The organism is Acinetobacter sp. S40 (assembly GCF_016624705.1).
In the GTDB taxonomy this organism is placed as follows: Bacteria; Pseudomonadota; Gammaproteobacteria; order Pseudomonadales; family Moraxellaceae; genus Acinetobacter.
This window is the reverse complement of sequence record NZ_JACVTU010000003.1, coordinates 288,358-346,028: the sequence shown is the minus strand read 5'-3', so window position 1 is coordinate 346,028 and position 57,671 is coordinate 288,358. Positions and strand designations below refer to the sequence as shown.

General features: G+C 37.9%; 50 protein-coding genes, 1 pseudogene, 1 CRISPR repeat array and 1 riboswitch (2 of these 53 only partly in view). Of the genes and pseudogenes, 17 read left to right on the top strand and 34 right to left on the bottom strand.

Annotated elements, in window-relative coordinates:
- Positions 1–268 carry the final stretch of a ribokinase gene (gene rbsK / locus IAE19_RS06665; protein WP_200460147.1) on the top strand. 671 nt of this gene lie to the left of the window's left edge, so only the last 268 of its 939 coding nucleotides appear in the window; the start codon falls outside the window, past its left edge; it ends in the stop codon at positions 266–268.
- An 805-nt stretch (positions 269–1,073) separates the two neighbouring features.
- Here the strand turns inward: rbsK and IAE19_RS06660 are convergent.
- Genes IAE19_RS06660 through IAE19_RS06645 form a run of 4 tightly spaced genes read right to left on the bottom strand, consistent with a single transcriptional unit; the run spans position 1,074 to position 4,703 of the window.
- Positions 1,074–2,036: a siderophore ABC transporter substrate-binding protein gene (locus tag IAE19_RS06660; RefSeq protein WP_200460146.1), complete on the bottom strand. Its 963-nt coding sequence runs from the start codon at positions 2,034–2,036 to the stop codon at positions 1,074–1,076.
- A gap of 9 nt (positions 2,037–2,045) precedes the next feature.
- Positions 2,046–2,810 (bottom strand): ABC transporter ATP-binding protein, encoded by a 765-nt coding sequence (locus IAE19_RS06655; protein WP_200460145.1) that lies wholly within the window; start codon positions 2,808–2,810, stop codon positions 2,046–2,048.
- Entirely contained in the window at positions 2,795–3,757 is a 963-nt protein-coding gene (locus IAE19_RS06650; protein ID WP_200460144.1) for an iron chelate uptake ABC transporter family permease subunit, read from the bottom strand. The genes IAE19_RS06655 and IAE19_RS06650 overlap by 16 nt, the downstream gene beginning before the upstream one ends.
- Positions 3,750–4,703: an ABC transporter permease gene (locus IAE19_RS06645; RefSeq protein ID WP_200460143.1), complete on the bottom strand. Its 954-nt coding sequence runs from the start codon at positions 4,701–4,703 to the stop codon at positions 3,750–3,752. Before IAE19_RS06645 ends, IAE19_RS06650 begins: the two co-directional genes overlap by 8 nt.
- A gap of 395 nt (positions 4,704–5,098) precedes the next feature.
- Between IAE19_RS06645 and IAE19_RS06640 the strand changes: the two genes are divergently transcribed.
- A complete protein-coding gene (locus tag IAE19_RS06640; protein ID WP_200460142.1) occupies positions 5,099–5,584 on the top strand; it encodes an Lrp/AsnC family transcriptional regulator in 486 nt (161 codons plus the stop codon).
- 184 nt (positions 5,585–5,768) lie between these two features.
- On the opposite strand, the gene IAE19_RS06635 is transcribed toward IAE19_RS06640, so the two are convergent.
- The 7 genes from IAE19_RS06635 to IAE19_RS06605 all read right to left on the bottom strand — a co-directional run bounded on the left by IAE19_RS06635 (position 5,769) and on the right by IAE19_RS06605 (position 18,931).
- Complete coding sequence (locus IAE19_RS06635) at positions 5,769–6,101, bottom strand: helix-turn-helix domain-containing protein (RefSeq protein ID WP_200460141.1); 333 nt, start codon at positions 6,099–6,101, stop codon at positions 5,769–5,771.
- 643 nt (positions 6,102–6,744) lie between these two features.
- Positions 6,745–9,384: a bifunctional aconitate hydratase 2/2-methylisocitrate dehydratase gene (locus IAE19_RS06630; protein WP_200460140.1), complete on the bottom strand. Its 2,640-nt coding sequence runs from the start codon at positions 9,382–9,384 to the stop codon at positions 6,745–6,747.
- Positions 9,385–9,669: 285 nt separating this feature from the next.
- Positions 9,670–9,939, bottom strand: a complete 270-nt coding sequence (locus IAE19_RS06625) for a hypothetical protein (RefSeq protein WP_200460139.1) — start codon at positions 9,937–9,939, stop codon at positions 9,670–9,672.
- Between the two features lie 134 nt (positions 9,940–10,073).
- Complete coding sequence (locus IAE19_RS06620) at positions 10,074–10,433, bottom strand: hypothetical protein (protein ID WP_200460288.1); 360 nt, start codon at positions 10,431–10,433, stop codon at positions 10,074–10,076.
- Between the two features lie 95 nt (positions 10,434–10,528).
- Positions 10,529–11,050, bottom strand: a complete 522-nt coding sequence (locus IAE19_RS06615; protein WP_200460138.1) for a DUF4124 domain-containing protein — start codon at positions 11,048–11,050, stop codon at positions 10,529–10,531.
- A gap of 604 nt (positions 11,051–11,654) precedes the next feature.
- Complete coding sequence (locus tag IAE19_RS06610; protein ID WP_200460137.1) at positions 11,655–16,160, bottom strand: translocation/assembly module TamB domain-containing protein; 4,506 nt, start codon at positions 16,158–16,160, stop codon at positions 11,655–11,657.
- Between the two features lie 23 nt (positions 16,161–16,183).
- Positions 16,184–18,931, bottom strand: a complete 2,748-nt coding sequence (locus IAE19_RS06605) for an autotransporter assembly complex protein TamA (RefSeq protein ID WP_200460136.1) — start codon at positions 18,929–18,931, stop codon at positions 16,184–16,186.
- 166 nt (positions 18,932–19,097) lie between these two features.
- On the opposite strand from IAE19_RS06605, the gene IAE19_RS06600 reads away from it, so the two are divergent.
- Complete coding sequence (locus tag IAE19_RS06600; protein ID WP_200460135.1) at positions 19,098–20,417, top strand: MFS transporter; 1,320 nt, start codon at positions 19,098–19,100, stop codon at positions 20,415–20,417.
- Between the two features lie 4 nt (positions 20,418–20,421).
- Positions 20,422–21,057 carry a 2-polyprenyl-3-methyl-6-methoxy-1,4-benzoquinone monooxygenase gene (gene coq7 / locus IAE19_RS06595; protein WP_200460134.1) on the top strand — a complete coding sequence of 212 codons (636 nt, stop codon included), beginning with the start codon at positions 20,422–20,424 and terminating at the stop codon, positions 21,055–21,057.
- A 33-nt stretch (positions 21,058–21,090) separates the two neighbouring features.
- Here the strand turns inward: coq7 and IAE19_RS06590 are convergent, their stop codons facing one another.
- The 12 genes from IAE19_RS06590 to IAE19_RS06535 form a co-directional block, all read right to left on the bottom strand.
- On the bottom strand, positions 21,091–21,648 hold the full coding sequence (locus tag IAE19_RS06590; protein ID WP_200460133.1) for a DUF2799 domain-containing protein: 558 nt from the start codon (positions 21,646–21,648) through the stop codon (positions 21,091–21,093).
- 82 nt (positions 21,649–21,730) lie between these two features.
- Entirely contained in the window at positions 21,731–22,435 is a 705-nt protein-coding gene (locus tag IAE19_RS06585) for a response regulator (RefSeq protein WP_200460132.1), read from the bottom strand.
- An 8-nt stretch (positions 22,436–22,443) separates the two neighbouring features.
- The gene (locus IAE19_RS06580) at positions 22,444–25,101 is read right to left on the bottom strand and encodes a sensor histidine kinase (protein ID WP_200460287.1); all 2,658 of its coding nucleotides are present in this window, start codon (positions 25,099–25,101) and stop codon (positions 22,444–22,446) included.
- A 57-nt stretch (positions 25,102–25,158) separates the two neighbouring features.
- Positions 25,159–25,755 (bottom strand): potassium-transporting ATPase subunit KdpC, encoded by a 597-nt coding sequence (gene kdpC, locus IAE19_RS06575; RefSeq protein WP_200460131.1) that lies wholly within the window; start codon positions 25,753–25,755, stop codon positions 25,159–25,161.
- Positions 25,756–25,765: 10 nt separating this feature from the next.
- Positions 25,766–27,787 carry a potassium-transporting ATPase subunit KdpB gene (gene kdpB / locus IAE19_RS06570; protein WP_200460130.1) on the bottom strand — a complete coding sequence of 674 codons (2,022 nt, stop codon included), beginning with the start codon at positions 27,785–27,787 and terminating at the stop codon, positions 25,766–25,768.
- Positions 27,788–27,800: 13 nt separating this feature from the next.
- A complete protein-coding gene (gene kdpA, locus IAE19_RS06565) occupies positions 27,801–29,498 on the bottom strand; it encodes a potassium-transporting ATPase subunit KdpA (protein ID WP_200460129.1) in 1,698 nt (565 codons plus the stop codon).
- 282 nt (positions 29,499–29,780) lie between these two features.
- Entirely contained in the window at positions 29,781–30,236 is a 456-nt protein-coding gene (locus tag IAE19_RS06560; RefSeq protein WP_200460128.1) for a 2-amino-4-hydroxy-6-hydroxymethyldihydropteridine diphosphokinase, read from the bottom strand.
- Positions 30,193–30,573 (bottom strand): dihydroneopterin aldolase, encoded by a 381-nt coding sequence (gene folB, locus IAE19_RS06555; protein WP_200460127.1) that lies wholly within the window; start codon positions 30,571–30,573, stop codon positions 30,193–30,195. Before folB ends, IAE19_RS06560 begins: the two co-directional genes overlap by 44 nt.
- 17 nt (positions 30,574–30,590) lie before the next feature.
- Positions 30,591–31,889 carry an ABC1 kinase family protein gene (locus IAE19_RS06550; protein WP_200460126.1) on the bottom strand — a complete coding sequence of 433 codons (1,299 nt, stop codon included), beginning with the start codon at positions 31,887–31,889 and terminating at the stop codon, positions 30,591–30,593.
- Positions 31,890–31,936: 47 nt separating this feature from the next.
- Positions 31,937–32,677, bottom strand: a complete 741-nt coding sequence (locus IAE19_RS06545; RefSeq protein ID WP_200460286.1) for a HesA/MoeB/ThiF family protein — start codon at positions 32,675–32,677, stop codon at positions 31,937–31,939.
- Between the two features lie 188 nt (positions 32,678–32,865).
- Complete coding sequence (ppa, locus tag IAE19_RS06540) at positions 32,866–33,405, bottom strand: inorganic diphosphatase (RefSeq protein ID WP_200460125.1); 540 nt, start codon at positions 33,403–33,405, stop codon at positions 32,866–32,868.
- Position 33,406: 1 nt separating this feature from the next.
- Positions 33,407–33,727, bottom strand: a complete 321-nt coding sequence (locus IAE19_RS06535; protein WP_200460124.1) for a DUF190 domain-containing protein — start codon at positions 33,725–33,727, stop codon at positions 33,407–33,409.
- Between the two features lie 188 nt (positions 33,728–33,915).
- Positions 33,916–33,982: riboswitch (Fluoride riboswitch) on the bottom strand.
- 174 nt (positions 33,983–34,156) lie between these two features.
- On the opposite strand from IAE19_RS06535, the gene IAE19_RS06530 reads away from it, so the two are divergent.
- From IAE19_RS06530 to IAE19_RS06510, 5 genes are all read left to right on the top strand, one after another.
- Entirely contained in the window at positions 34,157–34,462 is a 306-nt protein-coding gene (locus IAE19_RS06530; RefSeq protein ID WP_200460123.1) for a hypothetical protein, read from the top strand.
- Positions 34,463–34,708: 246 nt separating this feature from the next.
- Positions 34,709–36,082 carry an ABC1 kinase family protein gene (locus IAE19_RS06525; protein ID WP_200460122.1) on the top strand — a complete coding sequence of 458 codons (1,374 nt, stop codon included), beginning with the start codon at positions 34,709–34,711 and terminating at the stop codon, positions 36,080–36,082.
- A 244-nt stretch (positions 36,083–36,326) separates the two neighbouring features.
- Positions 36,327–37,610, top strand: a complete 1,284-nt coding sequence (locus IAE19_RS06520) for an acyl-CoA dehydrogenase family protein (protein WP_200460285.1) — start codon at positions 36,327–36,329, stop codon at positions 37,608–37,610.
- 15 nt (positions 37,611–37,625) lie between these two features.
- A complete protein-coding gene (locus IAE19_RS06515) occupies positions 37,626–38,831 on the top strand; it encodes an acyl-CoA dehydrogenase family protein (protein ID WP_200460121.1) in 1,206 nt (401 codons plus the stop codon).
- A gap of 94 nt (positions 38,832–38,925) precedes the next feature.
- Positions 38,926–39,411 carry a GNAT family N-acetyltransferase gene (locus tag IAE19_RS06510; protein ID WP_200460284.1) on the top strand — a complete coding sequence of 162 codons (486 nt, stop codon included), beginning with the start codon at positions 38,926–38,928 and terminating at the stop codon, positions 39,409–39,411.
- An 81-nt stretch (positions 39,412–39,492) separates the two neighbouring features.
- Here the strand turns inward: IAE19_RS06510 and IAE19_RS06505 are convergent, their stop codons facing one another.
- On the bottom strand, positions 39,493–40,716 hold the full coding sequence (locus IAE19_RS06505) for an alkane 1-monooxygenase (protein ID WP_200460120.1): 1,224 nt from the start codon (positions 40,714–40,716) through the stop codon (positions 39,493–39,495).
- 186 nt (positions 40,717–40,902) lie between these two features.
- Between IAE19_RS06505 and IAE19_RS06500 the strand changes: the two genes are divergently transcribed.
- Positions 40,903–41,838: an AraC family transcriptional regulator gene (locus IAE19_RS06500; protein WP_200460119.1), complete on the top strand. Its 936-nt coding sequence runs from the start codon at positions 40,903–40,905 to the stop codon at positions 41,836–41,838.
- Between the two features lie 2 nt (positions 41,839–41,840).
- On the opposite strand, the gene IAE19_RS06495 is transcribed toward IAE19_RS06500, so the two are convergent.
- Together IAE19_RS06495 and IAE19_RS16575 are read right to left on the bottom strand one after the other, a co-directional pair.
- Complete coding sequence (locus IAE19_RS06495; RefSeq protein ID WP_200460118.1) at positions 41,841–42,149, bottom strand: hypothetical protein; 309 nt, start codon at positions 42,147–42,149, stop codon at positions 41,841–41,843.
- Between the two features lie 561 nt (positions 42,150–42,710).
- Positions 42,711–43,046, bottom strand: a complete 336-nt coding sequence (locus tag IAE19_RS16575; RefSeq protein ID WP_227612201.1) for a hypothetical protein — start codon at positions 43,044–43,046, stop codon at positions 42,711–42,713.
- A 583-nt stretch (positions 43,047–43,629) separates the two neighbouring features.
- Between IAE19_RS16575 and IAE19_RS06490 the strand changes: the two genes are divergently transcribed.
- The 3 genes from IAE19_RS06490 to IAE19_RS06480 all read left to right on the top strand — a co-directional run bounded on the left by IAE19_RS06490 (position 43,630) and on the right by IAE19_RS06480 (position 46,717).
- The gene (locus tag IAE19_RS06490; RefSeq protein WP_200460117.1) at positions 43,630–43,848 is read left to right on the top strand and encodes a hypothetical protein; all 219 of its coding nucleotides are present in this window, start codon (positions 43,630–43,632) and stop codon (positions 43,846–43,848) included.
- 165 nt (positions 43,849–44,013) lie between these two features.
- On the top strand, positions 44,014–44,883 hold the full coding sequence (locus IAE19_RS06485) for a VOC family protein (RefSeq protein WP_200460116.1): 870 nt from the start codon (positions 44,014–44,016) through the stop codon (positions 44,881–44,883).
- 1,033 nt (positions 44,884–45,916) lie between these two features.
- Entirely contained in the window at positions 45,917–46,717 is an 801-nt protein-coding gene (locus tag IAE19_RS06480) for an undecaprenyl-diphosphate phosphatase (protein ID WP_200460115.1), read from the top strand.
- Positions 46,718–46,766: 49 nt separating this feature from the next.
- Here the strand turns inward: IAE19_RS06480 and IAE19_RS06475 are convergent, their stop codons facing one another.
- The 3 genes from IAE19_RS06475 to IAE19_RS06465 form a co-directional block, all read right to left on the bottom strand.
- A complete protein-coding gene (locus IAE19_RS06475; protein WP_200460114.1) occupies positions 46,767–47,015 on the bottom strand; it encodes a DUF333 domain-containing protein in 249 nt (82 codons plus the stop codon).
- A 70-nt stretch (positions 47,016–47,085) separates the two neighbouring features.
- Positions 47,086–47,328 (bottom strand): hypothetical protein, encoded by a 243-nt coding sequence (locus IAE19_RS06470; RefSeq protein WP_413784486.1) that lies wholly within the window; start codon positions 47,326–47,328, stop codon positions 47,086–47,088.
- Between the two features lie 203 nt (positions 47,329–47,531).
- The gene (locus IAE19_RS06465) at positions 47,532–48,074 is read right to left on the bottom strand and encodes a DUF962 domain-containing protein (protein ID WP_200460113.1); all 543 of its coding nucleotides are present in this window, start codon (positions 48,072–48,074) and stop codon (positions 47,532–47,534) included.
- 94 nt (positions 48,075–48,168) lie between these two features.
- Between IAE19_RS06465 and IAE19_RS06460 the strand changes: the two genes are divergently transcribed.
- Positions 48,169–48,882 (top strand): Crp/Fnr family transcriptional regulator, encoded by a 714-nt coding sequence (locus IAE19_RS06460; protein ID WP_200460112.1) that lies wholly within the window; start codon positions 48,169–48,171, stop codon positions 48,880–48,882.
- Between the two features lie 3 nt (positions 48,883–48,885).
- Here the strand turns inward: IAE19_RS06460 and IAE19_RS06455 are convergent, their stop codons facing one another.
- A complete protein-coding gene (locus IAE19_RS06455; protein ID WP_200460111.1) occupies positions 48,886–49,122 on the bottom strand; it encodes a hypothetical protein in 237 nt (78 codons plus the stop codon).
- A 525-nt stretch (positions 49,123–49,647) separates the two neighbouring features.
- Here IAE19_RS06455 and IAE19_RS06450 point away from each other — a divergent pair.
- Entirely contained in the window at positions 49,648–50,703 is a 1,056-nt protein-coding gene (locus IAE19_RS06450) for a linear amide C-N hydrolase (protein WP_200460110.1), read from the top strand.
- A 38-nt stretch (positions 50,704–50,741) separates the two neighbouring features.
- Entirely contained in the window at positions 50,742–51,227 is a 486-nt protein-coding gene (locus IAE19_RS06445) for a hypothetical protein (protein ID WP_200460109.1), read from the top strand.
- A gap of 68 nt (positions 51,228–51,295) precedes the next feature.
- Here the strand turns inward: IAE19_RS06445 and aroC are convergent, their stop codons facing one another.
- Both aroC and prmB read right to left on the bottom strand, forming a co-directional pair.
- Positions 51,296–52,387, bottom strand: a complete 1,092-nt coding sequence (gene aroC, locus IAE19_RS06440) for a chorismate synthase (RefSeq protein WP_200460108.1) — start codon at positions 52,385–52,387, stop codon at positions 51,296–51,298.
- A gap of 12 nt (positions 52,388–52,399) precedes the next feature.
- Complete coding sequence (prmB, locus tag IAE19_RS06435; RefSeq protein ID WP_200460107.1) at positions 52,400–53,410, bottom strand: 50S ribosomal protein L3 N(5)-glutamine methyltransferase; 1,011 nt, start codon at positions 53,408–53,410, stop codon at positions 52,400–52,402.
- Positions 53,411–53,662: 252 nt separating this feature from the next.
- Positions 53,663–53,990: a CRISPR direct-repeat array (repeat unit 28 nt; unit sequence GATTCCTATCGCATAGATAGTTTAGAAA).
- Between the two features lie 410 nt (positions 53,991–54,400).
- Between prmB and IAE19_RS06430 the strand changes: the two are divergent.
- Positions 54,401–54,975 (top strand): annotated as a pseudogene (locus tag IAE19_RS06430) (flavin reductase family protein).
- 86 nt (positions 54,976–55,061) lie between these two features.
- Here the strand turns inward: IAE19_RS06430 and IAE19_RS06425 are convergent.
- Together IAE19_RS06425 and IAE19_RS06420 are read right to left on the bottom strand one after the other, a co-directional pair.
- On the bottom strand, positions 55,062–56,564 hold the full coding sequence (locus IAE19_RS06425; RefSeq protein WP_413784513.1) for an AMP-binding protein: 1,503 nt from the start codon (positions 56,562–56,564) through the stop codon (positions 55,062–55,064).
- Positions 56,565–56,908: 344 nt separating this feature from the next.
- On the bottom strand, positions 56,909–57,671 hold the 3' portion of the coding sequence (locus tag IAE19_RS06420; protein WP_200460105.1) for an acyl-CoA dehydrogenase family protein. Its footprint extends 374 nt past the window's final position; only the last 763 of its 1,137 coding nucleotides appear in the window; its start codon lies off the right edge, out of view; the stop codon is at positions 56,909–56,911.

Sequence of the window (57,671 nt, the reverse complement as noted above, 5' to 3'; positions counted from 1 at the left end):
GCTAGGAGCTCAAGGAGTTTGGTTAAGTGAAATTGATCAAGGACAACTCATCCCTGCTTTTGCAGTGGATGCAATAGATTCAATTGCAGCTGGAGATACTTTTAATGGAGCTTTTGCGACCGCTTTGCTTGAAGGCAAATCAAACAAGGACGCAGCCCAATTTGCCAATGCAGCAGCAGCGATTACTGTAACGCGATATGGTGCACAATCCTCTATTCCATCTCGCACTGAAATTGAAACCTTATTAAACGAAAAACTAAAAATATAGAAATAGCACAGTTTGGTTTTAATACTAGTTGGACAGAAATTAAGCTGCTTGGTATATTTAGCAGCCTTGATGTCTAGTTCATTGTTAAAGTCATTTTCAATACAATCAATCTTGTTCTTTTACTTCAATGTTCTTGGGTTTAATTTATACATATGGCCAATGCTTGGCCATCAGCAATGACTACACTCCGATAACCATCAAGATAATTAATTGGCTTAAATTTGGCAGGATCGGAATTAATTTAAAATATAGCTTCACATTTATGCATATTTACCTCAAAATATTGCTTAAGAATTACTAAACACATTTAAGAATACTTAACGTAGAAGCGTAAAAAACGGGAATCGTTCAGTGCCAAGTGATATTACTTTTGTATTAGCGGCAATCTTAATTCTTCTTTTAATTTTGTATTACATACAAAAAAGCAAATAAAACCAATAATGTAGTGTTTATTTCACAAAATAATAGACAGAACTTTCTAGATATTTGTTTACCAATCATTCAAAAACCTATTTAATATAAGTGAATTAGAAAAATTATTTCATTTTCATCATTGGATTCCCTCATGACTATATCTGTCAATATTCTGTTAGTGCTCATATTTATAGTTGTCTTTCTATATATTATTAAGAATCATTAATTGATATTCTTTACAGCATCAAATATATCATTTGCTTCTAGCATCTGGTATCTAAATCCGACCTCCTCTCTATCCAAATGTTTCCACCACTGAAAAACAATCAATGACAAGCCATAAAATGGTGAAACAAAAACGCAGATTATACTGCGTTTTAAGTATATCAATTTAGTCATTTACAGCATTTGAAACCTCTTTAACCATTGCTTTCATGCCGCCCAAACCATTATTCATCAGATACCAGTTACTAGAATCCAAATACACAATATGACCATTTTGAGCAGCTTTGGTCCTATTAACAATAGCATTACTTAAGACCTGCTTGGCACCATCTTTTTTCTCGCTAATAGCAGCACCACGATCAATCACAAAAATATAATCGGGATTTTTTTGGGCGATAAATTCATGTGAAATCGCCATACCATGTAAACCCACTTTTATAGAGGGATCGACTGGCGTGAAACCATAGAGATCATGAATATTACCAAAGCGAGAACCCGCACCATAAGCAGCAATTTTGCTATTATTGACCATAATGATCAATGCTGTCTTTCCTTGGGTTCTTTCTTTTAAAGTAGCAATATCAGACTCAAGCGTTTGTAATTGTTGTTCAGCTTCAGCTTTCTTGCCCACCATTTCAGCGATATTTAAAGTTTGCTGCTTAAATGAGTTAAATTGATCATTATAATCAACATCTACAAAGTACGTTGGAGCAATAGTTTTAATTTCGTTGATCACATTTTCCATACGACCGCTCATCAAAACCAATTGAGGCTGACTAGCGGCCACACGTTCTAAATTTGGATCCTTCACGGTGCCAACATCTATATATTTTGAATCATTAAAATTTCTTAAAACGTGAGGTAAAGGCGTTCCTTTAGGCAAAGCGACTACTTTATCATCCGCCCCAAGTTCATGAATGGTATTTAAAGCATTCGTATCCAATACCGCAATTCGGGAAACATTTGCAGGAATTGTAATATCTCCCGCTTTACTACTAAATGTTAAAATATCATTGGTTGCATTCTTTGCAGTATTGCCCTGCTCCAATTGTGTAGGTGTGTTTGAATTACTGCAACCCACAAATATTAATGTGAATAGTGTTGCAATGAACGTTTTCTTAAGCAACATAGCCCTCTCCTAACTAATAAAATAAAGTCCTAATTTATGGCGATCCACTTCCTGAATCGGAATATGGAAATCAAAAATTTTCTCTAAAATCGCTTCATTCATAATTTGCTGTGGTGAACCCACATAGGCGAGCCGTCCATGTTTCATCGCAATAATCTGATCTGCATACACAGACGCAAAGTTGATATCATGGATCACTACGATAATAGATTTATCATGATTGACTGCCAGATCTTTCAAAACACGCATAATTTGTGCTGAATGCTTCATATCTAAATTATTTAGAGGCTCATCAAGCAAGATATAATCGGTGTCTTGAGCCAAAACCATTGCAATATAAGCACGCTGACGTTGTCCACCCGATAACTCACTTAACTGTCCATGACGTAAATCTTCCAGATCCATATAATTGATAGAACGATCAATAATGCGATGATCCTCAGAAGTTAAACGTCCTTGTGAATATGGAAATCGACCAAAAGCTACCAAATCTTCAATCGTTAAACGCAATTCGGTATGATTGGATTGTTTTAAAATTGCCATTTTTTTAGCAATTTCAGCACTTTTCATGGCATACATATCCAGACCATCAAGAAAAACCTGCCCTGAATCGGGTTGAGCTAAACGACTTATCATGCTAAGGATCGTACTTTTGCCCGCACCATTAGGACCAATAAATGCAGTAAATTGACCTTTGGCAATGCTTAAAGAAACGTCATCTACCACTTTCTGACTGTGATAACTTTTACTTAAATGTTTTAACTCAATTGCCACTTTTTATTTTCCTTTAATAAAATCCAGAAGAAATACACTCCCCCAACAAAGTTGATAATCACACTCAGCGTTGTTTTATTATTCAAAATATGTAGCACCACAAATTGCCCAACAATAAGAGACAAAATACTGACTAAAATAATGCCTACCAATAAAATGTGGTGGCGATGAGTTTTAAACAATTCCAACGTGATATTAAGAACCAATAGTCCCAAAAACATCATTGGACCAGCCAATGCGGTAGCCGATGCCAGTGCCAATACCACTAAAATTAAAAGCGTTCGACTGGTCTTGTCATAGTCCAGCCCAAGATTAAGAGCATGTTCACGACCTAAAGCCATCACATCAAGTTGGTTATGATTTTTAAGTGCATAAATAAGAATAGGTACAACTGTTATTAAAGCCAGAATAACAATTTCGATTTTTACAATATTAAAGCTTGCAAAACCTGCATAGGCTGCAATCTGAAATTCATCAGGATCTAGCAAAACCTGCAGAAAAGTCGTCATGCTGTCAAATAAAGTGGCACAAATTAGCCCGACCAATAACAGAAAATAAATATTCTGCTCTGCCACTTTTTTAAAAATAAAACTATATAAAAGCAGTGCAAAGCCCAACATCAATCCCAAACTAATCACATAATCCATGACAAAATTCATGGAAAGTAAGGTACTAGCGCCAAAGAAATAAATAATCAGTGTTTTAGAAAGCTCATATAACTTATCTAAACCCAATGCCTGTGGAGTGACCACACGATTATTAACAATACAATGAAAAACTAAAGTTGAGATTCCGACAGCAACACCCGCAACAAGAATAGCTGCTACCGTTTTTAAACGCAGGTTGACTGCAAATTGCCAGCCTACACCCAGCCCCCAACCCAAATAAAAAATAATAGAGACAAGCGTAATGACAGAAAGAATTAATAACTTGGTTCGATTATGCATAGAGATATCTCCTGAGCAAAAGCCACAAGAAAATTACACTACCCAAGACTCCCATAATGAGACTGACCGAGACCTCATAAGGAAAAATAACCACTCGACCAAATACATCACACAGCAACACCAGAATTGCCCCTAACAATGCAGTATGTGACAAGGTTTTACGAATATTGTCCCCCAAATACAGGCTCACCAGATTAGGGACAATCAAGCCTAAAAAAGGGATCGCACCTACGGTTACAATCACCACTCCTGTAATTACAGACACCAAAATCAAACCAACAAACATGGTATGCTTGTAATTTAGTCCTAAATTAGTCGCAAAATCTTCACCCAGACCTGCCAACACAAACCGATTCGCAAATACATAGATAAGTAGTAAAACAGGTAAACTGAGATAAATGAGTTCGTATTGACCATTTAAAATGGTGGAAAAATCTCCCTGCAACCACCCAGCCAAACTTTGCAACAAATCCATTTGCAATGCGATAAAAGTGGTAAATGCAGAAATAATGCTACCAAAAATCATACCAACCAAAGGCACAAATACCGTATCACGATGTTTTAAGGTCGCCAGAATGCTCATAAATGCCATTGCACCGATCAAGGTCACAACAATGGCAAAACCCGTTCTCATAAAAATAGAAGCACTGGGCAATAGAATAATTGAAACAAGCACCCCCAATCTTGCACAATCATAAAGACCTGCTGTGGTCGGTGAAACAAAGCGATTACGGCTTAAAGACTGCATAATCAGGCCACAAACACTCAGACCTGCACCCGCAACAACAATGGCCATCAAACGCGGCAAACGGCTGGTCCAAAATAATTGCCAATCCTGCGAATTGCCAGCCATTAGACCAGAGAAACTCACATCACCCACTCCAACAAATAATGAAGTGAATGCAAGCAAAATTAGGAGGAGAAAAAGATAGCGCCGCTTAATCATAGCGAATAAAAATAAAATTCATATAAAACTTAAAAAAAGCTTAAAACATTAAAATAAATTATCATAAATGAGAAGATTTATCATTCCGCATTTATTTAAAAAGTTAGCTAATTTTAAAATAATTTATTTATTTCATATGCTTACAACAATTTCAACAAAAATTTGTTTTGTTTAGCTTTGTAAATAAAAATGCCGCAAGCATATTTAAAGGCACCCTTCCTTCATATATGCTCCCGGCATCATCAAAGCCACCACCCTAATGTCTTTGATTTATAAAATTATTTTATCTTGAATAAATAAGAATTTTTTACTTAATTTTTTTAAATTACCCATGCTTTTGGTATAATATTCCGATATATTCATTATTTACAGAATATTTTCCTTTGGTTTAAGTTTTGAACAGTACAGAATACATACTAGATCGTATTGATCGGAAAATTTTATCTGCCTTACGTCAAAATGGTAGATTGACCATTGCTCAACTCTCAGAACAAGTCGGCTTATCTTCATCGCCTTGTTGGACGCGTTTGAAGCGTCTAGAAACCTTAAAAATTATTGATGGATATACCGCCAACATCAATCCCAAAGCAATTGGGATTAAGGATTTATTTTTTATTGAAATTACACTTGAACGTCATGACGACGAAATGCTAGAAAATTTTAGTCAGGCGCTTGCGGATATTCCCGAAGTCATTGAAGCGCATTTGGTGACAGGTGAATATGATTATCTGGTCAAAGTTGCCGTAAAAGATGCTGAACATTACGAGCGTTTTTTAAGAAAAAAACTTTACTCAATCAAAGGAATCCGTCATACACGCTCTACGTTTGCTTTGCGTCCTCTGAAATCAGCAAATTCGGCTGATTTGATGTTGATTGAATAAGTTTAAGATATTTACTGCAACTCAACCCAAGTTATGGTTTAATACGCTCAGTTTGAGATGAGCCTCATACAGTATATGGCTTGATTCATATACGACTAGCCCCGCAATGCGGGGCTTTTTAATATCTATGTTAAAAAATAATAAATACTTTTAAAATCAAATATTTCTATTCATTCTACAGCACTTAACACTTGGATTGAATCAAAGTATAGATTAATTGTTTTAGTTGATTTTGCAAATCAGGAGAAAGCTGAATAAATAATGCATCTATAGGCATATGCTGCCAATCTTGGGTTAATTCCTCATTCTCATCTAAGTATTCCGCTAATAAAAAAATTTGAGCAACGGAACAACCAAAAGCTTCTGCTAAATATTGAAGTATTGCAGGACTGTATCCTTGATTTCCATTTTCAAGATTTGAAATATTACTTTTTGAAGTATGTGAAAAGTCTGCAAGCTGTTGTTGAGTCCAACCCTGCTTTTTTCTTAAATACCGTATTGCATGACCTATATCCATTAATTGATACTATCGGGATATAAGCAAATGCGTGTATTTTCGTACAATACTAAAAACAAAAAAAATATTGTTTAGCAAAACAATAGTTTTGTATTACAATACTTAAATGATAAATAATAGAATTGAAATGAGTAATTTAAGTGTGTATACCACCCGACTAAATAGCAGAATACGGAATGAACTTGCAAAAATGCTAAACACTTTAGGCATCTCGGTTGTGAATGTTAAGGAATTAGAGATTTTCGTTGCTTCGCTCTTGTATCTTAAACAAGGTGAAATAGAACAAAAGGTAGAATTGTTATGTTTAAACTCCGAGTATGAAAAAAAGAAACTAAAGTATTACATTGGCTATATTTCTCTTTATCTAAAAACTAATCGTATAGATGAACGTGAGAGGATTATTTTTATAATAGCGACGACATTTGTAGATTCGATCCATCCTGATTTAAGTTTTGAAGCTCTAAATTATTATGTTCTATTATTTTCTTTTAAAACTTTCATAGAGCTTATTTTCATTCAATCATAATCATAAGGGCTGATTACTCAGCCCCTATAATTCACTTACTTAAGACATAATTTTCAAGTAATGCATAATTTTACTTTCAAACTCGAAGGAAGCAGTGCTTCCTTCTTTGCTCGATTATTAAGTTAATTGAGCCGCAGCAATTTTCTTAGTATCTACAGTGTTTGCAGCATCTGTATATTCGCCCATCTTATCGAAGTTCAAATATTTGTAGATGTCAGCAGACATGCTGTCGATTTGAGCAGCATATTGTTGATACTCTTCTGGACTTGGAAGCTTACCCAGAACCGCTGCAACAGAAGCAAGTTCAGCAGAAGCAAGGTAAACATTTGCACCTTGACCTAAACGGTTCGGGAAGTTACGGGTAGAAGTCGATACGCAAGTGGTATTTGGTGCTACACGTGCTTGGTTACCCATGCAAAGTGAACAACCCGGCATTTCTGTACGTGCGCCAGCTTTACCATAGATATTATATAGACCTTCTTCCATCAATTGATGTTCGTCCATACGCGTTGGAGGAGCCAACCATAGACGAGTTGAAAGCGAACCACTCGGTACTTTATCGAGAAGCTGTCCCGCTGCACGGAAGTGTCCGATGTTGGTCATACAAGAACCGATAAATACCTCATCAATCTTGTCACCTTGAACTTCAGAAAGAAGTTTTGCATCGTCTGGATCGTTCGGGCAGCAAAGAACTGGTTCTTTAATATCAGCAAGATCGATTTCATAGATTTTGGTATATTCAGCATCAGCATCAGCTTTAAGAAGCGATGGATTTTCTAACCATTTTTCCATGTTCTCGATACGACGAGCCATAGTACGTGCATCGCCATAACCTTGTGAAATCATCCATTTCAACATGGTAATATTAGAACGCAAGTATTCTGCAACTTTCTCTTCTGAAAGTGTAATTGCACAACCCGCAGCTGAACGTTCAGCAGAAGCATCAGATAATTCAAATGCTTGTTCAACAGTTAGGTCAGTTTCCATTTCAGTCAAGTCGATTTCTAAGATACGACCAGAGAAAATGTTTTTCTTACCTTTTTTCTCAACAGTAAGATCACCTTCCTTGATTGCGTAGTAAGGAATCGCATGTACAAGGTCACGTAAAGTGATACCAGGCTGCATTTTGCCTTTGAACTTCACAAGGACTGATTCAGGCATATCGAGTGGCATTACACCAGTAGCAGCAGCAAACGCAACAAGACCTGAACCCGCTGGGAATGAAATACCAATTGGGAAACGAGTATGTGAGTCACCACCAGTACCAACAGTATCTGGCAATAACATACGGTTTAACCAAGAGTGAATAATACCATCACCCGGACGTAACGATACACCACCACGGTTCATAATGAAGTCTGGAAGTGAATGTTGCATTTGCACGTCTACTGGTTTTGGATATGCAGCAGTGTGACAGAAAGACTGCATTACAAGATCAGCCGAGAAGCCTAAACAAGCCAAATCTTTCAACTCATCACGTGTCATAGGACCAGTGGTATCTTGAGAACCAACAGTCGTCATTTTCGGTTCACAGTAAGTTCCTGGAATTACACCTTGACCTTCTGGAAGACCACATGCACGACCTACCATTTTCTGAGCTAAAGTAAAGCCTTTGCCAGTTGCAGCAGGTTGTACTGGAGTACGGAACAAAGTAGAAGGCTCAAGACCTAGAGCTTCACGTGCTTTAGTCGTCAAACCACGACCAACGATCAAGTTGATACGACCACCTGCACGTACTTCATCTAGAAGAACAGGCGTTTTAAGTTCAGATTCAGCGATTTGTTCACCGTTTTTGAACGCTGTTACTTTAGCAGCAGCATGGTCAATTTTCAGTGTGATTTCGTCGCCCATGTTCATGTTAGCAACATCAATCTCAACCGGTAATGCACCCGCATCTTCCATTGTATTGAAGAAAATTGGCGCAATTTTTGTACCTAAGCAGTAACCACCGTCTTTTTTGTTCGGAATGTGAGCAATTTCATCACCGAAGAACCAAAGAACAGAGTTAGTTGCAGACTTACGAGAAGAACCCGTACCAACAACATCACCCACATAAGCAACTTGGTTGCCTTTTGCGATGAGGTCTTTAATTTGATTAAGCGGACCCACTTCACCTGGTTTTTCAGGGTTAATACCATCACGCTCGTTTTTCAACATTGCATTGGCGTGTAATGGGATATCTGGACGGCTCCATGCGTCTTGTGCTGGAGACAAGTCATCTGTGTTAGTTTCACCTGTAACTTTGAAAACAGTCAGCTTAATTTCTTCAGGAACATCTTTACGGCTAGTGAACCATTCAGCATCTGCCCAAGATTGTAAAACAGCTTTTGCATTGGCATTGCCTGCTTTTGCTTTATCAGCAACGTCATGGAATGCATCAAACACTAGAAGCGTTTTTTTCAATGCTTCAGCAGCCAAACCACTGAGTTCAGCGCTATCGAGCAAATCAACTAAAGGAGCGACGTTATAACCACCAAGCATTGTGCCAAGTAAGTAAACTGCACGTTCTTTAGAAACTAATGGAGATGTCGCTTCACCTTTTGCAACTGCTGACAAAAAAGCTGCTTTTACATAAGCCGCTTGGTCAACACCCGCTGGAACGCGGTTTTCGAGCAAGTCCACAAGAAACGCTTCTTCGCCTGCTGGTGGATTTTTTAGCAATTCAACCAGATCAGCCGTTTGCGCATCATCAAGTGGCTTCGGTGGGACTCCGAGTGCGGCACGTTCTGCAACGTGTTGGCGGTAAGCTTCTAGCACAGTGTTATTCCTCTTTTTTAAAAAATTATTTGCAAATTCCTGCCAAGCAAAGCTTTGCAAATAATATGGACAGCAAAATTTTACTAAAAATCAAGTCAAAAGTTAATGCAAGCGCCGTGTTTCTTCGTGATTCTCATTATTTTATAGCGAAATAGTACTTGACAGTTTGCTATGCAAAAATCATAAAAAACAGGCTCTAACTGCTTTACTTGGCTTTGCCATGGTTTAAATCAATAAAAAAGGCAACCTATGTTGCCTGATTTTGTTAATAAAAACTATAAAACCTTAGTGGACTGTGGTGGTTTGTAAATATTGATTTAATGCGTCCCGATTCCCCTCAAACTTAATCTGGACTTCATCTTCATGTAACATCGCATGATCGGCACTGGCAAATGAGATGGTCACCTCATAGAGTTTGGCCTTTTCATCAATCACTTCCCTGATATAAACCTTGTCACCCACACTCAATACGTAACGACTACCACCGATGATTGCCACACCTTGAGTGTCTTCAAGCAACAAATCAGCATTATGCAGATAAGCAATAACTTCCATCTTTGCTCTCCTATCGTATAATTATTAGTCAATTTATTATTCTTTATTTTTATCAAATTATCTATATCAAGTATTCAAAATACTCAATAAGTTTGTAACTGCTCGCCTTTTGTTTCAACCTAAAAAAACCGTTCTTAGAACGGTTTGTAGTTAGGCATTTTATCATGGGGTGTTGCAATACACTGATCTGTGGTTTGCTTGCGAATATTTTCTCGAGCAGCGTCAGGATTATTTTGAAGCTGATCAATAGGCATTGAGTAAACTTCATCAATAATTTTTAAAATAAATGAACGGGTTATCTCATCTTCAATTTTTTTTGCATGTTCAACAGCTTGTGCTTTCTCAATCGCATTCTGGCGATCAAGCATAATTGAACGAGCCGCATTACCCATACTGGTACAGTAACCATGCCATTGCTCTTCAGCCGTTAATGGTTTTTTTTCACTACATCCCACCAACGCTAAACCTAAAACAAGAAACAGAACTTTTTTCATCATTACACTGAACTTAATCTGGTGGCATCATCATACTGAATCTTGTCATATTTTCCAAAAGCTATTACGTTAAAATCTTTTCATATTTTAGATTTTCATTTATTGCATTCCATTCGGCTTCCTGTCATTTGACACACTCCACCACGTGATGACAAATAGGTATTGCCTGTAACTTTATTATAATTATTGCCTTTATGGTCACTACAACGTACGCCATTACAGTCTTTGATCATATAGGTTAGTTTTTTGAGTGAACTCGTGGTCTGAACTGTTTGAGTAGTTTCAGTTTTATTGAGTTTTGGTGGGTTTTCTTTTTCAGTACTCACGGGTGTTGCAGGCGGCTTAATGCTCTGTTTGTAAGGATTGTAGTATTCATCTGCAATTGATGCGTTTGATTTAAAATTAGTCGTCGGCTTATTTTGATTCATTGGAGCCGTTTTCTGAGATGACAGTTGTGGTTCATTTGAACGCTGCGTCGGCGGTGGTGTTGCTGAATAGGTCGTCACACCATTTGCATCCACCCATTTGTAATATTGCTTGGCGTTGCTTTGAGATAAGCAACCTAAAAGCATCAAACCTGCTACTGCCCAAATGCGTCCATAAATGACAGAATTCATCTTTACCTTCCCTAAATCGTCACAATTTTATTTAAAATAATCATTTAAATTCAATAGTTTATATTAATATTTTTATTAAAATTGTGCAATCAATCTAAATAAGTAAATTAAAGATGTATCCCTAAATTTACTTTTTATTCAAGATCATCAGATCTGAGGTTCGGGCAGCATCATCATAATGGAGTTCATCAGAGATCCGTTGAGATCCGTATCAAAACTATAAATATAAAAATCCTGACGGTTACCCATCAATTTTTGGATATCCTCCATAGACTTAAATTTATGTGCCTCATCAAAATTTGTTGTAAAAGATTTAAAAAAGGGAAATTCATTATTTTGATATATAAAATCGATTGCAACAAAATGCACTTGATCTTGATGAACTGATTTTTTTACCAAACAATAAAATATGGTCATCATTTTACCCCGTCTATATCTGCAAAGTAACTCATCAATACGCCATAACCGCGTATTCAATATTTAATATTATTGTGATTTCTCTTCTTTTTTTCTTATCATTTCATGAGGCTTTTTTTGTATTTTGCACAATCAGTTTTACTATGATCTAGATAGAAAAGCCGCTTCGAAAAGCGGCTCTGTATTTTTAAAAACGCCAATTATAAAATACGTCAACAGCTCGTTCTAAAGACTGGCTGGCCTCTAGATACATTCGTTTATTCATCTGATAGCGTAGGGTTAATTTATTTACAGGTGTAAATACGCCCACTCCGTATCGGATAAATAGGTCTGGCGTAATATATCCCGTTAGACTCACTTGGGTATCATCACCTGTACCTTGCGCGTCCAATGCCAAGCCACTCAACCCAAAGGTTCGGCCAATTTGATTAGTCAATGCACGTGTTCCACCCAAGCCCATACTGATTCCTGCTGCGGCAATGGTATTGTTTACGTCTGATTTAAAACCAGCCGTGTTACTCAATCCACTACTTCCTTCATTTATACGGCCTGTCACCAATGCATTTAGTGCTTCTTGTTCGGATAAACCGGCATCATTATAAATTTGAATATTAGGTACAGAAGCCGTACCCGTTACCCGCACACCTACCGTACTACCTTGCACGGACTTGTTGGCATCGACATCTAGTGTTGGATTAGAAATCGGTCCATTAAAACGAGCAATCGCCCGATTTAAATCCAAGCTTTGTCCATATGCTTCAATCTTAACTTTCTGGCTAACCCCAATTGCGCCACTGGCACGCATAGCTGTTTCAAGACCACGCTGTGATAAATTTAGACGTCCTACGAGCGGAATACGGCTATTGAATCCCTGAAAGATAACTCGGTCACTACCAATATTAACCGAGACATCTGCTCGGATATCCCATGGTTTTGCTGCTTTTAAAATCGCAAGCTGGTCCTGTCCATCTCGTACCACACGTACATCTGAAGAAACTGCCACAACAGGTTCACTGGCTTCAGGCATCGAAATCAAAGCACGTGGAATGTCCAGTTTTCCATTCACCACTAACCGCTTACTGAATGGATAAGCCTCCATCGACACATCTGGATTAACGATGGCAGTGATCAGTGGCGCCTGACGAATTAATAAATTATCACCTTTCAAATTAAGCTGAATACGAGGATCATTTTTCCAGTCCACACTTCCTGTTAACTCTCCCACACCACGACCACTATTAAAGGCGCCTTTGATGGTTGCATTGTCCTGTCTAATTGAGGAATACAACTGGATATTAGTCAGATTAACAGGCAATGACATCATGCTAATCGAGCCATTCTTCAAGCGTAAATCACCCGTAATTTGCGGTTGAGTTAATGTTCCATTAATTTTGCCTGCCAGTGCCAAAGTTCCATCCATTGAACGTACATCACTAATAAATGGTTTAAGCACTTTTAGTTGAACATTGTTGAAAGCAACTTCACCATTCATTGGCATCGGCGTTTGGTAGGGGTTAATAATGACTTTGGCATAACCTGTACCAATTGCAGGTGTTTTAACATCCAGACGTAGCAGTAAGCCCTGACTTACACTTTTTGCAATTACACTAAGTTGATCATAACTTAAGGTCGATGCAGGATCCTGTGGATCGGCAGCAGCCAATCCAATTTCCCCATTTTGAGTGATCAATTGTGCATCGAGTTTTGGTTGCGTACCATTAGCCCAAGATGCTTTCGCATAACCATTAAGTTTACCAGTAATGGCTAAACCTTCTGGCATAAAGGCACTGAAGTCATTTAAATCGAGATCACGAGTCACTACAGAAACATTGCCGCGTGCTTGGCTCACACGTAAAGGTTGATCCAGACAAAGCTGACTATTTTGGCTCGACCAGCAATGCTGCCCAACAAATAGCTCCTGACTTGCCCGCGTATAAATCACAGCAGCATTTTGCTGTTGTTTTAAAACTGCGCGACGTGAATCAAAAATACCTTGCTGAATTTGTCCTAACCAATCATTATTTTGGTTAAAGCCGCCCGCTAGTTGCACGTAAAACTTGGAATAATAGTTCCAACCCTGTAACTGAACCAAATGAGCTTTACGTGTCCCAGATAAAGTAATACCTGCGTATTGGATCTGGCGTCCTCCACTACGTAAATCATCCAGTGTTGCTTTCAGCGAAGTTGGTGTGGTTTCTGAAGTTGGTAGTTCTCCCAATACCTGTATTTTTTTGACACTAATATCACCAAAACCAAAGTTATCAACTACGAGATTTGCCGTAGCTTTTAAGCGCGGTTGAGCCTGTACATTCAAATACCCATACGTACGACCACGTAATCCCGGATAAAGTTCATACATAGCAGGTGCATTTACTTTTAAACGTAAGTTTTGTGCATTGCCAGAAGCCTGAACCTGATTTTTACCATAAGCCAAAAATAGGTTATTTGCTTCAAATTGCTGAGGCAAGAAACCTTTTTGATTTGAGTTCAGTACCATCGATAGATTGCCCATCCCACGAACAATCTTATTATTCAAAAAGCCCGCTATATTGAGTTTTTCAATATTGATACGTTTTGAGTTTTCAGCCCACAGCCCCTGAGTTTTAAGATTACCTGAAAGCTCACCTTTTAAACTAGAAACAAAATACTGAGGTTTAAAACGCACCAATGACGTATTGATATTCCAGCCTATCGCATTTTTCAGGTTAACTGAACCTGAGGCAAAGATTCTACCTGCAACGCCATTATGCTGTAATTCAGCAATTTTAATAAAATCTGGCGTTCCTGAAATATTGAACTTTAATAACCCTTTACCTTGATTGAAAGCATTCAGCCCTCCATCATAGCGAACAGCAAAACCTTTAAAACCACCGCCTGAATTTTCATCATTAAAGACTATTGCAGCGGTGCTTTTCCCAGTCAGCTCAATCATTTCATTTTGAGCCGAATTTGCCATTCTGCCTTTTAGAGAAATCGCATCAAACTGAATAATCTGTTGATTTGGCTTTGCATAGCCGTTTGCTTTAATTTGACCATTAAGCAAATTGACAGGCGCAGCGGTTGCAATGGTTTGAGGGTTAAAATCTTTAGCATTTAAAATGGCGTTCCATTTTAGTTGGCGCTTTTCAGATGGCAATTCAACTTTGGCCTGCCCACTCAGACTTCCTTTTTGAAGAGCCTGATAAGTGAATGCAGGAACATTCAAAATATTATCTTTTAAGTCCAGTCTTGCATCGTATTTACCCGCAGGCAATGTTGCCTGTTCGTGGGTTCGTATATTAGTAGCAACATGAATATCTTGCTTACCTTCAACCAATGCTAAATTGACCTGACCTGCATCACTATCCAGCCAGCCAATATAAGGCATGGCACGGTCAATATTTTTCCATGAAACATCTAATAACATGGGTTGAGTTTTTTGTTGTGGTGTTGCTTGAGTTTGAGCGAGTTTAACGGACCATGATTCGTATTTGTCAAAATCAAGGTTTGCAGTAAGTGCCATCCCTTTTTCAAGAGAACCTTCGGATGCAAGATTTGCATCTAGTGACGGCGGTAGAAAATCTACAACTGCCTGCGGTATCACTTTATCTTTAGGATTAAGATGATTGAGACGACCTTTGACATCCCATGTGACATGATCATGCCAACCTACGTGTCCAGCAAGTGTCACAAAACCCTGCATAAGCTGACCATTAAAGTCATGAATATCCAGTCCATTTACCAAGTCTGTAGACATTAAAGACGTATATTGGCCTTGTGGAATATTTTCTCCCTTTAAATCCGTTGCTAGTTCAAGGTCGAGTTTTTCCACATTTCCTTTAAATTTGGCCATTCCATCTTTAGAAAATAACTTTTGTTCAGTCAATAATGGCCAGTGATAATTCTTAAAATTGAGCTGACCAAACATAGGTACACCATCACGGACTGGATGCACAACCGCCCAACCGGTCAACAAATCTGGTGTGTTGGTTGCCACGCCTGCTTGAATGGTATCTAAACTCCCACGCGCAGCAATCTTAATAGTATCAATGTTCAAACTTTTTAAGGATGGTATTTTTAAATCTGCATGAGCATTAAGTGGATATTTACCGCTGAATGTCATTTGCCCAGTCGCTTTATCTAAGGCGAGATAACCCATATTCATACGGGAATTTTCAAACTTTAACTCTGTCCCCGACCAAACTGCATCCTCAAGATAAATATCATGAAAATCAACTTTGGATTTCACTGTTTGAATTGATAAATGATCAATTTCTGCCTCATTCAAACGCAATACAAATGGCAATTTAATTTCACTAAATTTAAAAGGCTCGTTACTTGGAGGAGCATGACTAATGATTTGTAAATTACGAACATCTGCACGACTTAAATGAATCTCTTTGCTAAGAACTGCTCTCCAACCCAGTGAAACATCCGCTTTATCAATTTTGACATCTAGGTCTTTGAGTTTAACCCAAATATTTTTTAGAATAATTCCTTGTAAAAGGTTGCCTCCCTCATATTCATAACTCAGGATATGCTGACGTTCCATCACTCGATCAAGCAGAAATTTACTGCCCCGATCTGTTGTAAACATAACCCCTAAAGCAGCCACTAAAAAGACAATAACAATCAATAACGTCAATAATACATTTCGAAGAATGCGACGTTTTTTAGGAGGTGTAGGAGTAGCCGGTTGTTCTACGTCAGCCATAATAATCCTGAATCAAATTTATTTTAAAGTTGTGAACCGATAAAGAAATGTAATCGAATTGGATGATTATCATCAGAAATTCCTGACGCAACATCCAGTCGAATTGGGCCAATCGGTGATTTCCAGCGAATCCCCACGCCTATACTATAAGCTGTATCATTCTTAAATTTTTCGTCATACGCATTACCAAAGTCTGAAAATACTGCTGCGCGCCAGCCATCCTTAAATTGATAGTTATATTCTAGTGAACCTACAGCCAATGCCTGCCCACCGACTTTATAGCCATATTCCTCAGGTGATAAACTTTTATAATCAAAACCACGAATCGTTTGATCTCCACCCGCAAAGAATCTAAGGTTATAAGGAACTTTGTCAAAATCATCAGTAAAGATATAACTTAAATCTGATCGCCCAACTAATTGATGATCATCATTTTCACCCAATGAATAAATAAAACGCCAGCCTGCGGTTAAAATCGCCATGTTGGCATCGGATAATAATGATTCGCTACCCAATTCAACTTTGTAGCTTTGTTTAAAACCACGTGTTGGGTTCACGCTGCTATTACTGTTTGTTTTTGAAAGCTCGTAGCCAAATAACAAAGCTTCCTGTTCTGCATCTGAACCAGGAACTTTAAATGCATCTGGAATTTCATCATTATCAACAACACCATGCTGAGTTAGACGATCCAGACGATAGCGAAAGCCAAAACTGTGTTGCCAGCCACCTAAAGGATTTTTAATGATGCGTTCTGCACCAAACACTGCGGACTCAGTTTCTAGACTAACATCTGGGCCAATATCATCACGGTCTTCACGCTCATAACCCCCAACAATATTAATATAATCATTAATAGGGTCTTTATACGGAATGCTATAGCGACCATCCAATGATTGACGAATTTTAGATAACTCAAGGTTGGCATCAAAAGAATGGCCTAAACTATTAACAATGGCACGGCGATATTGAGTACGGATACGGAATTCTGTATCTGTACCATAACCAATACCCGTTTCCACACTATTTAAACGGTCTGCATTTAAGGTCACAATCACAGGAACTTTCTTTTCTTCCCGTGCTTGAGCTTGCAATTGTTCATTTTCAGAAGCACGTTGTTCCAGTTGCTCCCGTGCAACATGGAGTTTCTCATTTTGTTCGTCAGTCAACTTCATGCCTGCAAACTGAGTTTCATCGGCTACGTCCTGAGTGACTTCCTGACCCGACTTTGTATCTGCTTTTTGTATCGAAGCGACTTGTTCTTCTTCAAGTTTTTGCTGATCAACAAGTTCTTGTAAATCTGGCGGTAATTCAAGTGGTTTTTCAATCGGATCCGGTTTTATGGTATCTACCAATGTGTAGTTAAAATAACGTGAATTGGTCAAATTATTTGCAAGGGTATTTACACGCCAGAAGGCATAATCGTCACCATCTTTCCAAGGCGTCATGCTTTTAAGCACTTCCATTTTTAACGGTAGTTTTTTAGAAGGATCACTCATTCTAAATTCGACATTGCCTAACTTATAACGCTCACCGGTTTCATATTTTAAATTGATGGCAGCGGTATCTTCCGGTTGTTTAACTTTAACATCGTGCAAACGCCAATATGCGTCAAAATATCCATTATCCGAAGCAGCTTCAACAATACGACTTTTAGTTTGTTCGTATTTACCATGATTTAAAATATCACCAACATCTAAATCGGGTACTAGTCGAATAACCTGAAATTGTGGCGTATCACCACCCGCACCAGAAAATTCAATATTTTGTTCTTCAACCTTGACTGGATTATTCGGTGTCACTGTGACTTTGACTTTACTATCACTTACTTTTTCAAAATTAAACTTGGCATTGTAATATCCGACGGCTTGAGCTGCTTGATTACTTAAACTACGCAATTGAGGTAAAGCTGCATTAAAATCACCAAATGCTTCTTGCGTGTAACTGGACAGTTTGGCACTAATATTCGCCGCCAGATCGGCAGGTGCGCCCACAACTTCTGCACTGATACGCGGATCTGCTTTTGCTGTGTTTAAATTACGTGATGGACGTATTTTATAAAGAATACGTCTAAAAAATCCCACTTTAGCGTCGTCTTGCTCTGTTTCAGCGGCTGTCACTTCATCCAGCGTTCTGCCTGACGCATTGGCATCCACTACAATTTGTTTATCCGATTCAATTTGTTGCATCAGATGATCAATGTCAACCGGTGCCTGATTAATTTGGGCGAGTTCCTGTGCAGTCGGTGTTGAAACCGCATTTACAGTTTTTGAAGAACCATTTCGTGCAGCCGCAGCTTCTTGTTTAGCGTCTTCTGCGACTTTAAATATTTCATTTGCCATACTGGCATCAATTTGTGTATCGGGTAAATCTTGAAGATCCTCAAACTCAATGGGTTTGAATGCATCAATTTTATTACCCGCTTGTTCTTGTTGTTGTAATAAAGCCTGGCTATCCTGCGAAGAGTTAACCTGAGATGTATTAACGACTGAGTTATCAACCGAATTTTGGTTTTGAGATGCAACTGCATCAGTCTGAACCGCTGAACTGACCACATTATTTTGCTGTAATGCAGCCTGTGTTTTTGATTGCAGACTTTGACTTAAACTTGAAGAAATAGGTTCTACATGGGTATTTTCAGCATGAACCACAGGCGAAATATATAAGCCCAAAAGCATGCTTGAACAGATAAATTTGTTAATATCATGCACATTCAAGATAAAACGTACAGATTGGGCAAGAGTTGTATGTCTAAATTTAATATTTGCAAGCATGTAAAACTCTAAGCTTATTTTAATCGGATTAGCTTTAATGTATATAAATACATGGAAATCTATTGATTTTTCATCGGATCAGCCACTTAAAATATCATACATGATTTTCAAGGCGCTTTAACAAATTGATCACATTTCTTAATAAATCGCAATGAAGTTTTAAAAAATGAAAAATGATAGCAATCTCATGACATCGCGTCGATTTTTACCCATGTTCTTAACGCAATTTTTTGGCGCGTTAAATGACAATGTCTATAAGCAAGCACTTCTGTTAGTGATTACCTATGGTCTAATTAGCCAACAATCGGCCAGTATCAGTACGTTAAACAATCTGGCAGCTCTGTTGTTTATCTTGCCTTATTTCATTTTTTCTGCGACTGCAGGACAAATTGCAGATAAATATGAACGTGCCAACTTAGTTCGTGCGATTAAGATTCTTGAAATTATCATCATGCTTATCGGCTCCCTTGGTTTTATCACAGGACATCTGATTTTACTCATGTTCGCGTTGTTCCTTATGGGCATCCATTCCACATTTTTTGGTCCAATTAAATATGCAATTTTGCCTGAAATTTTAAAGCCCAACGAACTTATGTCGGGCAATGCCTTATTTCAATCTGGGACATCGATTGCGATTTTGTTAGGCATGATTCTCGGTGGCGCGGTGATTTCTTCATCCGATGGCAATTTAACTTGGATTAGTATTACTGTTGTCAGTATTGCTGTAATTGGTTATTTTTGTAGTCGATTTATTCTTCCCCAAAAAATCGCTGAACCTGATTTACAAATTGATTGGAATTTCTTTAGAACTAGCTTTCAAACCATTCAATATGCCAAAAGCATCCCTTTAATTTTTACCATCTTGTTGGGTAATTCATGGTATTGGTTTTATGGCGCGACTTACTTGACTCAAATTCCGCAATTGACCCAGCAAAATTTGCATGCTTCAGAAAATGTTGTGAGTTTACTTCTGACTTTCTTCTCGGTAGGAATTGGTGCCGGTTCATTACTCTGCCGTAAAATTGGAGGTTCAGAACTAAATATAAAAATGGTTCCCATTGGAGCTGTAGGTCTGACATTATTTGCATTCTATCTTGCAGCAAGTTTGGCTTTTGTTCCTGAAAAAACAGGTGCCCTACTTTCATTAACAGAAATGTTTACTTCCGGTTGGGTGTATTACCATGTGATGCTTGCAGTCACACTTTTAGGTATTAGTGGCGGATTTTATATTGTCCCCCTTTATGCCATGATGCAAGCCTATTCACCTCGTTCCCATCGTGCTCGTGTTGTAGCTGCAAACAATATTTTGAATGCTGTATTCATGGTGTCATCAGCGGTATTCTCAATTTTAATTTTAAGTATTTTAAAAATTGACATTAAAATTCTTTTTATCATTACGGCTGTCTTAAGTGCTATTTTTTCATTTTGGTTGCTTCGTAAGTTACCGCCTATGTTAAATTCAGCACAGGATTCTCTGGAGGATTAATTCCATGCGTCACTATACTGGTATCGACCGATTGATCAACTCTTTTGATCAAGCACTAAGAAGTCTGGTTCCTGGGGCAACAGCCGCTCATCGCAGTAATCCAGCTGAACAGTCTGATGCACCACTGACAGTCAGTGATGCACGTCATGTGGCAGGTTTAATGCGAGTTAATCATAGTGGTGAAGTCTGTGCTCAAGCGCTTTATCATGGACAAGCTTTAACTGCAAAACTGCCCAATGTACGCCATGAAATGGAACAAGCTGCTATTGAAGAACAAGATCATTTGGCTTGGTGTGAAGACCGTTTAAAAGAATTAGACAGTGTGCCAAGTTTACTTAATCCTCTCTGGTACAGTCTTTCATTTGGTATGGGGGCCATTGCTGGCATTGCTGGCGATAAATATAGTCTGGGTTTTGTTGCAGAAACTGAGCGTCAGGTCAGTGCGCACTTGATCGATCATTTAAATCAATTGCCAGTTTACGATCAACGTTCAAAGCGTATTTTAGAACAAATGAATGAAGATGAATTGCATCATCGTGATACAGCATTACATGCAGGGGGCGTTGATTTACCTTTTCCTGTCAAAATCACCATGACAGCAATTTCAAAACTAATGACCAAAACCAGCTATTACATTTAATCTAAAAAAGCCCTCAACCGTGAGGGCTTTGGGTTATTTCAATCCATGTTGATATTTGAATTTTTCCAGATCCCGAATCGCATCACGATAATCACGGTTTATACGATCTGAATCATTTTGTAGGTCTTTGAGTAGTTTACGATAACGCTCACGATCTTCTGGCTTGAGCTTGTCATCATAAGATTTACGGGTATAGTCTTTAAAATTATCTTGATAACGCTCATATTCATTTTCAGCATTATAATAATCATGCGCAATCTCATAATAAGATATTAATTTACTATGAGTTTCCACTGGACAGACTTGATAGTTGCCATTGCCTTTTAAAGCTTCATAAAAAATATAATCAGGTTGGCAATAGTAACCTTGCCCCTTTCGATAGCCTTGTTCGTATTGTGATTGATTAGGCACAATATTAGCTTTTGAACAGGCCTTATAATATTGATCTAACCGTCGTTCTTGCCCATTTGAACCATCTTTTTCACCCACAACCGCCCAATTCGCAGTTTTACATTCATCTAGCGTCATCGCTGCACAACTTGAAAGCAATACTGGCAAAATAGCCCAGCATAAATTTATTATTTTCATCATTAGCCCAAACTAAAGGTGATATTAGATATATTAAACAACCAGAATCATTATGGCATAACGCATCAAAAATCCAGAATATTAACTAAATAAATCTTAGACCAACTCCAGCCACTGTCTCAATATATCTGGGTTGTAATGCATCATCATTCAGTTTGCTACGAAGTTTTGCCACTAATATCCTTAAATAATGTGTATCTTCCTGATGAGTCGGTCCCCAAAGTTCTTTGAGTAATTGTGGCTGGGTGATAAGTTGACCTTGATGCTTTAACAATAACGCCAATAATTGAAACTCTTTACGACTTAGATTAATCAAATTTCCCTGCATAAAAACCTGATGTTGAGCTAGATCAACTTTTAAATTTCCATCATCAAAATCAATGCAATCCTTTGTACTACTCCTTGCCTGTGAGCGTAAGATTACTCGAATACGAGCCATGAGTTCAGGCACACTAAATGGCTTAGTCATGTAATCATTTGCACCTGCATCTAATAACGCAACCTTTTCCTGCTCATCGGAACGCACGGATAGAACTATCACTGGGACATTCGACCATGTTCTTAATTCAAGCAAAACCTCACGACCATCTAGATCAGGTAAGCCCAAATCCAGAATTACCAGTTCAGCACCTTGACTCATTAGGACTTCCAGTCCTTTCATTCCATTTTCACACAGAACCGTTTTGTAGCCTTGAGCTCGTAAAGCAATATCCAGAAATTTTCGGATTTGCGGTTCATCATCAATCACGACAATGCGTGTTTCAAGGGAATGAGGTGCAGTATTGTTCATTTTCTTATTCAGACTTGTTCTGGATGAATCGGTAAGCGCATTCTAATCAATGTCCCTTGATGATGGCTACCTGTCGTAGCATCAATAGTTCCCATATGAGCCCCTATAATAGCCTTCACAATTGTTAGTCCTAAACCTGTTCCAAAACGCCCACGATCTCCACGCTCCATCGTATAAAACATGTCAAAAATTCGATTGCGTTCATCCTCAGGAATTCCAGCGCCCTGATCTTCTATTTCAATTTGAACAGTATGTTCGTCCCATTTTTTTGTACGAATCTGAATAGCCTGATCCTTCGGAGAAAATTTTGCGGCATTTTCCAGCACATTGAAAATGGCTTGTTCAATCAAGGCAGGATGCACATATAAATTGACCGACTGCGCTGGTTGCTGAAGATCAATTTTTATTTCAGGCATATAACGTTTCAGTCGCTGCGTAGCGGAACCAATAAGTTCATCCACTCCAATCCAGTCCCGATTTAATTTTAGCCCCTCATGTCCAAGTCTGGTCATATCTAGCAGATTTTGGATATAACGATCTAATCGCTCACCTTCCATACGTATGGTCTCTAGTAATGTATCCTGATCCTCCTGAGACAAGGCCTGATGATAATTTTTTAAGGTATCCGCCGAACCCATCATCGAGGCCAAAGGTGAGCGTAAATCGTGAGAGACCGAAGAAAGTAAAGCGGAACGTAATCGCTCCGTTTCACTACTGATTTTTGCCTGTTCCAATTCATTTGCCAATTGAGTCCGCAAAATGGACTGAGCAATTTGTTCCACCATTGATTCGATCAAACGTTTTTGTTCAACATTTAAATTTGAAAGCTGGTGTGACAAATTTAACCCCACCACACCCAAATTTTGTTTCTGTGCCAAAAGCGGAATAAACCACCAGTCAATTTGACTAAGGGTATCGGTATATTTACCACAAGCTTGTTGATGTTTTAGGCTCCAGTCTGCTGCAATTTTTTCCTTTTCAGTGAGTTGCTGATTAGAATGGGTTGACATATCTTGCGCAATCATGATCCAGACGGGGAAATTAAACTGCTGTTGAAACGCTTTTTGTGCAATTTGAATGACATCCTCCAGATGCATGGCACTGGATAATCGAGCTGTCACATCCTGCATTCGGCTACTATAAGCATTGGCAGCACGTAAAGATAAAACTTGTTGGCGTAAACGAGAAGCGAGACGACTGGAAATTAATGCTGCGGCCAAAAAAGCAATGACCGTAACTACTCCCTGATGTGCAGAAATCTGAAAGGTAAACCGCGGTTCAATAAAGAAAAAATTATAAGCAAAGAAAAAAAGTAAAGCCGTGATCACGGCAGCCAGCATTCGGGTTTTGGTGGCAACAAGTAACACAGCAACTATAAAAATAATAGATAAATCATCCACCCCTATATAAACTTCCGCAATACGTGCCAGTATGATACTAATGACCGTAACAGCCAGAATTAAAAAGGTTTCTTTTAAACTTAATAAAGAATGATTGAGCTCATGCAATGAGGGTTTGTTTTGCGAAGCATTATTTAAAGGTAATAAAATTAATTCTAAACGCTGATTTTTTTCCAATAAAATTGCATGGATCGCTTTTTTAAAAATATGCGTCAGGCGTGTAGATAATGTATAACCCAACATAATAGAAGAAATGGCTTTTTCTTGAATTGCGTCATTCAAAGTTTGAGCAACTTTAATACCATATAAAATCTCAGTTCGCGCCCCCAGTTGTCGAGCCAATTGAAATGCCTGTTCGACTTCTTTTTGTACTATAGAAGAATTACCCTGTTCTAAATAAAAATGTTTTTGGGCGACATGAACCACTGTCCATGAAATGGCTTTTTTTTCAGCAAAACGGCTGGCTGCCCTGACCAGATATTCAGACTGGCCACGTCCATCAATCGCGACCATCATCTCATTTTTTAATGGAATCGATCTTGTTCCTTGGGCAAGGTAAGTTTCCCTCAGATCCAAATCGACATGTTCCGCAACGAATTGCATGGCCAATTCACGTAAGGCCGTCAGATTTTGAACACTAAAAAAGCGCTGTAAAGCAGATTGGGCCTGATCAGGTAAATAAACTTTACCTTGCTGTAGTCGTTCAATCAATTCATTGACTGGTAAATCGATTAGGCGAATGTCCCGAATCCGATCAAATACCCGATCTGGCACAGTTTCCGATACACGAATACCCGTCAACTGATATACCACATCATTCAAACTCTCTAAATGTTGAATATTCATGGTGGTAAAGACATCAATACCGGCATCTAAAATTTCATTGACATCTTGCCAGCGTCGTTCATGACGACTATTGGGAATATTACGGTGTGCAAGTTCATCAACCAAGATAATTGCTGGACGTAAGGTTAATATGGCGTCCAGATCCATTTCATCAAAATATTGCTCCTTATAAAGAATATGCTTACGCGGCAATATATTCAGCCCTTCAGTCAAAGCAAGCGTTTCAGCACGTCCATGTGTTTCCACAATACCCACTTTAATATCAATGCCTTGTCGTATCAGTTCCTGCGCGCGGCTCAACATGGCATAAGTTTTACCTACACCCGGTGCTGCCCCCAAAAATACCGTCAATCGTCCAGCCTGATAACGGTTCACATGGTTAAGTAATGCTGAGGCCTGATCTTCACGTGCTGTGGTCATATTCATATTTTGCTCAAAAATACATCCCTGTATTTAAATACTGCGATCCCGTTGGTCTTATCGACTAAGTTGATCCAAAGTCAGATTTAATTCAAGCACATTTACACGAGCTTGTCCCAATAGGCCAAATTGTTTTGATTCAGTATGTTGTCGCACCAAATCAGTTAGCTGTATGGCAGAGAGTTGTCTTAACTGGGCAATGCGAGATACCTGCAATTGTGCGGCTTCTGGACTAATATCTGGATCAATACCACTGCCTGAGGCTGTAACCAAGTCACTGGGAATCTGATTTTTAGCCACGTGATTTTCTTTGGCCACAGCGATGAGACGTTGTTCTATTTTTATCTTTAAATCGGGATTGGTAATAGCAAGATTACTGCCTGACATTGCCATCGGATCATAATTCGCTGCTGAAGGTCTAGACATAAAATAACGGGGATTCTGAAAATTTTGTGCCACCAGCGAAGAGCCCATAATCACTTGATTTTTCACAATCAAACTACCATGAGACTGCTCGGGAAATATGAATTGACCTAATCCTGTAGCGACACTACTGTAGAGCAAACCAAATCCCAACAAGCTAATCAGACTCAAACCAATTGCTGGGCGTAACATTGCAGAAGTATTCTCTATATGTTGTACGGACGATTTCATGTTCTGCTCCTTACCCACCTAAAATATGAACTAAAATAAGATCAATCGCTTTAATCGCAATAAAAGGCAAAATCACGCCTCCCGCACCATAAATCAACATATTACGGCGTAATAACTGAGTTGCTGTTGATGGCTTGAATTTCACCCCACGCAAGGCAATCGGAATCAGTAAGGGAATAATGATGGCATTGAAAATAAGGGCCGCCAGAATCGCATTATCAGGACTGGAAAGCTGCATAACATTCAGTTTTTGCATTTGTGGAATGGTTGCTGCAAACAAGGCAGGCAATATGGCAAAGTATTTGGAAACGTCATTTGCCAGTGAAAAAGTAGTTAAAGCCCCACGGGTAATTAATTGTTGTTTCCCAATTTCGACCACAGCCAATAATTTAGTTGGATCAGAATCCAGATCTACCATATTGCCCGCTTCTTTAGCTGCCTGAGTACCCGAATTCATCGCCAAACCAATATCGGCTTGTGCCAAAGCTGGAGCATCATTGGTTCCATCACCCACCATTGCAACCAAATGACCATTTTGTTGTTCTTTGCGGATACAAGCTAGCTTATCTTCAGGACGAGCCTCAGCAATATAGTCATCTACACCCGCTTCTGCTGCAATCGCTGCGGCAGTCAATGGATTATCTCCCGTGACCATGATGGTTTTAATGCCCATTTCACGCAGACGAGCAAACTTTTCTTTAATACCAGGTTTAATTACATCAGATAGTTCAATCACGCCCAAAATATGATGCTGATTGGCAACGACTAGAGGAGTTGCACCTTTGGATGCTACTTGCTCAACGCGCGTTATAAGTTCGGCATCGGGTTGAGGATAGTGTACAAATTTCAAAATAGCATCCAGCGCCCCTTTACGGATTTGCTGACCATTTTCCAGATTGACCCCAGAAATACGCGATGAAGCATTAAACGCGATAAATTCAGCATGTTCAGGTTCATCCGCTTGCAAACCTTGCTCTTTCGCCAATTTAACAATCGATTTTCCTTCAGGTGTGGGATCCGCGAGAGAGCAAACCCATGCTGCCGCTCTTAAATCAGCCTCAGTAACCGAAGTTAAAGAATAAAACGCGGTCGCCTGACGGTCACCATATGTAATCGTGCCTGTTTTATCCAAAAGTAAAACGTCAATATCACCTGCGACCTCAACCGCCTTACCCGATTTGGCCAACACATTAGCTTTCAGCGCACGATTCATCCCTGCGATACCAATAGCAGGTAGTAAACCGCCAATCGTAGTTGGAATCAGACATACCAGCAATGCCACCAATACCACAGGACTGATACTGATATGCAAATAACTGGCGATAAAAGGCAAGCTAAGCACCACCATGACAAAAGTTAGGGTCATCACCATGAGTAAAATGCCCAATGCAATTTCATTCGGTGTTTTCTGACGATTTGAACCTTCGACTAGGGCGATCATTCGATCCAAAAAACTATTACCCGAATCTGCAGTCACTTGCACAACAATACGATCGGTCAGGACTTTGGTTCCGCCAATTACACCTGAACGGTCCGTACCAGCTTCACGTAATACTGGTGCAGACTCGCCTGTTACCGCTGCTTCATTAATCGTAGCAAAACCTTCAATAATCTCCCCATCAGCAGGAATGAGTTCACCCGCCTGAATCTCAATCAGGTCATTGATTTGAAGTTGTGTTGCAGCAATTTCTTGTACAGTACGGCTTTGTAATGAATCCAGCTTACGTGCCACCAAATTTTGCCGTGCCTGACGTAATGAAGAAGCCTGTCCTCGTCCTCTCGCCTCAGCAATTGCCTTAGCATAGTTAGCAAAAAGAACCGTGATAAATAAGATAATAGTGACCAAACTACCAAACAACCATTCGGTATAACCTGCCACTGTACTAAACGCAGTAATGAGCGTACCTAACCAGACAATACCCATGACTGGGTTTTTCAGCATGTGTTGAGGAAGCAATTTTATAAATGAACTTTTAATGGCTTCACTACGTTGCTGACTAAGCTGTTGTTGCGATTGAACTTGAGTTGACATAATGTATTCCTCCTTAGCCTAACTGCATACTGAGATAGTCAGCAATTGGCCCAAGGACTAAAATCGGCATAAATTGCAACAAGGTTAAGGTGATCACGATAGCGATTAAGGTCAGTGAAAATGTGGGTGTTTCAACTTTTAGACTGCCTGAAGTTTCTGGTGCCTGACGTTTTTGTGCCAATCGAACTGCAATCATCAATGGAATGATCAAAGCAGGAAAGCGTCCCAGCAATAAAACTATGCTACAACTCAAATTCCACCAGATCGTATTATCCCCTAAGCCCTCAAAGCCAGAACCATTATTGGCAAAAGCTGAAACGTATTCATAAAACACCTGACTAATGCCGTGTGCGCCGACATTACTGATACCTGATATCGCAGGATTGGTCAGCGTGATGGCCGTAAATATTAAAATCACCATTGGTTGCAACAAAATAAGTATTGCTAATAACTTGATTTCCGCAGCTTCAATTTTTCGTCCAAATAACTCAGGTGTCCGCCCTGTCATCAATCCCGCGATAAAAACCGTCAATAAGAGATACACCATGAACTGCTGCAAACCACAGCCAATTCCCCCCCAAATGGCATTGATTAACATATTGCTCAAGGCAATCAAGCCTGTTAATGGCGCAGAGGAATCATGCATCATATTGACAGAACCATTATTCACCTGCGTGGTTAGCGCTGCCCAAAGTGCAGATGACGCTGCACCAAAGCGTTGTTCTTTGCCTTCCATTAAGGTGATTTGATGAGCAGTTGCAGATAAACTTTCTGACCAGATGGCTGCCGTAGCAGAAATTACAGACATCAGTAACATGGTTCCAAATACAAACACAGCCAAGCGTCGACGTTTTGTGAAATATCCCACCATAAAAATCAGGGAAACTGGAATCAACAAAATCGCCAGCATTTCCAAAAAATTTGAAAATGGCGTTGGGTTTTCCAGCGGCACACTACTATTTGGCCCATACCAGCCACCGCCATTGCTACCTAACTGTTTAATTGCCACCATAGGCGCCACAGGACCGAGTGGTATTTTTTGTATTTGTTTTTCTACAGAATGATCCAGTACTTGTACTTCTGGGCCACCCTGAAACGTGGCGGGTACACCTTGCCAGTTCAACAATAATGACCAAATCAGACATAATGGCATTAAAAAACGAACAGTCGGACGAACCATATCTGCCCAGTAATTGCCCAATTGAATAGAATTTGAAGTTAGATTTTCATTACGTTTTTCTTGAAGAAAAAAAGCCCGCAGTGTGGCTACCGCCAAAGCCAGTCCCATAATAGGGGTGATCACTTGAAGCCCAACAATCGCCGTCATTTGCGAGAAATAAGATAACTGCGCCTGACCAGAATAATGTTGCTGATTGGTATTGGTTAAAAATGAAATACTCGTATGCAATGCCAAATCCCAACTCATATTCGGCGCATGATCTGGATTAAGCGGCAGCCCAGCCTGCGTCATAAAAATGGACATGGATAAAACAAACAATACTGAACAGCTTATAAGAAAAGCACTGACATAATGTCGTAGATTCATTTGCTGATAAGGCTGTATGCCTAAAATCTTATAAATAGGTTTTTCGATCCAACTGAACAGTACATCAGATTTCATCGGTTGATATGTCATAACCTGAGCCAGATATTTTCCTAGCGGCCAAGCCAAAGCAATTACAACCCCAATTAATATAATAAGTTCTAACATGATAAAATCTCCTGTTGCAGCAGGAAATTTTCCAACTGAAATTTGAAAAATGTTTGAAGACTTATATGATCTTGCCCTGCGAATGCAGGCCTTAAAATGCTACCGGAATTAACGCTAGACATTATTGCATTCCTAAAAATGAAACGGATTTCCCGAAGTCAAGTATGCGTATAATGTCCGTAAACTCTCCATTGCAGAGAATTTGAGCGGCATAAATTTTGCGTAAATTTTTTAAAAAGGCAAAAAGTTAAAATGATTTCGCCATAACGCCATACCAATTAATTACAAATTAGCTTTTGTTGGCAGATGAAAATTAAATTTAGGAAAATAATAGTCTAGAACCTGAAACGCGGGATCAGGCCAAAGCTCATAAAGTGGAATTTTAACATCTAAGGCCAGTGGTAACTTTTTCGGATTAAATTGCATTTTGTTTAAATCTGTCCCAAATGCGATCAAATCAATATCCAGAGAAATATGATGCGATGGACGAATACGTGCCGATTCTGCCTCTAGTTGCTTCAAGGCTACTTCAATCTGTGATTTAGTTTTGAGAGATTTTAATAAACAGGCTGAATTCCAGTAGTCTGCTCCGACTCCATCGCGGCAAGGAATTTGATAGACATGCGAAAACTGCACTTCCCCCCATGATCGAATAGTTTGATAGGCGGTTTGAAAATGTTGTTCTGGATCAAGATTACTCGCCAGTGCTAGGGCGAAAATCGTTTCGTTGGCGTTCAAGGCGAATTCCTACAGAATTGGCTTCTGCAATAATGGCAGGCTTACGAATGGTAATACGAATAGATACAATCGCTGGAAAGGTATCAAAAAGCACCGTTAAAACGAGCTGAGCCGCATGCTCAATCAGTTTTGGTTGTGCTTTTTGAATGGTTTTTGCAGCAAGCTCACAGATCTGGGCATAGTTTAAGGTATCCTCCAGCTCATCTGAGAGTGCTGCTTTGTTTAAATCAACATGGATGTTTAAATCAAGCATTAAAGGTTGAATAATTTGCCGTTCCCAGCTAAAACAGCCAATTACAGTATTGACCTTTAAACCTTCAATAACAATGGCATCCATGATAATCCAACTCAAAATTAATGTTTAAACAACGATTGTGGCTCTATAGTTTGAACCATTTTCAAACGCTGGTCTGCATAAATATCCGTATAAGGTGCTAGGACGCGCATAAAACGATCAAAATACAGCATTTGTTTAAACAATAAGGCAAAATCACGCGGAAATTTAATTCCATGACGTTCCCCAACTGCCACCATATCTAACATAATATCGTTTAAATCAGACGGCTTAGAGGTCAAAATTTCTTGTGGGTCTGCCAATAACACGCCACTAAATAAACGTTCAAGATCACGTGCCAAAACATTAGTATCAATTTTGGTATGAGTCATGCCCATTTTCAGCATATTTTCAGCCATTGCAGTGTAATCGGTTTTTTGTAAAGCATCCATAAAGGCTAAACAAGCTGTCCAGACTTGAGGATTAAGTTGCCCAACAATACCAAAATCAATGAAACCAATACGACCATCTTCAAGCAACATGAGGTTACCCGCATGTAAATCTGCATGAAAACTCTTGCAAAGCATCAAACTGCCAAACCACGTATTCATCGCGGTAATTAATACCTGTGACGGGTCTTTGGCATATTTTTTTACTACATCAAAATCAGTTAAAGACACGCCATATAAACGTTCCATCGTCAATACACGGCGTGTTGAAAATTGATGATAAACTTTCGGTGCAGTCGCCGCCTGATTATTCGTGATTTGAAGATATTCCACAAAATCATCTAAATTTTGCGCTTCTTCAATAAAATCTACTTCACGTACCATTCTGGTTTTAATTTCATCAACAATTTCTGAAAGTGAAGCAAATTTCACCTTCGGAATAGCTTTTTCCAGCATTTTCGTGGCCCAATGCACCACGTTCAAGTCGGTATATAAAATGGTTTCGACACCAGGTTTTTGTACTTTAATCACCACATTTTCACCCGTGGTCAATTTAGCAGCATGCACCTGTGCAATCGAAGCTGATGCTAATGGTGTTTCATCAATCGAAGCAAAAATTTCACTCAGGTCACGACCTGCAAACTCAGTTGCCAGCACGTCCTGAATATAGCTAAATGGCAAAGTAGGTGTCTGATCTAGACAGCCCTGAAATTCCTCCACATATTCACGTGGAAAAAGTGAAGGAGTGCTAGCAATGAATTGACCTAATTTAATATAAGTCGAGCCCAGAGATTCAAAAGTTTCACGCATAAGCTTGGCATTACTTGGCTTTTCAGTCGCATATTTAATGCCCGCTTTGGCTGCCACCACAGCAGTTTCACCAATACGCGCAACGGAACGTAGCCCGTCAAACAGAATATTTTTTTTCATATCATTCAATGTGATTTAGTTTATCGAGGCAGTGTATCAAACTTCATTTAGTTTACCGATAAACTTGCCTGACAAATTGGACAATTTGTATCTTTTTCAAAATGAAGAATACGTTGTTTAAGAGTTAAACCATCCCAAAGCAAGAGCTTGTTTTTTAAAGGCGTCAAATTTAATCCTAAAAACAGCAAAGTGTGATGCGCTTGTAATGACGCTATCATGACAGGAGTCGTTGCAAGTACGCCTGATTCAGCACAACGTAATCCCTCATCGCTATGTTGTTCTTTAGGAAATAGGCATTCGTAGCAAGCCGACTCTGCATCTACCATAAATAACTGCCCCTGAAAGCCAATGGCGGAAGCACTAATTAATGGAACAGAATGCTTTTTGCAGGCAGCATTGGCTAAATAACGTGTAGTGAAATTATCACATCCGTCTAAAACCAGATCCTGCTGTTGAATCAACTGGTCTACATTCGTGGGATCTAGCCGAACAGTTAAATATTCAATATGAATGTAGGGATTGATTTGCATCAGCCGTTTTGCTAGAACTTCTGCTTTATACTGTCCAATATCGTCAGGTGTAAACGCTATTTGTCGCTGTAGATTACTCACTTCAATAATGTCTGCATCAATTATAGTGAGTTTCCCAACACCTGCACGAGCCAATAATTCTGCACTCGTACAACCTATTCCACCTGCACCGATAATCAGAACATTTGCCAGCTTCAACCGTTCCTGAGCGTCTATATCCCAACCATCCAGAAGAATCTGACGACTATATAAATGCATTTCGCTGTCACTGAGTTCCAGCTCAGAATTTAGCTGATCATTCACTTATTTATGCTCATCACTATTTAAGTATTGTCTATTATAAAAAGAATAGCGCGTCATTTAATATTTTATTTTATCTAATTGAATTTTAAAAAAATGAACAAGGGCTGCCCAAGCAGCTCCTGTTTTATCAAATATAGGATGTCTTAAATATCTTTGTGGGGCTCATAAGCCGCGACGGATTTTCTGATTTCTTCCTGTGCCTCAGCCAAGTCACCCCAGCCTCTAAATTTAACCCATTTCTCAGGTTCAATGTCTTTGTAATGTTCAAAGAAATGCTGAATACGCGCTAGACTCGAAGATGGTAAATCGTCCAGACTCTGAACCCCTTCATATAAAGAACTAAGTTTACTATGCGGCACAGCAATAATTTTCGCATCAATGCCGTGTTCATCTTCCATATACATAATGCCCACTGGACGACTGCGAATAACACTACCACTTACTACTGGATAAGGCGCAAAAACCAGTACATCCAATGGATCACCATCATCACTTAATGTTTGCGGAATATAACCATAATTCTCAGGATAGCTCATGGCGGTAAACAAAAACCGATCTACAAATAATGCATCAAACTCTTTATTGACTTCATATTTAATCGGCAAGCTATCTTTAGCAATTTCAATGATGGTATAAAAATCATCAGGAGGATTAATCCCTGCCCTTACATTTTTAAAGCTCATTTTATTCTCCCGACCCAATTACGCCAAACTCCACATCAAGCTTCACATAAAATAATTCAAGCTCAATTTCTTTTAGATAAGCAAATAATTGCTCAGACTCTTGTGCCGTTAATATAAACTGAATCAAAACTGGCTGATCCACCATTTCAAAAAACCCTGCTGAATGAAACTTACCACGATGATCCAGCCCTTCACGACCATTAACCACCGTAGCACCACGTAAATTCATTTTTTTTGCGACATCCAATAGCCAGCGATGAATCGGGATGCCCTCCTGAGTCACGCTTAATTGGGAATAGAAAGTAATTTGATATCCTTGCATTTTTTCTCGCTCTTTTTTTAAAGTTAAAAGTCTGCTCTTTTTTGAATAAGCGTCATAAATGCAAAGGATGAAATATTTTAAAGCGCCGTATAGGAACACTTTTTTTAGCAATAAAGATAAATATTATTTTCATTATTTACTCCAATTTTGAAAATCAGAGTAAGCACCTACGCCCTCTGATCTATCAGAAGTTCGTAGGCATCATTAGTCATTATGACGGTTTGTATAAGGGGGAATGCCATCCCCTTTTATGGTAATTAATATAGCAAAAAAAAGAAAATGTGGAGAACTTTTCACTATTCAATAACAATTTTTATCGCTTTAAATTTGTACTTTCATGAAATTGCTTTAAACTAAATTTCTAATGAAAGTCGCTTTTATACGTGATTTCTCCCCCTTCCTTTTTACTTTGTCATATAGTTTGAGTCAATGAGTTATAAACACAATAATCTTTTAGCAATGCGTGAAAACTACTGGAATGATATTGATTCCAGTCATGTCATCGCGGAGAAACAATTTTTTTGTAACACTCTGAATGAGTATGGGATTTTTGAAAATGCCACATTAGAAGATGCTAAATATTTTTTCTTCACGCTGCCCAGCATTATTATTGTTAAAGGTTATGCGCTAGGTTTTATGCATAAAACCGTTCAGACTATGATTGATCAGCATATTTTGAGTCATGTTGAACAACTTAAGACGCGACAACTATTTAAAATTCAATTTCGCCAATAACAACCTTAAATTTATTGAGGACTTTTACGACAATTTTTTGGCTGAATTTAACCCTAAATCAGATCATCGTCTGCATTAATTTTGAGAATATATTGTTCTCTTCGCTATATAAATGAACATTTTTTGTACTTTTCTGATGTTTCGGATAAACATTCTTTCTCTCTAACTGTTTTAATACGGTTATAGCATGTAATATTCGCTACTATGATAATCATTGACTGTGCATGACTTTAGCAAGGATTTTATATGTCTGATCAGAACGATAAGCTCAAGAACCTAAAAACATCTTCTATGGATCGACGCTTATCTATCGCTAAAGCCTCATTGCTGGCGGGTACTCGCTGGGCAACGGCAAACGCATCTTCTCTTTTCTCAAGTGAAGAAGAAAAAGAGAAAAAACGTAAAAAAGCGATGGCTGAACAGGCAAATTATCTGGTTTCAGAAATCGGTAAGCTAAAAGGTTCTATCGTCAAAATTGGGCAAATGATGGCTCTTTATGGCGAACATTTTTTACCTGACGAAATTACTCAAGCGTTAAATACACTAAATAATCAAACTGTTGCCCTCGCGTGGCCTGCGATAAAAGAACATTTGCAAGAGCAACTAGGTGATAAAATTCATGACCTTACTATTGACCATGAACCCATTGGTACAGCTTCACTTGCTCAAGTACACCGCGCGACTCGTAAATCAGATGGCTTAGAACTGGTCTTAAAAATTCAATACCCGGGTGTTGCTGAAGCGATTGATTCAGATATGAGCTTATTTAAAAATATGCTCAAGCTTACTCGTATGGTGCCTCAAACCCGTGAATTTGATCAATGGTTTGAAGAAGTTCGTGAAATGATGCATCGTGAAGTTAGTTACGATATTGAGGCAGCCACCACACGCCGTTTTGCTGAACGCCTTAAAAGTGATCCGCGTTACGTAGTTCCACATATTATCGATACTTATTGTACCGACAAAATTTTATGCATGACCTTTGAACGTGGTGTGCCCATTAACAGCCCCGTTATGCTCTCACTTCCTCAAGAGCGCCGTAATCTGCTCGGTGAAGCTTCACTTGAAATCGCTGTTCGTGAAATTTTTGAATGGGGTGAAATGCAGACCGATCCAAACTTTGGTAATTATCTGGTACGTCTAGGTGATGGCAATGAGATCAAAGATAAAATTGTCTTACTTGACTTTGGTGCAATCCGACAATTTGATGATCATCTACTGAATGTCGCCCGCAATTTAATCAAAGCTGGCTATCAACATGATGCTGATGCCATGGTGAAAGCCATGACTGGATATGAGTTTTTTGATTCGATTCCACAAAGCATTAAACCAGATATGGCCAAAGTATTTTTACTGGCGACAGAAGCGTTTAGCTGCCCTGAAAATAATCCAGAAATGCCTGAAGGTCTTATGGATGAACATGAACGTTATAACTGGAAAAAAAGCCAACTGCATAGTCGCGTGATGCAGCAAGCCAGTAAATCAATGGCTTCTCGTTTTTTTTCAGTTCCGCCCAAAGAGTTTATGTTTATTAGTCGCAAATTTATCGGTGCCTATACGTTTATGACTGTGATTGATGCACGAACCAATGTTCGGCATATGATCCGTGAATATGCTTAAAACCGCCCGCAATGTTCACTGACTAGGCTATGAATTTGTCAGCCTAGTCAATTTATCACTTTACTGCCCTTTGCTTGTTTATAATTTTTATATAAAATTCATTCTATTAGCCTTATTATGTCCTTTTAATTCTCCATTTATCTGCCTGAAATATCACTGTCAACACTGACATGGTTTTTTGATTTGAGGCATGTCAGCATAAAAACAATAACTAAACTGCGAAGGATGCAGCACAATGACCAATATGGTGAATAAAGCCCAGGGTTTTGGACTTTCATTACTTACAAAAATGGCTTCCAGCGATCTACTCGATCAATTAAAGCTACGCAAATTTGTCGAAAAATCACTGTATCAAGGTTCAAAAACTGGATTTAAGGCGCTTACGCATACCCAAAAAGCATTTAAACCTCAAAATATTGATCGTCAACGCTTACCTAGCCAACAGAAAAATCTATTCGATCTTAGCCTGACTGAAGAACAGCAAATGACGGTCGAGGCAATGTCTCAATTTGCACAAGAGGTTTTGGCTCCACTTGCACATCAAGCTGATCATGATCATAAATTTCCAGAAGAGTTATGGCAATACATTGAAGATTTGGGACTAAACTACTATGCGCTGCCAGAAGCATTAGGGGGTGTTGCTGCAGAACAAAATATTGTCAGTAATATCCTGATTGCTGAATATCTCGCAAAAGGTGATTTTAGCCTAACCGCAGGCTTGCTGAGTACATTTAGCGTTATTAATGCGCTTACACGCTGGGGATCCACGGAGGTACAATCAAAGTATCTGACTGCTTTTGCTGAAGATAGTAATATCAAAGCCACCTTTGCCGTACAGGAAAATACTCCCGCCTTTAATCCATTTAAACTCAAAACCAAAGCCACTCATGAAAATGATCAGTTTTATATTACAGGTGAAAAGACCCTTGTAATTTTAGGTGAAACGGCAGATTTACTTCTTGTGAGCGCAGATTTAAATGGTCAAGCTGATCTTTTCGTGGTTGAACGTGAAGACAGCATTCAATTAAAAAATGCTTCAGCAATGGGACTCAAAGCAACAGAAACCGTCACTTTAATTTTTAATAAAACCCCTGCTATACGCTTAGGCGATCACGAGTTTGACTACAGTACATTTATAGATCTGGGAAATCTGATGTGGTGTGCGATGGCTGTAGGTACGTGTGAAGCTGTTAAAGCATATTGCATTACATATGCCAACGAACGTACTGCTTTTGGGGAACCTATTTCTCATCGTCAAAGTGTAGCGTTCATGATTGCGGACATGGCGATTGAAATTGATGCTATGCGAATGTTGATTCTAAATGCAGCTAGTTTGGCTGAAACAGGCAAGCCATTCCATCGTGAAGTCTATCTGGCTCGTTTACTTTGTGCGGAAAAGTCCATGAAAATCGGGACAGATGGGGTACAAATCTTAGGTGGGCATGGTTTTACCAAAGAACATCCCGTCGAGCGCTGGTATCGCGATTTGCGCGCAACAGCGATATTACATTCTGGCCTGCATGCTTAACTGGAGAAAAATAAAATGAATTTACAAAATCCAAAAAAATTTAAGATGTTGGTAGATCAGGCACACGAAGTTGCAAGAAATGTTCTACGTCCGATTTCCCGTAAATACGATAAAGCGGAGCATGCTTATCCCAAAGAACTGGATATGCTTGCTTCACTGATCGATGGCATGAATGAAGGGGGTGAAGGCATCAATGCTGGCGCAACAGGTGCAGGAAAACGAGGTGAGCAGCAAAATGAAGGTGTAAAAAACGGCACCAATATGTCTACAGCACTTGGGATTATTGAAATGTGTTATGGCGATACAGGCTTATTGTTAAGTATGCCACGTCAGGGGTTAGGAAACTCAGCAATCGCAGCCGTTGCCAATGATGAACAGCTTGATCGTTTTAAAAACACATGGGCTGCTATGGCAATCACAGAACCGGGTTGTGGTTCTGATTCAGCTGCAATTCGAACTACCGCGACCAAAGAGGGTGACGACTACATCCTCAATGGTGAAAAAATCTTTGTAACTTCAGGTGAACGTGCTGACTCAGTGGTTGTTTGGGCTACACTGGATCGCAAATTAGGTCGTGCAGCAATCAAATCCTTTGTAGTCCCCAAAGGTACGCCCGGCATGAAAGTTGAACGTTTAGAACATAAGTTAGGGATTAAAGCCTCTGATACAGCTGCGATCAGTTTTGTTGACTGTCGTGTTCCTGCGGCTAATCTTCTGGGCAATGCTGAAGTCGACGTAGCCAAAGGCTTTGCAGGCGTGATGGAAACCTTTGACAATACCCGTCCATTAGTTGCAGCGATGGCCGTTGGTTGTGCGAAGGCTTCGTTGGAACGCATTAAGGAAATCTTTAAAGATGAACTCGAAGCGGACTATGCAACCCCGTATCTACAAACCTCAAACCTTGCAGCTCAAATTTATCGTATGGAAGCTGAATGGGAGGCTGCGCGCTTGCTTACCTTAAAAGCAACATGGATGGCAGATAATAAAAAGCCGAACTCTAAGGAAGCATCTATTGCCAAAGCAAAAGCAGGACGCATTGGTAACGAAATTACCCTAAAATGTGTCGAATTAGCAGCAAGCGTAGGTTACAGCGAAGATGAATTATTGGAAAAATGGGCACGTGATTCAAAAATTCTAGATATTTTTGAAGGAACACAACAAATCCAACAGCTCATCATCGCTCGCCGTGAATTAGGTAAATCATCAAGTGAATTGAAATGATATTGAACTAGGATTTATTGGGAATTAATCAACTTGAGTGGGATCTGAATTTGGGCTAGATTCGATCCCACTTTTATTTTATTTCAATGTATCCATGTATTCTATACGCCAGATTCAAGCTCAGGATAATTCTGACATTGCCCGCATTATACGTGAAGTTTCCAAAGAATATGGGCTGGCAACAGATGCCGGCTTTGCCGTTTCGGACCCCATTTTAGATCAACTTTCTAAAGTTTATAACCAACCCAATAGCCAATATTGGGTCATTGTAGACCAAAATCAAAATGTACTGGGCGGTGGCGGCATTTCACCCCTATTGGGTGATGCGACATTACTCGAAATCCAAAAAATGTATTTCTTACCTGTTTTGCGTGGAAAAGGCTTTGCGAAGAGGCTTTTACAGCAATGCTTTGATTTTGCCAAAGCCCAAAATTTTACTGCCTGTTATCTTGAAACGACAGCGACACTCAAAGAAGCTATCGGATTATATGAACAATTAGGTTTTCAACACTTAACTCAGCCTCGCGGTCAAACAGGTCATAGTCACGCCTGTGAAATCTGGATGCTTAAAACGCTTTAACTACGAATCTAAGCCTATAAAAAAAGCCCTAACTAAGTTAGGGCTGTTCAAAGGAAATTAAAATTAAGAAAATTAACGGTTTTAGTTTGTTTCAGTTTGCAATGATTTATCCACCAAACCGAACTTGGCAAACAGTTTTGCGCGACGTTTTGGATAAATGTTGGCTTTATTTAAATCGCCTTTATAGTGATTCAGAACACGTTTATCCATCATCTTAAACCAAAGTGGTGGAATCATGGCAGGAAGCAACATACTGGCATAACCACTTGGTAACTCTGGCGCTTCGTCAAAATGACGCAATGCCTGAAATGGGCGGGTTGGATAGGCATGATGATCTGAATGACGTTGTAGTTGATACAAGAATAAATTAGTCACAATATTATTATTGTTCCAGCTATGCTCTGGCATGGTTCGTTCGTAACTGCCATCCGCTTTTTTCTGGCGTAACAACCCATAATGTTCAATATAATTAATAATTTCAAATAAACTAATGCCATAAAAAGCTTGAGTGGCTAAATAAGGAATGACCCCCTTTCCAAATAATTTGACCATAGACGCATGAAACGTTGCACTCATTGCCCAGCCTTGTAATAGTTCATTGTCTTTCGACCAAAACTCTTTACCCTTACGCTTTAAGCGTGCAGTTTCTATTTCAATCGCAGATTTAAAAGATCCGATCACAGTACGAGGCCAAAACTCATAAAAAGTCTCGCCCATTTGTGAAGACGCTGGATCTTCAGGGGTCGCAGCGCGTTTATGGTGTCCATAAGGGTGTTCAACGCGAAAATGATTATATCCTGTTGGCACAAGCGCCAAGTGAGATAAAATATGATCTATTCGATCAGATTTATGGCTTAATTCATGCGCGGTATTAATTGCAATACCGTTAATCGCACCCATGGAGATGCCCAATAAAATCTTATCGATAAAAGATGTCTGTTTACGGCTGGCAATATAACAGGCATAAACGTTTGCAGCATATTGTAAAGGAATAAAACTTTTTACTAATTTGGAATAATATGGATCATTTTCAAGCAGTTTAATATCATCAGTAGTTGGGTTATTGGCATCTTTCCCAATCATGGTATCAATAGAAGGAATGATCACATGTAATACAATTGGACCACCCAAAGCAAAGATTTTTTTGAGGGGACGTGGAGAAAACTGATAACCCGCTAAAATACCAATGCCAATAACGGGTAAAGCTGGGCCCAACATCCATAAATAGCGTTTACGATCCAATTGTAGCTTTGACTTTGCAGCCATGGCGACTAATTCTTCTTGAACTTTTACTGGAGCATTCATATTTTGCATCCTTTCTTTCTTGATATCTGTATCTTGTTGAATTTATACTTTGAATGACAGTTGCATGCGTCCAAAAAACCTATGTAAAAGTCTTTGGCATTTTCGACCATTTTTTTGTCCTAAAATCACATTTTTAGTCTAAACCTTTTGCCTATCAATACTGGAAATAAGAAATTTAAAACGAATATGGATGCATTAAGCAAAATTTTTGACGATATTCATTTAAATAAATCTGAATATATTTATATTAAAGCGCAGGGAGAATGGTCATTTTCCATGCGAGAACAAAATGCTGTTATTGCTCATATTATATTAATGGGATCTGCTCATTTTAAGATTGATGCAAATACAAGTTTAACAGCCCAAGCGGGAGATATTGTCCTGATTCCATCAGGAAACGCACACCATGGTTCTCATAGTAATAAAAATAAATTAATTGATAGTTTAGATATAAGCAATTTTTTTAAAGGTCACCGTAATGATGCTATTGAAATTGGAACTCAATCTCCTGAATCTGCATTAGTATTTACCGTACGTTGTCATATTGATACATTAATGGCGCGTCCTTTACTTAATGCCCTTCCTTCTTATATTCATATCCATCATGCGATGAGTTCAACTGGCCCTGAATGGTTAAGAGTTGGTCTATATTTTGTGGCACTTGAAACTCAGCGCATTCAACCTGGACGTGATAAAATTTTTGACCATTTGATGACTATTTTATTAATCGAATGTGTGAGGGATTATATTACCCAGCTCGATGACCAAAGCTCTTGGCTGAATGCTCTAAGCCATCCCGAACTTTCCAATGCATTAGCCGCAATACATGGTAGTCCAGAACAACCCTGGACCGTTGAAACCTTAGCGGAACAATGTTGTATGTCTCGTTCAAAATTTGCCAACCTGTTCCAAAGTATTATTCAGGAAACACCTTTAGCTTACCTACAACAGCATCGTTTACGTCTTGCCAGTCAATTATTAAGAGAAAGCAACCTTACCATTCAAAAGATTGCAAATAATATCGGCTATTCTTCGGAAACAGCATTCAGTCAGGCTTTTAAACGCCAATTTGATCTTTCTCCCAAACAATATCGACAAAACTATTTGGCGACTATTGAATAAAACTATTCTGGAGCTAGACAGCGATCAAAATATGACTTAGCAAACGCTTGAGTTGCTTGTTCTTTAGCAGTATCTGTATTTAACTGTTTTTCCGAATATGCATCTTCAACAATGTCCATATAAAAAGCTTTGGTGTCTTCGGATGTGAACTCTTCTGAAATGCGTTGCTGTGTGGAATATGGAATGCCCTCTTGGCGTTGTTGCATAACTGCCGCAGCAACTTCGGCAATCTGCTGACACTCCTGATCTGGAGTTAACGCAAAAGCAAAACTTGGTACGCTTAAACAACCAATTAATAAGGCTCTTAACATCTCAATCCTTTATCAAAAGTCTTTACTCTTACTCAAACGTTTTAGAGTAAAAGTTGACTTTTAGTCATCAAAAAATAGTTGCGAAATAATATATTTTAATTGTTTTTAAAACATCTCTTTTTTATCATTTATTAGCGCTGTCTGTCTCTACTGTGAGAGGCTGCGTATTTCATTCCACTTTGCTTGAAGATTTATAAAATATTTGGAGCAATGCCCCGAATTTCGCACATTGCATCAAATTTATGGTCTGCTTTGTATACAAAAACGTATTCCTTTATTTCTTTGAAAGTGACCCCACCATCTTATAAATGGCTTATCTAATGTCTAAATGATGTTTTTCATATAGACCTCATTAATTGAAATAAAAAGTAATTTAATCAAATTCTTTGCAAAAAATAATAGTCTAGTAACTAAATTCAGAGTTAAGCAGTTTAGAATTATAAAGTGTATTATTTTTATTAGTGATATCTAAATATAAACATCCTAAATTATTTTAAATAAGCCTATTAGTGCCAAAAATGAAAAATCCAGCCTATAAAATGGAACTAAAAAATTAGCGTATCACTCCATTTTTATAGGCTGACTGATTTTTATCTGCATTTTTTTCAACTTCGGCATCATTGTTGTTGTTAAAAAATAGACTAATAGTGTGACTAGAAACATTAATACAACCTCCATAGTCTGGCTGATGCACAACATCGCACCAAAAAATAAACTAAGCAAACTCAAACATAATTTTAGTTCCTTAAAATATAAGGTGATAAAAGTACCAAATATGATCGCTGATACCACAAGATTTAGCATTTTCATAAATCCAAGATAATTTAAAAAAATAATAAGCAGGCATAAAAAAACAATAGATAATAAAAATATAAAAATATTTTTTATAATAAACATTTATGACACCTACTCGCTTATTGATTAAATAATTATCTCTCCTCCTTCCCCAAAGAGGAGAGATATTGACACATCAATTGATTATTTGAGATTCTTTTCTATTATTTAGATGATTTATATTAATAAAGATATCTTTATTATTTTTTCCAGATCTCTTATTTAACATTCAGCGTTCTATTTAATAGTTAAGATGCCTTTTTGATGTGCTGAATCGAGTATAGTTTTATAAGATTTCAAGGAAATAAGCTTTTGGCTTACAAGATTGTGAGAAATAACTTACATTTGTATATTAAACAATCAATTTTTACAAAACATTCATTATATAAAATAAATATATATCAAAGAGTTAAAATCGTTTTGCAATAAATTGTAGATTTCTTTGATTAACAAAACACAACATGCCATTTACAGTAAATTTCATCTATTAAAAAAATTTGGTGTCTGTTTTTTATTTTCTATCTACCTAAAAAAAGATTTTCTCTTTGTGTTTTAAAATTTGATCAATCATCAAGTGTCTATGTTGACTTAAACAGTGCGCTCAAGTAGAACTGGTTTTATCATTTTTTCGGCCTTTAGGTTCACAATGGCAAAACGTAAATATAGTAAAGAGCTCTTTAATGTAAGACGCATTAACCGCCAATGGTGGGTCATTCGAGTGACTCCAGAATCGGGCTGCTTAGAAAAAGTTGAAGTGACTAAAACCCGTAGTCAGGCAAATCAATACGCCGATGACTATACCGAAAAATATTATGTGGATTTATATTTAAAGCAACAACTTGAACAACAGAAAAAATCAAACTAGTTTTTAATTTTGGTATTGGATTCATTCCCATACCAAAATAATACCGCCTGATTAAGCTAATTCTGCTTTAAATAAATTTATGTATATTTTTATAATATTAATACGATTTTAAAAGATTAATTGCTAAAATAAAAAGCAACACAAGAAAATAAAAAAAGTAGACGTATGAATAATTCAATCTATCCTTGTATATGGCTCAAGTCCAATCGTCTAGAAGCAGCAGAATTTTATTGTTCCCTATTTAATGGCCAAATTAGTCAAAGCAATGAATATGTATCGGAACTTTATATTTTTAAACAGAGGCTTATGTTGTTAAGTGGAGGCCCAAATATAGAGTTCAAAATCAATCCCTCTATCTCATTCATGTTATTGTGCGATTCTATTGATCAGGTTCAATACTATTGGGATCAAATTATCACGGATGGTTGTGCTTTAATGCCGCTTGATCGTTATCCTTGGAGTCCGTTTTATGGATGGGTGCAGGATAAATTTGGCGTATCATGGCAACTTTATTTAGATCCGCGTGAGGATTTTACATCTCAACGACTTATACCGACCCTGATGTTTACTGAAAATAATGCTGGAAAAGCGTTAAATGCAATGCAATTCTACACGCATATCTTTCCAAACTCTGAAATCACCAGCCTCCTATATTATAAAGAAAGCGAAAAGGGTTCAGAAAACTCAGATTACATTCAACATGCGCAATTTACGATTGATGACTTTATTTTATACGCGATGGATTCATCTTATTCGCATCATTTTGATTTTAATCAAGGGATATCCTTAGTCGTTGAAACTTCCAGTCAAATGGAAACGGATCATTTATGGACATCTTTACTACAGCACGGTGGCATACCCATGCAATGTAGCTGGCTTAAAGATCAGTTTGGCATACATTGGCAAATCGTCCCTAAACGTTTAATTGAATTGATTAATCATGCAAATCCGAACATTGCGCAATTGGCAATGAATGCGATGTTTCATATGCAGAAAATTAATATTCAAGAAATTGAGGACGCCATAACGCCCTAAGCTGGTATTTCTAAAGTTATTACTTTATAGATCGCAAATTTAATTATGCCACAACCTATATTTTAAAAAATAAAATTCACATATTTTTTGAGAAATAATGCCTTATTTCTTCAAAAAAAAGACGTATAAAACACTATATTTATTTAATTTATCTATAAAAAAAGCTCACAGGGCGATGTGAGCTAGGTAGCAGCCGATTTATTATTTTAGTTGAATAGTATGCTTATTTTTTTGAGTTTTATATTAGCCAAAAGTAAAAAAAAGATTCATCATGAAGATGAATCTTACAAGCCAAATATGGCTTAAATTCTGAAATACAAATGATAGCTGGATGTAATCAAGCGATCATTTGCATCCTAAATACTAGCAAAATGATAGTTTGAATAAAAATACATAATACCTATCATTTATTAATATTATTTAAACATATCTCCTAGGCACTTTAGAAAATCAATATATAACCACCCCATCAAGATATTTTTAAATTGATATAATTCAAAACACTAAATTGATTCTTAAATTCAAAGATAAAAAAATATTAGAATGTTATATTATTTCAATTAGTCTTATTATGTCTAAATACTACATAGTCACAAATAAATTAGCTACTTATAATAAAAAAGAACCCATTGCTTAACGCAATGGGTCTATCAAGGATCACGCTGTACACACTACTGAAGTAGTTTTGTTATTTCTGGCAAGCCCATGAAACTTTCCAGTGGCATAACTATACAAGAACATAAAATTAATTGCAAATGATTCTCATTAATTAAAACAGCAAAACTTTTTATTCTTTATAAAAAAATCACTCATACGCTACTTAGTTTTTCACAAATATTAACAAGGGAAACCGAACTCTACTCTTCGATCCTTACCCGATTACGTATACAATTTTGTGCTTTAAGAAATGCTTTTTTCTTAAATAAATAGTTAAAGCAAGGCCATTATGACTTGAAAATATTTAGTTTTTTATTTTCTGATTTGCCTATCTTTTTTATTAATATCATTAAATTTGATTCATGAGTAATCATCCATGGAACACCTTGAAGCCTTTAAGGCTCTTTTTTTAGGTCTGATTGAAGGGCTAACAGAATTTTTACCAATTTCAAGCACGGGTCATCTCATTCTTTTTGGCCATCTCATTGATTTCCATTCTGATAGTGGTCGAGTGTTCGAGGTTGTGATTCAATTAGGGGCAATTTTGGCAGTTTGCTGGTTATATCGGCAAAAAATTATAGACTTAATTAAAGGTTTTTTTAGTGGCGATGCACAGGCACGTCATTTCTGTTTTAGTGTTCTTATTGCTTTTTTTCCTGCAGTAATTATTGGCGTTATGGCAGTTGACTTTATTAAATCTGTCTTATTTAGCCCTTTGGTTGTAGCCATTGCATTGATTGTGGGGGGCCTAATTATTTTTTGGGCAGAATCAATTAAGTTCGATCATAAAACTACAGAAGCAACTCAGATCACTTATAAACAGGCTTTCTTAGTGGGTCTAGCTCAATGTGTCGCGATGATCCCAGGGACTTCTCGTTCTGGCGCTACTATCGTTGGTGGAATGTTTGCAGGACTTTCGCGTAAAGCTGCAACGGAATTTTCATTTTTTCTTGCGATGCCCACTATGCTTGGTGCAGCAGTGTTTGACTTAGTTCGTAATGCCAGCGTGCTCACGGCTGATAATATGACAAATATTGCGCTTGGTTTTGTAACTGCATTTATAGCGGCATTATTTGTTGTTAAAGCATTGGTTCGTTTTGTTGAGAAACATACTTTACGCGTTTTTGCGTGGTATCGGATCGTTTTAGGAATAATTATTATGTTTGTAATGCTATAGAAACATCAGAAAAAGCCCAGAGATACGCCATTATTTCTGGGCTTCTTTATTATTTAACAGGATGATCCTGTCTAAATAGTTGCCATTCCTCAATGATACGCCCATCTGGCAAGATGCAATTGGCATACTCGCCACCATTCGCATCTTTTTTCATTTCCAGCCGACCGCCTTGATCAACACAGTATTGGCTGGCTGGGTTTGCCATTCCAATTTTGTGTGGTTTAGATGAATGAGTCGTTGCACAAGCGGGTAAAATAAGTGTGCTACCACACAGAATCAGCAATATTTTTTTAGTCATTGTGTCATTCCACACTTCATTTAACCATTTCGATTATCCAAGATTTTAAGTTTTAAACTGTTAATTTTAGTTAGTTCATTGCAATCATTTTTACTAATATATGCTGTGATTCATCATTTTCATCAAAAGTCTGTTTGCGAATCAGTTCCTTATATTTGACCCTAAAATCTCGTCCATTAAACGTTACAACAGAAGGTATGTTGTCAAAATATGTACTACCCGTTTCCAGATTCTCCTCATGTAAAGGAGTTCCAAGTTGATAATCATCACCTTTGAGTACGACATATTTTACTGTTGTTCTCATTTTATCCATGCTACTTAAACCTTTTAAATCTATTCTTTACTGCTTTTAAAAGCTTGACCAGATATATAAACAATTAATAAACAAAACAATTCTAAAAAAATTGATCATTCTAAATGTATAACGTTATTAAGCACTATTCCCTCAATGCCGACTCAAGTCAACCCTATAAAAAAAAGCCCCGTAGGGCTTTGGCTTCAGACACAAGCAAAAAACTAAATATGTTTTGCTGACAAAGAAGAATGTTTATCCATTTCTTTTCTCAAAACATGGGCTTGCTCAAGAACCTTATCTTTAAGTGACTTGCGAAAACCCAATAAAAAAACAAATTCAGCCAGAACAAACAACGGTCCAATTGCTAAACCTACGATATCATCGACAAATGCAGGCTTTTTCTTTTCAAAAAAATGACCAATAAACTGAAAAATCCAGCCAATAATAAAGCTGCCAATGGAAATACTAAGCCAAAGCCAAATATCCAATTGAGCAATCTCTAGAGCTAAATATGTACATGCTCCAAGAATAAAAAGCATCATTAAACCAAATATATAATCAAGACGTAGATAATAAACCACCATGATCCATAATAGTGTAATTACCAAATGCAGATGAAACTGACCCACGCTAAACTCTACCCGTGCTGCCAGACAAAATAGAGCAAAAACAATCAAAGGAATTCCTATAAAATGTGTCATCACATTTTTCTGGTCTAAATGATAAGCGGCATATTGACTTAATAACTGCTCTAATTTACTCATTTTTATGCATCCTTGCCTAAAGTTACTGTTACTATAACCAACTTAAAAAAAGCAAGTTGTCGGCTAACCGACATTTAAAGCCAAAGGGAATAAAATGTTGGATACCAAATTTCACGCACATCTACAACGCAATCTCTGGTTTTCGCAATTGCCTATTTTGTTTCAGGATTTTATTTTCCAAAATGCCAAACTTTTAAATTTAGAAAAAAACCAGGCTGCTTTTTACGCGGGCGATGCTTTTGATGGCATCTATGCATTATTAGAAGGCTCTATCGAAATTTGTTCAACGGATGAACATGGTAATCACTTTTTAATCGCGATTTTTGAGCCTATTAATTGGTTTGGGGAAATCTCGTTAGTTGATCAATCTCCTCGCTCACATCAGGCTGTTGCAGTAAAATCCAGTAAAGTCTTGTATTTATCTCAAAAAAATTTAGATCTGTTACTTAAATCGCATCCTGAAGGCTGGTACTTTTTGGCTCAATTAATTAGCCAAAAACTCAGATTTGCATTTTTAGAATTAAATGCCATTCATAGTCGAAGTTTATTACAACATTTGGCCCAGCGTTTAAACTTTATATTACAAGGCTACGGTAATATTGAAAATATTGAAAATTTTATGATTCAAATCTCACAAGAAAAATTAGCACAAATGCTGGCATGTTCCCGACAAACAATTAATCAGTTATTACAAGAACTTGAAAAGAAAAAAATTGTAGAAGTTAATTTTGGTAAAATCATTATTAAGGATTATGAACAATTAAAATACATTGCTAATTCAATACCATTTGATTCTAAAAATGATTAGTATCTATTCAATTTTGAGTTGATAATCATCTTGCGTTATTTTGATTTTTAATTTTCGGTATTTGCGTTTGTTTGGATCTAAGGCGGATTCTAGTATTTCACTTTTGAACTGAGTATCATTCATAAGTTCAGCATAAATTTTATATCCAATTAAGATTTTACTCGGCTTTTCTTTAATGTTTTTAAAATCATCTATTATATTATTTAAATAATCTAGATTGGTTTCATTTGCTTTTCTCATACGTATTTCGCCCCTTTGATCCTAAAGTCAAATTAACATTTAATTTTTACAAAAAGATGAATCCGACTTTTCTAATATTCATTTTAAAAATAAAAAAAACCTGCAACTTGGGGAAGAAGCAGGCTGTAAAACGCACAACTAAAAAACTTTTAACCTATTGATTTAAATAAAATATTATATATTTTCTTAAATTATCTGAATTACACGAACCTATTTACTACTGCAAAAAATTCATTATTAACAAATAGTTATATTAAGATAATCATTACTTCCACCTTATTATATTAAAAATATACAGACTAGTCTACATAAAATTATAATAATGTTGAATTTATGAAATAAATATGTCAATTTTGCATATCAATGAACTAAATTCGTAATTATGTAGCGTTTAATCGTCAATTTTCTTCAAAGCATTTATGCGAAAATTTGTTAAAAAACGAACAATTCAAATTAAATCACGCTAAATTAATCAAGTAGATGATCAATAACAACACTAAGAACATTCCACATTAGGATATGAAAATGATTAAGAAAGCTCTGTTGAGTAGTTTAATAGCCAGTAGTTTATGTTTTATATCATTTACCGCTCAAGCCTGTACAAGAGTGGTATTTCAAGGTGACAACCAAACTGTTATTACTGCTCGCTCTATGGATTGGAAACAAGATGTCGGTACAAATCTATGGATTCTGCCTAGCGGTGTAAAACGAAGTGGAAATGCGGGTAAAAACTCTATTCACTGGACATCTAAATACGGAAGTGTGGTTGCAACAGGTTATGATATTTCAACAACGGATGGAGTTAATGAAGCGGGTTTGAATGCCAATCTGCTTTGGTTGGTTGAATCTGAGTATCCAGATGCAACAAAATCCAGCAAACCCAAACTTACAATTGCCGCTTGGGCGCAGTATGTTCTGGATAACTTCGCAACCGTAGATGAAGCCGTACAAGCCTTACAAAAAGAACCCTTTATTGTGGTTTCAGATGCTGTGCCTGGTGAAAAACGCTTAACTACATTACATTTATCGATTTCTGATAAAACAGGTGATAGTGCCATTGTGGAATATATTAACGGCAGACAAGTCATTCATCATAGTCGGAACTATCAGGTTATGACAAATTCCCCTATTTTTGATGAACAGTTGGCACTTAATCAATATTGGAAACAAATTGGTGGAACTACTTTCCTCCCTGGAACCAATCGAGCATCTGATCGTTTTGCCAGAGCTTCTTTTTATATTAATGCCATTCCCAAAAATGATGAACCGAAAGAAGCACTTGCCTCGGTTTTTAGTGTCATTCGTAATGTATCTGTACCTTATGGGCTAAATACTGAAGAAGAACCTAATATTTCCTCAACACGCTGGCGTACTGTGGTTGACCATAAGCGTAAACTTTACTTTTTTGAGTCCGCACTTTCACCCAACAGTTTCTGGGTCGATCTTAACAAAATTAATTTCAAAGATGGGGTGACACGCAAGTTAGATTTAGGTAAAAATCAAGAGAACATCTATGCAGGTGATGCAACAGCACAATTCAAAGCTTCACAACCCTTTCATTTTCTTGGTATAGATGAATAATAGGAAAATGAAGAATATATATTTAGGGGAAATCTAAAATGAAAAAAACACTTGGGTTCATGGCGGCTTTCATTTTTTTACACGGTTGTACAACTGTTCCAGAGAGTAAAACTAATACTGATCGTTTAGCAACAGCAGGACTATTGCTGTGTAAACCAAATGAACAGTGTCCTGTTATGGCTGCGTCATGGAGTTCGGAGAATAAAAATCAACTTCGTATTGATGTGCGGCTAAATAGCAGCTATCTCTATTACGATATTAAAAAAGTAACGTTTATTGTTGATGGTAAACATTTAAGTTATATACCCGCACAACCTACTGAATTACAGTACATTAGTCGTTTAGAACCAAAACGTTCGTCTAATCATGTTGTTGTTCCTACCAGCTTTTTAAATGACTTTAAAAATGCAAAACGCATTGACGTTCAAATCAATACAGATCACGGCGCAATCAAACGCCCAATGTATATTGATGGACAAGCTTCTTCTGCCTATCAAAACTTTGTCAACGTGTATTCTTCTTAACCAGATATTTCAAAGTTAATCATAAAAAAACTCACCCCAAACGGTGAGTTTTTTATGAAATACTGAGCTTATGGTTCAATCGGTACAAATGGAGCGATTACGTCCGCATTTTGTGCTCGATTGCGTAAGAAATGATCCATTAATACAATGGCAAGCATAGCTTCAGCAATTGGAGTTGCCCGCACGCCCACACAAGGATCATGACGACCTTTAGTCAACACATCTGTATTTTCACGATCTAGATTAATAGTTTTGCCAGGAGTGGTAATACTTGCTGTAGGTTTTAAAGCAATAGCAACACGAATAGTTTGTCCACTCGAAATCCCGCCTAAAATCCCGCCTGCATGATTTGCAAGAAAGCCATCTATTGAAAGTTCATCACGAGTTTCATGTCCAAACTGGCCAGCTACTGCAAACCCATCACCAATTTCTACACCTTTTACAGCGTTGATACTCATCATGGCATGTGCGATATCAGCATCAAGACGATCAAATACAGGTTCCCCCCAACCGACTGGAACTTTTTCGGCCAGAATTTCAAGTTTCGCACCACAACTCGTACCCTGTTCACGCAAAGAGGTCACTAACGCTTCAAAACGAGGAACCGCATCAGCATCACCGCAGAAAAAAGGATTATTGGTGACTTCAGCCCAATCCAGTTTTTGTGCAATTTCATTTCCTATTTGAGTTACATGACCACGAATCACGATCCCAAATTTTTCAAATAGATATTTTTTTGCAATTGCGCCAGCAGCAACACGCATTGCTGTTTCACGCGCACTTGAACGTCCACCACCGCGATAATCACGAAAACCATATTTTTGCGTATAAGTATAATCCGCATGGCCTGGACGGAAAGTTTGTGCAATATTGCCATAATCTTTTGATTTCTGATCTGTATTACGAATGAGCAGACCAATGGAAGTACCCGTAGTTTTACCTTCAAAAACCCCTGAAATAATTTCAACTTCATCCGGTTCTTTACGTTGCGTTGCAAATTTTGATGTGCCAGGTTTACGACGATCCAGATCTTTTTGCAAATCGTCTGCACAGAGTTCCAAGCCTGGTGGAATGCCATCTACGATCGCCATTAATCCAACACCATGTGACTCGCCACATGTCGTTACACGAAAGAGTTGACCAATACTATTCCCTGCCATATTTACAACCCCTTATGCTTCTAACGATTCTTGAAATAAACGCTGATAACGGCGGCATTGCTCTGCGGTTAAAGCAAAAATACCTGAACCACCTTTTTTGAAAGTCAACCAGTGAAAATCAACCGTATGAAAATTTTGACGCATTGCCCATTCAGAATTACCGACTTCAATCACAATTAAACCATCTTCAGTCAAATAATCAGCAGCTTGAGCCAACATTTTTCGCACCAGATCCAGACCATCTTGACCTGCTGCCAGCGCTAATTCAGGTTCATGTAAAAATTCTTCTGGTAAATCAGCCATATCTTCTGCATCAACATAAGGCGGATTGCTGACAATTAAATCATATTGATTTTCGGCAGGAATTTTTGAAAATAAGTCAGACTCTAATAAGGCAACCTGATATTGCTTTTCGTGATGTTCCGCATTAATAGCAGCGACTTCAAGCGCATCTTTGGAAATATCAGTTGCATCCACTTCCGACTCTGGAAATGCATAAGCCAAAGCTATAGCAATACAACCTGAACCCGTACACATATCTAAAATACGCTGCGGAGTTTTAGGATTTGTATTTTCAGGTAAATGATTTAAAGCTTCTTGCAGATTTCCATGTTCATCCAGACAGTAAGGAGCAAAGCGTTGTTCAATTAACTCCGCAATAGGTGAACGTGGAATCAATACACGCTCATCGACATAAAATGGTTTATTTGCAAAATAAGCCAGATTTAACAAATATGATGTTGGAATTCGTTCATTGACACGTCTTTCTAGCAAACTTAGAAACTCAGCTTTTTCACTAGGTAACAGTTTGGCCTCCAAAATTTCGGCATCTGCAGCCCATTCAAGCGAAAGAGTTTGTAAAACCAGTGCTGAACTTTCTGCAAAATAGTCTTCGGTTCCCTGACCTAAATGAGCATCATATTGACGTAATGCAGTGACACCAAAACGAATAAAATCACGAATCGTTGTTAAGTTCTCTGCTGCTTCCTGCAAATGTTCAGGGCTAATAGTCGGTCGCTCCACTCAGGGGTCTCCAAAAGATGTTGATGCAAAACGACTTATGATACCTTGTTTTGTTGTGGTTTTTAATGCCTAAACGTAATGGGTTCAATTTTAAATGAATTTGACTTTTAGTACGTTTTAACCGAATATTTTTATAACTCTTTAACAATTTAATAAAATCATAAACTTATGAATTACTTTCATTTCTTTGGTTGAAAAGATTTTTAGTCATGAAGTCGTTGTTATTGTTTAGTTTATGACTATATTTTTATGGATTCCTATCGCATAGATAGTTTAGAAAATTGCCTCCAGACTGCGACTGGAGAAAAACGCGATTCCTATCGCATAGATAGTTTAGAAAATTGGTTAGGTTATCAACCTGTATTTTTAGCGGATTCCTATCGCATAGATAGTTTAGAAATGCCTGATGTAAGTTGGCGCGGAGCATGGTGTGATTCCTATCGCATAGATAGTTTAGAAAATCCCCCAAACTTACGACGCTATTTTCCTCAAGATTCCTATCGCATAGATAGTTTAGAAAGTTTTGGTTATCTGACGGCTCTCAGTCTAATAGATTCCTATCGCATAGATAGTTTAGAAAGACGCGACCAGATTTGCTGCGATATATTTAGTGGTGTGTGGAAGATGAAAAAAGTCCTGACGGAAAAATTAAGATTCTAATTAAAAAATGAAATTACGAAATACCATGTGCGCCAGTATATTCGGATTAAATATGACCCCAAACATCTAAGAAATATTAAAATATTATAGTCATGTAAATAATGAAACTAGACACCATTACAAGCAACAGATATTCAAGTTTAAATGCTCAAAGCCCTCCAAATGTAATAGCATATCATTCTCCTATTGTATTTTTTAAAATTCGCTTTATAACATCTTCAATATATAAAATATTTTACTGATTCATCTTGTATGAATCTTTTAAATCCAGGTTATTTTGGATTGGTTTTCTGTCAAAATAGTAAGTAAATTCTTTAAAGTTTTAATTTTATGAATCCTTATATTCAAAGTGTCGAATTATCCAAGGCCTATCGCTTACTCAATCATGGACCAACTGTTTTGGTCTCAGCCCAAACTGGTGAAGATGTTGATGTATGGCAGCCGCATGGGCTTGTGCACTCGAATTTAGTCCTGCCAAAGTCACTGTTGTTTTAGATAAAAGCACCAACACCCGACAAATCATTGAGCAAAATGGTTACTTTGCTTTACAAGTACCCTGTTTTGCACAACTAGATATGACTTACCAATTAGGCAGTATCACTAAGTTCAATGAACCAAATAAATTGGCGATTTGTGGGACACAACTTTTTTATCAAAATGGCTTTGATGTACCTTTAGTAGACGGGTGCATTGCTTGGCTTATATGCAAAGTTATTCCTGAAACGCATAATCAGCAAACTCACGATTTGTTTATAGGCAATGTCGTGGGCGCTTGGGCAGATTCGAGGGTATTTCGCGATGGACACTGGTATTTTGCAGATGCAGATAAGCGTTTAAGGAGCTTACATTATATTGCAGGGGGTACGTTTTATACTATTGGCGATGAAGTAAAAGCCCATTTGTAAAATACTTCGTAATCTCTCAAGAGAAACCAATGAGCTACAATAACGCAATATTCCATTGGTTTCTGCCATGAATAATAGATATGAAGCTAACTTGCACAGACTTGCTGCATCCTTTCGATCTCTTGTTGTTTGAGTACACCACGTTGAATTTTACCACTTACGGTTTTAGGTAATGCTTCCACAAACTCAATTTCTTTTGGGTAAGCATGTTTGGATAGCCGACCTCGTACATACATTTGCAGTTTTTCCTTGAGATGATCAGTCGCTTGATAGTCTGCTTTCAGAACCACAAAAGCTTTTACAATTTCGGTTCTCGCTGGATCAGGTTTACCTATAACCGCAGATTCCAAAACTTCTTCACACTCCAATAAAGTGCTTTCTACATCAAAAGGGCCTACACGATAACCAGACGTTGTAATGACATCGTCAGCACGCCCGACAAAATCAATGCCTTCATGTTCATTTATTTGGACGGTATCGCCCGTAATGTAATATTTACCTACGAAAGATTTTCGGTTGTTATCACCATAGCCCTTAAACCATAATAATGGGGATGCATCGCAATCAATTGCCAATATCCCAGTTCCACCCTGCCCCAATTCCTCAAAACTTTCATCAAGTACAGCAAAACGATGCCCCGGAATAGCAAAACCCGCAGAACCTATTTTGATCACATGTTCCAATGCATGATGATTACCAATCACCATGCCTAATTCTGTCTGGCCATACTGGTCATAAATATTGACATCAAGATCATGTTTAAACCAATGAATAACCTCTGGCGTCAAAGGTTCTCCTGCACTACTGACGACTCTTAAATGCTGTTTGATGCCTTCATCAAACTTTTCTTTAAAACCGTAAAACATGCGAAATGCGGTCGGCGAACCTGTAAGATTATTAACCTGATATTTTTTAATTAACTCAATGGCACGATCTACACTAAATGCATTTTCGTCCATAATGATCGAGTGGCCTAAACTTAAAGGTCCTGTAATTCCGTAATAAAGACCATATGCCCAACCAGGATCGGCAAGATTCCAAAACGAATCTTGTTCACGTAAATCGATAGCATGAGTCATATACCCTTTAAAAGCCAAAATTGCTTTTAAAGGTACAGGTACGGACTTGGCCAAACCTGTAGTGCCTGAGGTAAACATCATCAAAAAATCATCATCAAAACTGCGATATTCAACTGGACAATTAGAATCAAATAAATCCATTAGCCCCCAAAAACTATCATTGTTCTGATTTTGCTTTTCATCTTCTACAAGCAAGATTTGATGGACGTTTAAGTCTTTAAGCTTAGGTTGCTGTTCAATATTGGTGACAACAAGTTTGGTTTTGGCTGTTTGCAAACGATGTTCAATCGCTTTAGATTCAAATGCAGTAAAAAGCGGTTGGTAAATTGCGCCTATACGCCATGTCGCTAGAATTGTAATTAATAGTTCTGGTGTCCGCGGTAATAATCCTGCGACACAATCTCCTGCCTGAATATTGATGGACTTCAAATAGTGAGCTAATTTTCCTGAATATTCAGCACATTGCTCAAAAGTATAAGATTGGCTCTCACCATTTTTACCTTCCCACATCAAAGCCACTTTATTTTGACCGACATATCTGCCGCAACATTCTTCGTAGGCATTTATACGATGTTTATGACCTGTTAGTTGTTGTTGAACCAGTTGATTAAAGTCAAATTCAAGATATGCTTGTGCCAGTGTCTTCATCCCGAAAACCTCTTATATTCCGTCTTCATTCAGATAGACCAAGTTGATTGTCTATCTCATAATCCATTGTTGTTGTAATCAAACATCATTTGATGCTGTTCATTTTTACCATCCAATTTAACTTATACTGTCTTTTTATGTCATTCAATTCCCAAATACCTCAATCAAGCTGAGGTATTTGACATATACTAAAAAAACATAGTCACTTAAAGCTGAGTAACTTCTCTAGCAATGACTAAGCGTTGAATATCAGATGCGCCTTCATAAATCTGGCTAACTCTTACATCGCGATAAATCCTCTCTACAGGGAATTCACTGACATAGCCATAACCACCGTGGATCTGAATCGCATCTGAACATACTTTTTCGGCCATTGTAGAAGCAAAAAGTTTGGCCATAGATGCTTCTTTTAAACAGGGAAGATTTGCATCTTTTAAACTCGCAGCATGTAACACCAGCTGTCGTGCGGCTTCGATCTGCGTTGCCATGTCTGCCAATCTAAAACTTACTGCCTGATGTTGTACCAGTTCCACTCCAAAAGCTTTACGTTCATTCGCATATTGTACGGCTGCATCAAAAGCCGCTCGCGCCATTCCTACAGATTGAGCAGCAATTCCAATACGCCCAGCAGCTAAATTTGACAAGGCAATTTTATAACCTTCGCCCTCTTTTCCAACCAAATTTTCCACTGGGATGCGACAGTTTTCTAATGTGATCGTGGCAGTATCAGAAGCATGCTGTCCCATTTTGTCTTCAATACGAGTAACCTGATAACCTGCCGTATCGGTAGGCACCAGAAAGCAAGATATTCCCTTTTTACCTGCCGATTTATCTGTAACTGCGAGTACTAATGCGACATTGGCATTTTTACCACTGGTAATAAATTGCTTTACTCCATTTAAAACCCATTCATTACCCTCACGATGAGCTTTAGTCAAAATAGCACTGGCATCTGATCCAACATGGGGT

Coding starts and splice junctions, on each gene's coding strand:
- IAE19_RS06660 (WP_200460146.1), bottom strand. CDS start 2,036: ATGTTGCTTAAGAAAACGTTCATTGCAACACTATTCACATTAATATTT.
- IAE19_RS06650 (WP_200460144.1), bottom strand. CDS start 3,757: ATGCATAATCGAACCAAGTTATTAATTCTTTCTGTCATTACGCTTGTC.
- IAE19_RS06645 (WP_200460143.1), bottom strand. CDS start 4,703: ATGATTAAGCGGCGCTATCTTTTTCTCCTCCTAATTTTGCTTGCATTC.
- IAE19_RS06635 (WP_200460141.1), bottom strand. CDS start 6,101: ATGGATATAGGTCATGCAATACGGTATTTAAGAAAAAAGCAGGGTTGG.
- IAE19_RS06625 (WP_200460139.1), bottom strand. CDS start 9,939: ATGGAAGTTATTGCTTATCTGCATAATGCTGATTTGTTGCTTGAAGAC.
- IAE19_RS06620 (WP_200460288.1), bottom strand. CDS start 10,433: ATGAAAAAAGTTCTGTTTCTTGTTTTAGGTTTAGCGTTGGTGGGATGT.
- IAE19_RS06615 (WP_200460138.1), bottom strand. CDS start 11,050: ATGAATTCTGTCATTTATGGACGCATTTGGGCAGTAGCAGGTTTGATG.
- IAE19_RS06610 (WP_200460137.1), bottom strand. CDS start 16,160: ATGGCTGACGTAGAACAACCGGCTACTCCTACACCTCCTAAAAAACGT.
- IAE19_RS06605 (WP_200460136.1), bottom strand. CDS start 18,931: ATGCTTGCAAATATTAAATTTAGACATACAACTCTTGCCCAATCTGTA.
- IAE19_RS06600 (WP_200460135.1), top strand. CDS start 19,098: ATGAAAAATGATAGCAATCTCATGACATCGCGTCGATTTTTACCCATG.
- coq7 (WP_200460134.1), top strand. CDS start 20,422: ATGCGTCACTATACTGGTATCGACCGATTGATCAACTCTTTTGATCAA.
- IAE19_RS06590 (WP_200460133.1), bottom strand. CDS start 21,648: ATGATGAAAATAATAAATTTATGCTGGGCTATTTTGCCAGTATTGCTT.
- IAE19_RS06585 (WP_200460132.1), bottom strand. CDS start 22,435: ATGAACAATACTGCACCTCATTCCCTTGAAACACGCATTGTCGTGATT.
- IAE19_RS06580 (WP_200460287.1), bottom strand. CDS start 25,101: ATGACCACAGCACGTGAAGATCAGGCCTCAGCATTACTTAACCATGTG.
- kdpC (WP_200460131.1), bottom strand. CDS start 25,755: ATGAAATCGTCCGTACAACATATAGAGAATACTTCTGCAATGTTACGC.
- kdpB (WP_200460130.1), bottom strand. CDS start 27,787: ATGTCAACTCAAGTTCAATCGCAACAACAGCTTAGTCAGCAACGTAGT.
- kdpA (WP_200460129.1), bottom strand. CDS start 29,498: ATGTTAGAACTTATTATATTAATTGGGGTTGTAATTGCTTTGGCTTGG.
- folB (WP_200460127.1), bottom strand. CDS start 30,573: ATGGATGCCATTGTTATTGAAGGTTTAAAGGTCAATACTGTAATTGGC.
- IAE19_RS06550 (WP_200460126.1), bottom strand. CDS start 31,889: ATGAAAAAAAATATTCTGTTTGACGGGCTACGTTCCGTTGCGCGTATT.
- IAE19_RS06545 (WP_200460286.1), bottom strand. CDS start 32,677: ATGCATTTATATAGTCGTCAGATTCTTCTGGATGGTTGGGATATAGAC.
- ppa (WP_200460125.1), bottom strand. CDS start 33,405: ATGAGCTTTAAAAATGTAAGGGCAGGGATTAATCCTCCTGATGATTTT.
- IAE19_RS06535 (WP_200460124.1), bottom strand. CDS start 33,727: ATGCAAGGATATCAAATTACTTTCTATTCCCAATTAAGCGTGACTCAG.
- IAE19_RS06530 (WP_200460123.1), top strand. CDS start 34,157: ATGAGTTATAAACACAATAATCTTTTAGCAATGCGTGAAAACTACTGG.
- IAE19_RS06525 (WP_200460122.1), top strand. CDS start 34,709: ATGTCTGATCAGAACGATAAGCTCAAGAACCTAAAAACATCTTCTATG.
- IAE19_RS06520 (WP_200460285.1), top strand. CDS start 36,327: ATGGTGAATAAAGCCCAGGGTTTTGGACTTTCATTACTTACAAAAATG.
- IAE19_RS06515 (WP_200460121.1), top strand. CDS start 37,626: ATGAATTTACAAAATCCAAAAAAATTTAAGATGTTGGTAGATCAGGCA.
- IAE19_RS06510 (WP_200460284.1), top strand. CDS start 38,926: ATGTATTCTATACGCCAGATTCAAGCTCAGGATAATTCTGACATTGCC.
- IAE19_RS06505 (WP_200460120.1), bottom strand. CDS start 40,716: ATGAATGCTCCAGTAAAAGTTCAAGAAGAATTAGTCGCCATGGCTGCA.
- IAE19_RS06500 (WP_200460119.1), top strand. CDS start 40,903: ATGGATGCATTAAGCAAAATTTTTGACGATATTCATTTAAATAAATCT.
- IAE19_RS06495 (WP_200460118.1), bottom strand. CDS start 42,149: ATGTTAAGAGCCTTATTAATTGGTTGTTTAAGCGTACCAAGTTTTGCT.
- IAE19_RS16575 (WP_227612201.1), bottom strand. CDS start 43,046: ATGTTTATTATAAAAAATATTTTTATATTTTTATTATCTATTGTTTTT.
- IAE19_RS06490 (WP_200460117.1), top strand. CDS start 43,630: ATGGCAAAACGTAAATATAGTAAAGAGCTCTTTAATGTAAGACGCATT.
- IAE19_RS06485 (WP_200460116.1), top strand. CDS start 44,014: ATGAATAATTCAATCTATCCTTGTATATGGCTCAAGTCCAATCGTCTA.
- IAE19_RS06480 (WP_200460115.1), top strand. CDS start 45,917: ATGGAACACCTTGAAGCCTTTAAGGCTCTTTTTTTAGGTCTGATTGAA.
- IAE19_RS06475 (WP_200460114.1), bottom strand. CDS start 47,015: ATGACTAAAAAAATATTGCTGATTCTGTGTGGTAGCACACTTATTTTA.
- IAE19_RS06470 (WP_413784486.1), bottom strand. CDS start 47,328: ATGGATAAAATGAGAACAACAGTAAAATATGTCGTACTCAAAGGTGAT.
- IAE19_RS06465 (WP_200460113.1), bottom strand. CDS start 48,074: ATGAGTAAATTAGAGCAGTTATTAAGTCAATATGCCGCTTATCATTTA.
- IAE19_RS06460 (WP_200460112.1), top strand. CDS start 48,169: ATGTTGGATACCAAATTTCACGCACATCTACAACGCAATCTCTGGTTT.
- IAE19_RS06455 (WP_200460111.1), bottom strand. CDS start 49,122: ATGAGAAAAGCAAATGAAACCAATCTAGATTATTTAAATAATATAATA.
- IAE19_RS06450 (WP_200460110.1), top strand. CDS start 49,648: ATGATTAAGAAAGCTCTGTTGAGTAGTTTAATAGCCAGTAGTTTATGT.
- IAE19_RS06445 (WP_200460109.1), top strand. CDS start 50,742: ATGAAAAAAACACTTGGGTTCATGGCGGCTTTCATTTTTTTACACGGT.
- aroC (WP_200460108.1), bottom strand. CDS start 52,387: ATGGCAGGGAATAGTATTGGTCAACTCTTTCGTGTAACGACATGTGGC.
- IAE19_RS06425 (WP_413784513.1), bottom strand. CDS start 56,564: ATGTGGGAAGGTAAAAATGGTGAGAGCCAATCTTATACTTTTGAGCAA.